Genomic DNA, 57,671 nt, shown 5'->3' on the forward strand with positions numbered 1-57,671 from the left:
ATTAACACTGGATTTTCCAACATCAGCCATACGATAAAATGTCTTTCGCCTGACGAGGAAATATCGAAGTTGACCACTATCCCGGTATCTTTGGAGTGTTCGATATGATACTTTAAGAAGAAAGGCGAGGTCTTGATTATCCAATAATTTATCATCATTGGTAAATGCTTCACCTGTTGCGATTACTGCTCTCAAATCGCTACCTATAGTTGTGAGCTTCTTGTTGAGCTTTTCCATCCATTGGGTAAAGTCTTCATTGTCTAAATACATAATTCTTTGTTTTTTGAAATTAATATTCTGATTAATTCCAATCGATTGGTAAAGCAAATGTCAGGCTTTGCAGGATATAAAATTAGGGGAGTAGATCATCTACTCCCCTCTAAATAACTTGTAACAACTAGTATATCAAACATATACTAAGTTGTATATCCTTGATTTTTACTTTCCCTGATAATCGCAGTTCTCATTCTATCTAAGAATCCAGTTAGTTTATTACTCTTTCGTTGAATAACTTCATCTCTTTTTTTATATACATCAGGTATTTTTAGATTGAAGAATTTTTCGAATGTTCGTGTCAGGAGATTGAGTGATATTTTTGTTCCATCTCTGGTTGTAACTCCATTCATGTAATAATATCCGCAGATATTTTCCATTACATCTACCAGATTTACCACATTTGGATTCAGAAATAGTGGAGATTTCCAAGTAGCTTCAATATTTATAAAGTACTTCGGGTACTCCATCTGCCTGTATATTAGGTCTGATTCTTTACTCACAAATGATAAAATTTTGTCGGAGTAGATTATCTTCAAAACATCTTTCTTTGCCCCATATGAAATTTCCAAGGCCTTTATCATATCAAATTCAATGTATATTAGATTAAGCATACGGATGCGCTTGATATTGTCATACTCATTATCCAGATAGTTGATTAATTTTTCAACGAATTCGCGATAGGCTGTTTTTAGGACAATATCCATTTCTTCAGTTGAAGCCTCTTTTGATAATATTACAAATAGCTTAGTTTGAAAAATATCCCACATAATATTAACAATCTAAGGTTTAACCGAGGTTGTTACACCTTGTATATCATTTTATGTTTGCCTAAGAAACTGTATTGCATATACTGATTGGATATAAGATATCAACTGACCATTTCTTTCTTCAATACTTTTATCTGTATTGAAAACAAAATAAAAGCTATGACTGTAGCTAAAAAATCAGCAATTGGGATGGACAACCAAACACCATCTACACCCATATATCGAGGTAATATGTATAAAGCTGGCACAAGGAACAATACCTGTCGGGATAGGCTAAGCAATACCGATTTCCCTGCATGACCAATACATTGAAAGAAGTTAATAGCTACAATTTGAAAACCAACTAACGGCAGACAAACAACAAGATACCGTAATGCATTCACAGAATATGCAGCCAACATTGGTCCCGGACTGAAAAAACCAACTAGGAAATCAGGAAAGAATAAGCCCAATATAAAACCACATGTTGTAGTTATAACTCCAACTTTTATTGTATATACAACAGTTTCTTTTACCCGATTAAAATTCCTTGCCCCATAATTGTATCCGACAATCGGTTGCATGCCTTGTGTTAAACCTATAACGACCATGGTAATTAGAGTCAATAGTGTATTTGCAATGGTGTATGACCCGATAGCCATATCCCCACCATGGGTGTCGTTTCCTAAAGATAATCTCAATTGATGAATGACAAAAAAGATAACCGCTGAAGATACGAGCTGCATTATAAATGGTGAAAATCCAATTGAAAAAATTGATTCTATTATTTTTCGTGATAAACCCATGCTCTTTATTCGTAACTTTATAAAGCTCTTGGAATTCAAGAAATGTTGTATTACAAATATGAAATAGAAGAATATTGACAGACTTGTAGCCATTGCTGCACCCTTTATACCCCAGCCCAAAGTATGTATAAAGATGGGTGCCAATATTATATTGGAAAAGACACTAATTAGTATTGCAATCATTGCTTTTCGTGGATAACCAGATGCTCTGATTATACAATTAAAAGTAAACCCAATGGAAAGAAAAAGGGTTCCAGGCATGTATATTTGTAGAAAATCACGGGCATATGGAAGTGTTTCATTACTGGCTCCTGCATACCTAAGTATTGGATCCAAGAAGGACAACATGCCTAATATTATAGCCCCACTTAAAATAAGAGCCAATAAGAAGGCGGTTCCTGCTATCTTTTCGGCTGTAGATATATCTTTTTTTCCTAAGTATATAGATACTCGAGTAGCTGATCCAATACCAACCAATATTCCCATTGAGCTGGTTATATTCATAATAGGGAGTACCAATCCAATTGCAGAGATGGCATTGTCACCGACCCATAGACCAATAAATATACGGTCAATCACATTATAAAGAGAATTAGCTATTGTTCCGATAATTGCAGGTATTGCATATTGCCAAAAAAGACGTGGAATATTTTTGTTTTCAAGTTCTTTTATGTTTGTCGTTTGCTCCATTTCCCAAACCCAATTATTATTTACATGACAAAAATAATTAAGAATTAAACGAATAGAACCATCCAATTTATCACTAATTTTAGTCATCCAATTTTAGAGTTATGCTACAGAAGATTAATCATAATATAAAAAGACCTGTTTTTTTACAAATCTATGATCAGGTAAAGGACCTGATTGAAAGCAATACCCTGAAAAATGGGGATAGATTACCATCTTCAAGAGAACTGGGTAGAATATTAGGCGTAAACAGAAGTACGGTAACCAAAGCCTATAATGAATTAATGATAAATGGATATACAGAAAGTTCTCCAGGTTCTTATACTATTGTTAGAAAAAGGCTTTCAGATAAATTAGTTTCAGATAAATTATACAATAATACTTCTGATCTGGATCTTTTATACAAAGAAACAATAGCATTACCTTATGATTCAATAATATGTGCACTTGAAAATGGTGAGCGTACAGAAACAGACAAAATCAATTTTGCTGAACTATACCCTGACACAAGTGTTTTAGATGATCTGTATATAAAAAGGTGCATAAGAGATACATTCTATAAGGCTCAGGTAGATCTCCCTAAATATCTAAATATCAGAGGGTATCAGCCTCTAAGGTCAGCGATAATTGATATAATGAGATCAGACTATGTTTCAATAGAAGATCAGAATATATTGATTACCAATAGTTCCTTGCAATCTTTACAATTAGTCTTTCAGGCATTTTCGAAACAAGGGGATTATATAGTCGTTGAAAATACTTGTGATCCGATTGTTCTTCAAATGGCTAAAGTATTTAGATTGAGTATAATTAAGATTCCTGTTTTAAGTAACGGGATGGATTTGGATTTACTTACAAAACAGTTGAATGAGAGGGAGATCCGTTTCATTTATACTATGCCAACTTATCAAAACCCAACAGGTATTTCAATGTCTCAGGATAAACGGGAAGAATTTTTGAATATTTGTTCTGAATACAATTGTCTTATTATAGAAAATGGGACTGAGGAAGAAATGAGCTACACAAGGAGGCCTTTTGTCCCTCTAAAGGCATTGGATAAGAGAGGGCAAGTTATTTATTTAGGTACATTTTCTAAGATCATGGCTCCTGCATTACGAATAGGTTGGATTGCCAGTACATCAGAGTGCATTAAGAAACTCACTGTACTAAAGTCGGTCTTTGAAGTGTCTACAAACTCAATTATCCATATCTTCCTTTATCATTTTATTAAGAGCGGAGCTTTTGAGTTACACTTACGAAAAACAAGACGGCTGCTAAAAAAGAAAATGAATATTGCTGTAAATGCGATAAAACAATATCTCCCGAAAGATAAAATTGAATGGATAGAACCCAATGGCGGATGTCTGATCTGGATCAGGCTATTAACTCTAAAGATAGAGAATCCAGAAAATTACTTCTCCGATTTTGGAATAATGGTTCTTGATGGAGATACGTTTTTTCATCATTCACAGGAAAACAACTATATCAGAATTTGTATTGCACAAACAAACGAAACAGAAATTGCAGATGGGTTCAAAAAATTAGGTGAAGCTATTAGACGATTAGTATAGTGCATTAATTATAGATACATATTGGTACTTTTGATCAATTTCTTAAAAGTATCATGCTATGTTGCATGTAAATAAGTTGATAGAATGTATTGATACGTAGATCGAATTTAATCAAAATAATAACCTATTTCATAAAGACACACAAAATACTATAATAATTAAGCAATCAACTTTTGATATTGTTCATTAGACACCTATTTAAGCTATCTCTCAGACTCTACTTTGGCCATTAAACCTAAAGAAGAACTCTTAGTTTACGAAAAAAAACTCTCATAATAGTAATTTATATGACGTCATTAGGATATTTAGTCCAGTTTTGTTTGATATAGTCGATTTTACTATCCTCTGTAACAATATAATCAATATCGGCTATAGACGCAATGTGATATATCCTTGCTGTATTTAGCTTATCACTATCAGCAATAACAATACATTTTTTTCCCCGCTCTATCATAGCTCGTTTTATCATAGCCTCCTCTCTGTCAGGGCCGGTTAAACCTTTTTCCGGGTGAATATCACTTGCTCCTATAATAGCCCAATCCGGTTGTACCATTTGTAAATCCTGATAAACTGTTATGCCTAAGGTAACCTGGGATGATGAGAAAACCTTTCCTCCTAAGAAAATCAAATCCAGATTAGGGTAATCAAATAGAGTATTAATAATAGGAAAACTATTTGTGTATATTGTCAGCTTCAGATCTCGGGGAATCTGTCGAGCAACTTCCATATTTGATGTACCACCATCTATTAAAATAACATCTCCTTCTTTGAATAGAGGTATAACCTTTGCTGCCATTTGCTGCTTTACTGTAACAGCAGTATTGAGACGTTCAGTAAATTTTATGGAAATACCCGATTTGGGAATAGCTCCTCCGTGTACTTTGGTCAATAATCCTTTATCCTCCAGCTCAGCCAAGTCTCGCCTCAATGTGTCATCCGAAACGCCAAGCTCCTCACTCAGATNNAACATAAATTCGGCTATCCTTAACTATACGGCTCAAGATATATTCCTGCCTTTCTTCTTTCAGCATAATTCCGCATTATTAATATTGCATAATATTGCAATATTAGCTATATTTATTAGCAAAACAAAGTAAATAGTGAGGTATCTTTTATCTAAATGCGATATTGTGCTGAATATATACTTCTGATTGCGCTAAATTCATTATTCTGTAAAAATAACCGCATTGATAAATCATATCTAACTCGCTTATTTTTTAGGATAGAAACTGTTAAACAATTAAAAAAACAAAAAAATGGATCAGCGGATTTTAGTAGACATGGATGGGGTATTGGCCGATGTATATACTCAGTTTATTACGTTTGAATATGAACGTTCGGGAAAGCAGATAGTTTTGGATGAGATATATGGTAAATTGGAAGAGTTTGCCTTTCCCTCATTTAAGGAGGATGTAAATAAACCAGGCTTTTTTAGAACCGTGCCTCCCATCGAAAATTGTATAGAAGGACTTAATTATCTAAATAATAAATATACGGTTCTTATTGTATCGTCTGCAACAGAATTCACGAATAGCCTGAATGATAAACGGGCATGGCTGTCTGAGTATTTCCCATTTATCTCATGGAAACAAATGATTTTTTGTGGAAGCAAAGAAAATATTCAGGGAGATATTATGATTGATGATCATCCAAAAAACCTTCGCCTTTTTCCCGGGCGAAAAATCTTATTTACCCAACCTCACAATGTATATACACATGGTTTTAATTTTGAACGGGTAAACGATTGGATTAAGATTATGAATATCTTATAATAATATCTATTAAGAGTTAGATTTATTCAAAAAAATAGAACTGTAGGCAACTTAACTTAACAAAAAAGGATCCTAATGAAAAGATTATGCAGAACCAATATATGAATGACTGATATTATTTTTCTTTTCAACTGATAAACCACTCATTTAAAAAGAGAATAATAAAAGCAAGGTTTTACCAAAGAATACACTTTTGAAAAAAGGAAGATTCTTTGAGTAAACTCGGAGAGCTAGACCTTGCTGAATTATTCTCTTGATATATCTTCGTGTTCAGATGAAAGAAAAGAAACTTAGAGCGAGAATTTCTTATCTACCTCTTGAATATCTCTCATAATAGAACTATCCAACACTTTTGCATAATGCTGGGTCGTGCGGACATTCGAATGACCTAATATCTTCGCTACATTTTCCAACGATACTTTATTCGCTAAAAATACAATGGTCGCCGCTGTATGTCGGGCCACATGAGTAATAACAGGAGAAACGGTAACTAGCGAAACACAGCGAATAAAACGTAACTCGTTTATAATTAAATGAATTGCTCTAATTTGCTGTTTTGTTAAAAAGCAGGATATTGCCAAATACAGCAGTATTTGAATTACCAATCCGTTACCTCAATAATTACCGAATCGGAATAGGTAACTCGTAGTTGATTGGAGAAATATAGTTAGGGTTCGTATGTTCTGATTCACAGCATTTTGCATAACAAAGAGCACTTATATAATCGGTAACTTTGCCTTCCGGCAAAGCCCACAAAATTATAAGTGTATGAAACAAGAAAAATTCAAGGTTTTACTTTACCTGAAAAAAAGCAGTCCTGATAAATTAGGCAAAACTCCCATCATGGGAAGAATCACTATCGGAAGGTCCATGTCCCAATTCAGCCTGAAACTTTCCTGTACTCCCGGGTTGTGGAATCCCCGCGAAAGTCGTCTGGATGGTAAAAGCCGTGAAGCAGTAGTAACCAATGCAAAAATAGAGAAACTATTGCTTGCTGTGCATTCGGCTTATGATACACTCATAGAACGTAACCAATCTTTCGATGCCGAATCAGTCAAAAATCTGTTTCAGGGAAGTATGGGAGCACAAACAACCCTGCTTGCACTTCTTGACAGGCATATGCAAGGGCTACGAGCACGTATCGGAATAGATGTTGCCCCGACCACCTTAAGCGGTTATGTGTACACCCACCGTTCATTAGGCAAATTCATCAAAAAGAAGTTCAAGACCAAAGATATCGCTTTCGGGCAGTTGAACGAGCTGTTCATCCGGGAGTATCAGGACTTCGTTCTTCTGGAACAGGGCTATTCAATGGATACCGTTCGCCACTATCTGGCTATCCTGAAAAAGATGTGTAAGATTGCTTTCAAAGAAGGCATTTCCGAGAAACTGCATTTTGCCCATTACAAACTACCCAAACAAAAAGAAGCCACTCCCAAAGCATTAAGCAGGGAAAGTTTTGAAAAAATCCGTGACTTGGAGATTGCTCCCAACCGTCATTCGCATCTGCTTACCCGTGATTTATTTCTCTTCGCTTGCTATACCGGTACTTCTTATGCGGATATAGTCCGCATAACAGAAGAAAATCTGTTCACCGACGAAGAAAATAACCTTTGGCTTAAATACCGCAGAAAGAAAACAGACTTTCAGGCTCGTGTCAAATTATTGCCCGAAGCCATCACTCTGCTTGAAAAATATAAAGACGAGGACAGAGAAACATTGTTCCCGATACAATCAGCAGAAGTGGTACAATTAAATATGCGGGGATTACGTGTTATGGCAGATATAAAGCAGCCAATCTCCTATCATTCAGGAAGACATAGCTTTGCCAGTTTAATTACGCTCGAAGAGGGAGTCCCGATAGAAACAATCAGTAGGATGCTCGGGCACAGCAACATCAAAACGACTCAGGTCTATGCCCGTGTTACTCCTAAAAAGCTTTTCGAGGATATGGATAAATTTATTGAAGTAACCAGAGATTTACAATTAGTTCTATAAAGTCAAGGTCGCTCTTTTTATTATCGGTTAAGGATTTTATTTATTGATAGATCTGTTTGAATACATATCATTAAATGCTTTTCTTACTTGTATCAAAACAAAATCATTCAAAAATATATAATTATGAGATCAACATTCAAAATATTGTTTTACATCAATAAAAACAAAATTAAGGCAGATGGCACAACAGCTATTCTGTGCCGGATCAGTATAGACGGCAAACAAACAGTCATAACCACAGGTATCTATTGCAGTCCTGAAGATTGGAATACAAGGAAAGGAACCATTAAAATAGAAAGGGAAAATAATAAGCTTATAACCTATCGTAACCGTATCGAGAACACCTACAATCATATATTGAGAGAACAGGGAGTTATCAGCGCAGAGCTATTAAAAAACACTATCATTGGGGTTAACTCTATCCCAACCATGCTCTTACAGGCAGGAGACGTGGAACGTGAACGCCTGCGACTTCGCTCCATCGAAATAAACTCCACAACCAGCTACCGACAATCGGGAATATCACAACGGAACCTGAAAGAGTTCCTATGCTCCAGAGGGATGAAGGATATTGCCTTCTCTGATATTACCGAAGAGTTTGGCGAATCATTCAAACTCTATTTGAAAACCATAGGAGAACGCAAATCGGGTTATATCAATAAATGTATCACCTGGCTCAACAGGCTTATTTATATTGCCATCGATCAGGAAGTATTAAGAAGTAATCCGTTGGAAGAGGTGAGGTATGAAAAGAAAGAACCACCCAAGCACAAACACATAAGCAAAGATGATTTTAAACGGCTGCTGGAAACACCCATGCCCGAAGAACGGTTGGAGCTGGTGCGCAGGGCTTTTATCTTCTCAACATTGACCGGATTAGCTTATGTAGATATATACGGATTGTATCCGCACCATATAGGTAAAACGGCAGAAGGTAGGCTTTATATCCGAAAACGCAGGGTAAAGACCAATGTCGAGGCATTTATACCCCTGCATCCGATAGCGGAGCAAATTCTTATGTTATACAATACCACAGATGAAAGTAGTCCCGTGTTTCCGTTACCTGTCCGTGATAAAATCTGGTACGAGATAAACCAGATAGGAACATTAATAGACCTGAAAGAGAATCTCTCCTACCATCAAAGCCGACATAGTTTCGGGACTTTGTTGCTTTCAGCAGGTGTTTCGATAGAGAGCGTAGCTAAAATGATGGGACATGCAAACATCAATACGACTCAGGTATATGCACAGATTACAGAGCAGAAAATATCGCAAGATATGGATAAGCTAATCAAACGAAGAAAAACAATGCAAAATACAGCAGTTCAAACCGCAATAATAATATAGGCCAGCCATGAAGAGAGAAAGAAGAGAAATAATTACAATGACAGATAATGGAATAGTTATTGTTTCAGGTCATGTGAGAATGAGTGTTTCTGAAATTGCAGATTTGTTTGGCATTTACTACCGGACGGCAAAACGGCATATCCGAGCTATTGAAAAAGCGGGTATTGCCGAAGGGGATTATACAATGAGTTGTATCGCTGATGGTCAAAAAATCTATCCCGAATACTATGGTTTAGAAATGATTATCGCTCTTGCTTTCAGGGTTCAATCAAAAAATGCTGAGATGTTTCGGAAGAGTATGACACAAAGAGCAAAGACCTCGCCAAGTAGGGAATTGATTCCCGCAATTTCCTGTTTATATAAGAACTTTTCGCTCAATTGAAATAAGCACCAACTATATCGTATAATAAATTAGGCATGGCTTCTTTTTTTTAATAATAAGAAAATATAGCAGGAAAGAGTCATCTAACAGATCAAAATGATTTATCTTTATTAAATTCTTATACAAACCAAATATAATATTTATTTAAATCTTTAATTATGAATAAATCGGAATTAGTTGATGCTGTTGCAGCAAAATCTGGATTGAACAAGGCAGATGCAAAAAAAGCGCTAGAAGCCGTTATTGAATCTATCACGCAAGAAGTAAAAAAAGGAGAGAAAGTAGCCCTTGTCGGCTTCGGTACATTTTCTGTATCTGAGAGAGCTGCAAGAAAAGGTATTAATCCCCAGACAAAGGCTATAATAAATATTCCGGCCAAGAAATCAGCTAAATTCAAAGCCGGAGCGGAATTAGCCAATTTATAATTTTTTTCAGGAGATAATCAGAACAATACATGAACAATGTATTAAGGCTATCCCAAGAAATGAAAAGACCGATATACTAAAAATTAGGTATTGGTCTTTTTTAGCTTAAATAACGAAATTGGAGAAAGCTTTCCGCCCTTTTCTTAGAGTCTATCATACGTATTGGATAGAAATCCCAAATATATAAAAGAATATACTCCAGGGTTGTTTTAGATTTTAACGATTTCATTTTTCATCTGAATACAAAAATAGAGAAGGTTATAAAACACCAAAACTAAACAACGTATTTTGACAAATCTTCCTTTTCAAAATGCAAAAGAGTATTTATCAAAATAGACTTGGGTTATTCATTAGCCTTCTGTTAAAGAGATGTTTACCAGTTACAAAAAGAAAAAATATTAAGTTTGAGCTTATACTTATATTGGAGATTCTTTATACATTAGTTGGATTTCTGAATAATTTTATACATTTGCTAGTACTTCCTGTTTACAATAAATAGCATCGTATAGATAATTATGTTGAATCACCTAACTGAATCTGGATATTTGTGGATATTGTTAACTTTTATTTCTATTTATTGGTTAGCGAATAAGCTTTTACATCATAAAATTAGAGGATATATTGGAGAGAAAATTACAGCTATAATATTAACAAAACTAGAAAAATCTCAATATAAGGTAATCAATAATGTTGTATTAAATATCAATGGGAGAACTTCTCAAATAGATCATCTTGTCATCTCTGATTTTGGAATATTTATTATAGAAACAAAGAATTATAAAGGGTGGATTCTTGGAGGTGAGAATTCTGATTATTGGACTCAAGTCATATATAAATATAAAAATAAGTTTTATAACCCGATCCTCCAGAATTACAGTCACATACAGTCCCTAAAGCATACTCTTAGAGAATATTCAAATGTCAAATTTATTCCAATTGTGGTTTTTTCGACCAAAGCAACTATTAAAACTCAAACAGACTCTTGCGTAATATATTCAACAAACCTTTTGAAAGAAATTAGAAAACACAGAGAGGTAATACTTACCGAAAGAGAAAAAGATGAGATTACGAATATTATATATTCCGCCAATACAAAAGAAATATATGATAATAGTCAACATATTAGATCGATAAAAAAGAGAATTAAAGAAAGAGAAAAAGCTGTTGAGCAAAATAGATGTCCTCGTTGTGGAAAAATCTTAGTTCTGCGTAATGGAAAGTTTGGGCAATTTAAGGGTTGTAGCAATTACCCAAGATGTAAATACACTATACACTCCTAATCAAGTCAATATAGGAATCTATATAAGGTTTTATTCTCTCAAGAAACTAGCTTTACAATATCTTATTGGAGTCTTATTCTGATTATATAATTAAGAATTGTCTCTTCATTATTAGCTAACTCTCTTTTTAATAAATCTATATTACCTATTTGTTATCTAAGAAGTTCATTATTATTTCAAATAACTCATTAATCGTGAGAAGTTAGATGAGATAATATTTTCAACATCGCAATTGGTAATATTCCATTCTTGAACTAAATAATTAATTACTGAAGATATTTCACCTGGTTTTAAAGGTAGATTTCTCACTTCCACAAATGGTCCATCCGTTTCTGTCAATATATAATGTTTTGGTATTTTAGATATTATCTTTCTGCCTGACATAGATTTTACCATTGCAGGATTGATTGAGAAGAAATAACCAGCCTCTACAATCGAATCTATAAGATTCAATCCTCCAGAATACCAATGGAAAATTGCAGATTGTATATTATTTTTTATCAAAAGATCTAAAACTTCTTTTTCAGCCTTTCTGGAATGAATACTTAAAATTTTTTTTTGTTCTGAAACAATCTGTAGTATTTTAGAAAAAGTTTCTATTTGAATATCTTTGGTAGATATACCTTCTTTAGAAAAATCCAAACCAATTTCTCCGATATATGATGTTCTACTAATATTTTTCAGAAATAAATCAAATTCCTTTGCGTGTAAATCTGCCATTAAGGGGTGCATACCTAATGCTAATCGGATTTTTTTTAATGACTGAAAATATGGATATCCCATTTCAAAATGGCTTGGAAGATTAGTCATAGCTAATACCGTAATATTAGCTATGACAGAATCTTGTAAAACTTTTCTCGGGTTGGGATATAAATCTATATGGCAGTGTGTGTCAATAATCATCTCAAATTCAACTCTATTTTCACAAATTCATTTCCCTTATCTCTAAATAGTTGTAGGACTTCTTGTTTTGATCTTAATACCATTTCTGCATATTCAGTAAGGTCACTAAGATCTATATTACCATTAACTAATAAATCTCTTTTCATTTTTTCTAATGAAATGTTTTTCTTTAAATAGCTGAATAGGGCAGGTAAATCATTATTCCCCATAGTTATAACTTTAGTAATAAAATTCCCATAGTGGTTTTCATTGTCTAAGCCAGCCTTATTCAATGCAGCTCGTCTATATATACAAGGCATACATCGTCCACAATTGTGCATCTCGCTAGGATTATCAAAATGGTATTGCCGTCTTCCTCTTTTTCCACAAGAAACCGAATCTTGAAAAATAATTTTTAGAAATTTGAGATTTGAACATTCAAGAAACATTTCTCCTTTGGTCTTAAATGTATATGGATTATGTATTCTAGTGAATAAGCCTAATTCAGTAAGTAGTTCTTGAGTATTCTTTAAAACATAGGGATGAGTTGTTCTTGTACTCAAAGAACTCACTCTTGATGGAGTAAGGGGATAGTTAATTGAAATCGTTCCATTTTCAGGGATTATCAACTCATCAATTGGAGACAAATAACAACCTAAACCAATGAAAAACAGGGAACGACTACGGTAGTTGTTTTCTATTACTATTTTGTTTCCTTCTATATCTTTTCTAGACAGTGCCAATTTTGATTGTATCCAATATATTTTATTCGGATATTTAGTTATTAAATGTCTGAACAACTTATTCTGGTCTCCATTTGGTCCCGGAGATTTTGAATCAAAATGAGAGAGCAAAAGTATTCTTTCACTATCTTCTAGCTTTTCTAATTCATCAATAACACCTATTAAAGAATCTAATCCTCCAGAAAAAAGACTTACTGATTTAATTGAATCTATTACATAGGCCGGTGGATTTTTCCTTCTTCTAGACAAAGGACGTGGATAATAAAGTGTATCTTGTATATTTTGTCTAAAACGAACAAGCCAGTTATCTCCTGTCAAAAAATCTAATATTCGTTTTAGTTTATATTCTTTACCAGTCCAAATATCTATATTATTGACTGGAAATTCGACTTCAATATCTCTCGTCCAACCATCATTCGAATAAATAGCTCGACTCAATAAATTATCAACTCCGTAAACTATTGCCGATATAAGAAAGAAATCAAATTTTACAGATGTGAAATCAGTCGTAAAATCAAATACTCTTTCATAGCCTAAAAAAGATAGAGGAACCTTTCTTTCCACATCATTGTCTGTGTAACAAAGCTGCAAATCTGCAAATTTGCCATAATCTGCATTATCTATAACTACGCTTACTCTCATAACTATTCAAATACGGTTAGAACATCTTGTTGAATATTTTTTATTAGCCTATCGGCTTCATCAGAACTCCAATCTACATTTTGAAGAGGATTTTTTTTATGAATATCCTCAACTCTTTCCACTATGAAATTTTTTATTTGTCCGAAAAGATTATTACAATCATTCTCACTCTTGTTCTTTATCAAATTTTCATAAAACCATTTTGATAAAAGCTCATTAATATAATACCCGAAATACTTTATTATAACATCTTCCAAGGTATTCGTTGTAAAAGTCTCTTGTAATAAGGCTTGTACTTCATCAATAGATTCTGCCTGCCCCATTAATTCTTCGAATAATAATCTTGTAGCCTCTTTTGCTGCATTATCATCAATTGATGTCGCACTGCCCGAACAGTACTCAATTAAATGATTAATAATATCTTCAACTGTTTTGTTCTCAATATCAGTTAACCCTGTAAATTCGAGAGTCTGCCTAATATTATTACCAGAGCTGATAAATTTAGAAAAGACTCCTCCTATTTTCTTTGCTGTTCTGATACTACTTCTTCCACCAGCTTTTGAACCACCACGTCCACCAGTTGAGGCTCCACTCAATGCTGAAACAAAATGTCCCATTATATTCTGTAGCTTCTGAGTTGAAAGAACTGAAGAATCACAATTTGAAGTTAGCGAGGAACTAAGTACACCCCAATTCGGGATCATTGTGTGTTTTACATCAGAAAATGATTTAGATGTTCCCATGTCTATTTTTTTAGATTAAATGCTTTGCTTGCTTTGGATTTTCCATCCTTGAAATAATCATTTAAAAATTCACCTATTATCGGTTCTGATTTAAAATCTGCTAATCTTATAGCAACCGCAGGCTCAATATCCGATACACTGATTATTTTAAGGGCTTCTATATAATGATAAACTGTATTGTCAATTTTAGCTTCTGTCATTACATTGAAAATATCATATAATCGTTTTTGCTGAGGATTCCTCTTTAAATTAGAGGATAAAAGATTGAAAAATGCTTCTTTTTCAACATCATTAAATGTCTGGAATTTTTCAGAAATTAAAGATCTTGTAACCGTTGATGTCATATTATCTGGTAATAATTCATTGAAAAACGCTCTTATTATAGGTGGAATCATACTCGTTGCAGTGATAGAGTTTTCTAATTTATCCCGAGCAATCCAATAGTAATCTCGTAGATCAACTCCTGATAATAAAGGCTCAATTTGAAACCACTTTATTATTTTGGGCTTATTCCATTCTTTAAAATATGATTCTTTCATTTCAGAAATAATATCTTCAATTCCTTTCTCTTTGCATAGAGTTTCTATTTCTATAATTTCTTTAGGTATTCCATCTTGAATAATCTGCCATTCAAATAATTTTTTAAATAACTTAGGTTCAGAATATTCAAGTATCATCAGTTTTGCTAGAACAGCATCATCAAAATTCTGTAAGGTTGCCACTTCTGCGAGCCTTTTCCTAATAGTATAGGTGTTTAGAAACCGTTTAATCTGCCGGGGATTTCCATACAAGCTATTTGTAATTAAGGGTACTAGAGAAGGTATTGTTATTACATTATCTTTTACCTTTCTGAAATCATTGTCTTCTAATATTTTCTCAAAATTCGACAATCCAAATGCAGAATATTTATTTGTTGATCTATATTTCTTAAATTCGTCCAGTACTTTTTTGAATTTATCATCACCAATTTCTTTTTTACAGATAAGCATTGATATATAAGTTTCAACTTCTGATTCTGAAAGTCTTGGTAAAGAATAAGGAAGCTGAATTAATTTCTCTAAATAATCAATAATAATCCTGTTATTATCGTCCTCTATTTCTTTATTGTTTTTATACTTATATTCAATAGCATATTTAACTATTCGAGGATCTGCTCCGATGACAAATGCAGTTTTGGGGACATTCAGGAAAAGTTTAATTGCTTCAAGATTTTCAATAATTCTTTCAGGACTACATCTATCTAAATCATCAATAATTACAACTAACCGTTTGAAATTTGTCGCATCTAAGAGTTCTGAAAAATCTTTTCTAAATTCAGCGACTGCATTTGTAATGTTTTTATCATTCTCTTTCCCTTCTTTTATAAAAGATTTAAATATTTCCTTTCCTTCATCCGATTGAAGTTTTTTAATTATTATTTCTGGGTTATTGCCCCATTCTGCTAACTTCTGGATGGCAAAGGGAACTAAACTAAGCCCTCCCGTAAAATATGCAGTAACGGCAGGTAAAGCTACATTTTTCATAACCATGCCTGCTCCACGCATCCAGTCAATATACTTCCGAAGTTTCTTTGCTTTTTTCTTTATTGTATCCTTTATTGCATCAGGAATTTTTTTGTTGTCTTCCAATTCCTTAAGAATAGAATTGAGTAATGCAGCCTTAGCATCATCATATCCCTCAAAAGTCCAACCATTAAAGTATATACAGAGCGAATCCTTATCAGCATCCTTATCAAACGCTTCTTTTACAATTTGTAAGACACTGGATTTACCACTACCCCAATCACCAAAAACCCCTATCGTAATCGGCAAAACAGATTCATCATAAATGATATTTATTAATAAATCAGCATGTACGTTGAAGCCTAATAGGTCTTCTGAAGTTTCGTTATCAGCCCACATAAACTAGTAATTATAAGTAGTTACTATACAAAAAATTATTTATGCTGTACATATTATCAAAAAAAATATCATTGATGGTTCACAATGTTACCGATAACCGTAATATTGTGAATCCAACTATTTTTTCATAATAATTTATTTACTCATTCATTTATCAACTTCTTAAATTTAGGTGTATCAAATTTAGGAGTTATTGCAGGTAAATCGACTTTAACCGAGATAGGCATAGGAAAATCAACTCCCATAATGATAGCTTCGCCTGAACCTAGAGACGGTAAGAAGGATAGGGTTTCTTTATTCGCCGTTGAGCAAGCACTACCTATTGCCTCTTTGTCTTGATAATTTATCAGCCTATGTGTAATAAATGTTCCCATTTGACTCAGCGTCCCAACTGGTATATCTCTTGGCATCTGCGTAGATAAACATAGAAACAAACCATATTTCCGACTCTCCTTTGCAATGTTATCAAAAGCGTTTAATTCTGTACTTTCAAAATATTCATCCTTAACTTTCTTATTTAAAAACTGATGTGCTTCATCTACAAAAAGAATTAGAGGATTTTCTCTAAAAGCGTTTGTTCGAGCTTTATTTAACAGATACCGCCCCAGTGAATTGGCTAAAATTTCCCTTGCCTGAAAATTATAAGGTACATTTTCAAAACCAATCCTTAAGATATTCTTATCAGTACTTGCTAAAAAATCGTTTATCTTAGTTATTAGATTACTTGTCGTAGGTGCATTAAATCCAAACATTCCTGCGTAATCATTGTCTGAAATCACATTATTAACACGCATTATTAGGCTTGTCGCATTTCCATAATTTCTGTCATCTCTACTGTTTGACCAACGATCGTTAAATATTTGATAACATTCATTCCCAATTTGTCTATGAAGTAGATTTATTCTGAAATTATTTATTGTGAAATCTTCAATTATAGCCTTATATGTGAAGTACGCATTATTATATGGCGCAGTAAAATTATTTTGTTTTACAACTAATCCATTATTTATTATTACTTGCTGACCTCTAAATGTAAAAGTATCATTAGTTCCATCATTGTTATGTCCATTATTAGGAATATTATTCATCAAACAATGTGCTACTTTTAATGATTTAATCGCCTCTAGTAAAACTGGTTGTTGTACCTGGCCAGACGGCCTAAATAGGACAAACAAATCATTTATAGTCAAATTTTGGTATGGAAAATAACTCTCGGAGATCAAGACTGAATGGTCAACATTTAAATGAGTATCAAATGTTGAATATTCTCCTGTTGGATCCAATATGATTGCTTTTGCTCCAGTTTCTATAACTCCTTCGATAAATTTACTTATGGTATAACTTTTACCACCCCCTGTTGTACCTACAACTGCACAATGACGGCTAAAAATTGCCTGCAATGAAATGTCTACCGGAACATTTTTGTCATATATTAAATTACCCATTCTAAATGTAGGTGAATGTTCTATGTTCTCAGGTTTTATCCCAAAGGTCTTAAAATGAGTAGCAAGAAATTCGGCAGAACAAATAAATACTTTGGAACCTATAAGCGGCAAACTGTTTATTCCTTTTTCTATTTTACTCGGGTCAAACAAATCAAAAGATAAAAGAATTTCAATTCTTCCTACCGGATGAAAAGCCTTTGTAGAAAAAGTCCTTTCACTTAATTCTAATCGTTCTTTTTCAGGCAACGATATTTCTAAAATTTTACCCAGAAATCCCTTTTCTTCACCTTCAATAAGAATGTAATTTCCGACAAGTCCTCCTCGTAGGACCTCCGCATGATGTACAAATGTTTTCATCAGTACAGATGATGGGAAATGGACTTTCACAAATGCAGGAGATACAAAATTTACATACCCAAGAAAATGACTATGATTGAATGGACTATTGCTCATATTTAACTTTTTGGAATGTTAATTACTATTTGTCGCGTATCTTCCGGATTATATGATTTCAGATCAGGATAATATTTAGCAAAATCCTCAAATGTTTCTGACACAATAGATATGTTAGAGTATTTGCTTGCAGCTTCAATAAAAGGTTTTAGATTCTGATTGGTTTCATCAATATTTCTATTAATAATCATCAATTGAAAACTTGGATTTTGTTCTAAGGCTTCAATGATAGCTGTTACAATATGCTTATCTCCGAAACTAAATCCTATTGTAATAAGAAAAACATTTTCCTCTCTTAAATTTGCCTGAAATCTTGACATCATCTCGAAATAGGGTTGTTCATAAGAACTTTCATACTTCGATTGATGTGGGTATATCATCAATGGATTGGCTGGATTTTCTTTTTGTACAATTCTATGATCTTGTTTTTCCCAGTTAACAGAACCATGTAATTTATATAAATGGAAAACTTTCTGAATAAAATTATCTTCTTCTTTTACTCGACTTTGGTTTCTGGAAACAATATCGTAATCATAATTTCGTCCACTGAAAGTTCTTGGTTGGGAAAATGAAAAACCATCAATAATTACAAAATTGCTTTCACAAGCTGCTTGTTCAAACATCAAGTCATAATTCAATGTAAATAACTTAAATCTGGGTAAAGTAACTTTGCGTTTTGTTATCTTGTTCAAAAGAAGCATATGAGGTGAATTATCAGGCAAATCCAATTGGCAGGCTTCCTTTATAAAAACTTTAATCTTATTTACACAATCTTCAATATCAATATCAGTTTTAGAGACATAAGGGATCGCAGGTGTTGACATAGACAATACCTTTTCTAAATTCTTAACTATAGAACCATCTTCATTCTTCTCTTCGTAACCAATTGTTTGTAATAGCTTAGTGAAAATTTCCGTGGACAAGAGAGCCTCGGCATCGTCCCATAAATTAACCATCGATTTACCTAGCTTGCCATTTTTCCCCCAACCAATAGAAGAACCAGCACCTGTAAGTAATAACAGATTTTCGAATTGATTATTCAATATTTGAGAATATTTATTTCTCTTTGTTGCAATAGCATAGTCTATTCTGTTATCAGAACTTTCCTTAAAATCGTGAAGTTTTCCATCAATATATACCTTCACATTATTAGGATCACTATCATCATATGCTACCTTGCTATTATTATTGAGTAAAATAAGCTTCATATTCTCATTTTATTATTGGTTTTAAACATTTTCCCCAAAACTACAGTTCTGCAATTCATTAATTGAAATACTTAAAAAATCTAGATAATATTTCTAAATGATATTGGAAATTAACTCTCTTAACTTTCGACTTTAACAACAAAAGCATAATCTATTCCAACTTCAAGTAAATACAATTCTTTTATTTTTACTCAACTTTTCAATGTATTTTTCATAATATGTTTTGAATTATTAAGATTTATCTTAATAATTCAAAATTAAACAAAATAATGTAACATTTGATAATGTTAAGTCCTGATTTTCATATTTATCTCTCCACGAATGAACTGTAATCCAATAAAATGACCGATCCAAAGCCTGAGCATGTTTTCCTTAGCAGGAAAAGTTTTGTTTTATTTACCTCTACTGCCATATAGTGGAAGTTGCTGGATAAAAAAATAGTTAATTGATAAGATTCTTTAATTTATACATGTAAACTGATCCGTATGAGAGTAGATGAAAAAGTAATTACCAGAATATCGTCTATGACTTGCCATACCGAAAAGAAAACAATAATTCCGGTTTCCCATTTTGCACCCTCTTCATCCAGAGTATCTCACTTCGCACTATATCCCTTTGGCAAAAATACATGGATAAGCCACGCGGTCAAATTCAGGCTCTGCGAGTTTAGGTGAAAATACTTCCCCTGCGTTATCTCTTCGGGAAAGTATTCCCTCCTAAAAATTTGACGCTTGGCTTTCTTCATCTGCAAGGCCAAAGGGACATAGCATGCGAAGCCGACATCCGACGCATAGGATATAAGAGCCTGCCCAAGGTCAACAGCAAACAAAAAAGAGGGGAACAAAAGCTGCTCTCCTCTTCCTCTGCATAAGACCGGATTGTTATAGTATTCCTTTTTTCGACTTATAGCCGAAAGGCGTTGCGGTAGTTCTCATCCAATAATACCCAATGCAGAACCTTACTGTCTATCTGTGTTTTAGGTTAAAACAGCCTTGCCAATTAAGTATTCTACAGTTTTTTATTCCCTTTAAGTCCGATTTTTTTAAGTTTTGTAATATTACAAAAATATCCACTTATTTTTAATAGTTTTCCGTTATTGCCGGATACAGCCTATGTTATTTAAACGAACAACTCACCTTATCCCCCGACTTTTCCTTCTTGGAATTTGAACCCGTTCTTTTTTATCAGCCTTATCCAACAGACCAAAACATTTGTTTTCTTCCTGGGTCATAGCTGACAAACGGGCTGTAATATCCTCCCATTTAAAGTCTTTACCCAAAAGGTCTATCTTTTCCGTAAAACGGATGTCATCATAATAACTAAGCCCTTTGGCTGCACGATAGGGGTTTGTCTGCGGATATTTTGTTCCGAATGCCGTCAGCATTTCTTTCAGGGATAAATATCCCGATAAATAAGCCACATCGATAAAGTCTTTCAACCGGGTACCATTGTCGGCAATAGCCGATAGTTTCATCGCTGCAATATCCTTCAGACTGTATAAACGTATACCATCATCCTGTATTCGAGCTTCTACATCCGGATAATCGTGACGGATAAAATCCAGTTTCACACCGTTCACTTCACCTTTCAGGCTGAAACCTTCCCTGAAATCGCCTCTGAAAGCATATTTATCCTGCAAGTATTTTTCAAGCCATGAAGGGTTGAATTCTTCTACAGTAAATAAATCCAGATCAATACTTTTCCTATGTCCGATAAGCAATGACAAAGCAGTACCTCCGGCCAATGAGAATTGATCGAATACGGTATCACTCATAATAGATTTTAAGAGTTCATAAGTGCCTGTCTCGACTGTTTGCGTATGTAACATTTGAGATCCTCCTTCTTTAAGTTAAAAGCAGTACAAACAAAAGCAATATCTTTATCGGAAAGGATCAATACTTCATCCCGTATGATTCGTCTGACACCATCCATTCCCCCGTAAAGAGCGAATAGGGCATAATAATCCTCATCCCAGCCTCTTTCTATGACACGCTCTACTACCAGGGCCCGCATATACTGCCAGTCAAAACTGCAAAGGTCATATTCCCACAATAAACTGTGCCTTACCTTTGGCTGGTGTTTGATTTGTTCTTTCCAGTCAGACCACATACTGCATTTTTTTATTTGTTAGAACAAAAATAAGTATTTCTATCCGAATGGAATCTATTATAAAGAGTTAATTACTATTGTCATGCTGCTTCTATCCATGATTAAACAAAATTGATTAAATAATGATCCTCTTATTTATCCGTCCACGAATGAACAGCAAGCCGGTAAAACACCAAAGCCGGAGCCCTGACGGGTTTTCCTGAATAGAAAAAGCTTTGTCTTATTTACCATTGCTTGCTGTGTGGTAAAAGTTACCGGATAAAAAAGAAAAAAATAGTTGGGTTTGGGCTAGCTTAGTCCACATCTGAAGTTCACTGCCATCCTTTACGGTAGTTTTCCTCCAATAGCTTCTGTATATCGCTTTCCCGATAAAGTACCTTACCTCCTAATTGGATATAAGGTATTTTCCCAGTTGTGCGGTAATCCTGCAAGGTTCTTCGACTGACCTTTAGCCTGTCCGATACTTCAGGATCGCTCAGAAAACGTTCCCCGTTTAGTGTCGGCTTGCATCCTGTCAGCGCGGCTTCGATCTTGTCCAGCATCCTGTCCAATGAACTAAAAAATCTTTTTATACGATCGTTTTCTCTTGTAATAATTTCATTGCTCATACTACTTTGATTTTAATTTGTTAATAACTGCTTCTACATCTTCAGGTTTGTAGAATATTTTATGGTTAATCTGGGTATAAGCCAGTGTACCATTATCCCTGTAGGTTTGCAGGGTACGTTTCGAGATGTTAAGTATCCGGCATACATCCTGATTATCCAGCCAGCGGTGAAGACCTTTGTCCTGATGATCGCCACACAGGTTTTCCACTTTCCCGATAAAGGCTTCAAAACGGTTCATCATCGCTTCAAAAGCTCCGGCTTCAATGTTTATTACTTCCATATAAATTCGTTTTTAATTAATAAAATTCGTTTACAATCGCAATATATACTACTAAATGGTAAGTTTTTCCTGTGTGACGTCATTTGTCGCTATTTGTCGTAATTTGTCACCTTTGCACATTCTGTCTTGTCCTGAAAATGGTTGACAATAAAAAGTGTAAACCAATGGACGGACAAAAGAAAGAATTAATTCAGTAGTGTTTTCCTGGTTTACAGCCTGATGGTAGCCAGTGGCTCCAGTTTGGAAGCCGATGGCATTGCCATTGGATTTATTCTATACCATATAGATCATATAATATAATTGAAAATCAGCCCACGAAAATTAATCTGTGGGCTGATTCTTATTGTCTATCCCGATCTTATCTATTCCTAATTCTTTACCGGAATATGCTTATTGTCTTATAAACTTGCGGTATGCTTCATTTCTGACCGACTCATAAGGGCTGCTGTCTTCTATCCGGTCCAGTGCCAGCAGGATGCGTTCCTGGGCGCGGGGAATACGGGTGATCAGTTGTTCGAAGAAATCTGTATTGCATAGTTTAAAAGCTGTCTCTACCGAAATTTTCCGGCCTTCATCTCCAACCTCTTTTCCGGTAGCCAGGTTTGCCATTGTTTCAAGATCATCCCATATCACCCCGGAATCTCCCTGATCCATCATCCGTGCGCGGGAGATGGCATAGACAAGGTTTTTATGCATCAATGCTTCCAGCAGATCCTTGCTGACAAGGGAACGGGCTACGCTTACACGCAGCTCATAGCTGCTCTCTTCGATATAATGTGAGGCTTTTCTTAATTTCTGGGATATAAAGCCGGCTGCTATCCCAGATAGCTTTACCAGTTGTTTCTTCACTGCTTCATATAGATCCGATGCCATACTGCGATGCATATCCACGAATGCCTTTCGAAGCGATGGACTGCTCAGAAACAATCCGGTCCATAGCCACAGATTTATCACTACAAGTGTTTTTATAAATGTATCCATTATTCTGTCGGATTAAGATTGTTTGTACGGTAAATAGTATCGATATCCTCCCTGAAGGTTTCGAGGTGGTTCAGGATGATATTTTCCACATAGCTGCTGATCGTGGCTTTGGATTCATCCATCAGGTGGACAATACGCATCAGCCTGCGATGGGTGGCAGCCGTAATATAAAGTGGTTTACGATGGGTAAAATCCACCCGTACAAAAAACACATACTGATAGTTATCCTGGGTTTTACGTTTTTTCTTTCCGGGAATTTTAGATGAAGGCAGTTCTGTTGATATCGATGTTGTTGATGCAGGTGGATTATCCGGTTTTGCATCCGGTTCCATCTTCACAGGATCTGAACCATCCGCTACTACATCGACAGGTATTGTATCTACAGGCTCTGCTACTTTTTCTTCCTGCCCTGTTTTGTGTACAGGCTGATCCAGATCGATTCCTTTATGTGCCGATTTGAGCAGGTCTTCGTATCTATTTGTTGTTTTATCTGCTGCCATTAGATCAGAGGTTTTAAGTGAATAATTTCCAGTATTTCATCGACCAGCAGATCCAGGTTACTGCCTTTGATCAGGTTCTTATCAGCAGGAAAGATGGTGGAGAGAAAGACGGCATCGCTGCCCTCCAGAGATTGCTCCTTGTCGTAGCGAACGGATTGGGGAATGGCTGTATGCATCAGGGATAAACCGAATTCCCGGATAACGCCTTGGTAATGGGTGAGCCATTCTTTTTTGATACGCCCGTCGATACGGTTCCAGAATAAGTGGATGGATTTGAGGTTTATATCCGTATGTTCCCGTATCAACTCGCTGGCGGGAATAATAAACGAGAGGGTGCTTTCCATCGAGAGCCGGGAAGGAGACATCGGTACAAAGACATAATCCATGCCCATAAAAGTAGTAATCACACCCTCGTTGTTGATGGTGCCGGGCAGGTCGAAAAAGACCACATCATAAGCGGCAACCTCTTCTGATAAAAATGCTTGTGCTCTGGTTATAGCCTCTTCGGGCTTGGCACAGACAATCGGATAAGTTTGTTTACCCAATGATTCGAACAGCTCAATAGCTTTGGATTGGTAATGCAGGTTGGTCTCCAATTGACGAATCTCCCGTTTACGCATCTCATAGACACTGCACTGCGGATAGTCGCAGTCTATCACGGCAACATTCAGCCCCTTTTGGTAATGAAGGTAGCTTGCTGCCAGTACGGTGAAGGTACTCTTGCCGACTCCGCCCTTCTGGGTGGAGAAAGCGATAAATAAAGGTTTCTGTTTCATACGAATTGACAGTTTTAAAATTAGACATATTATTATTTAGAAAATTTTCAGTTTTTACTTCTTGATTGAAAGTTGTACGGATGACTATCAGATTTTAAAATCATCTTATTTTCAATAAAATACTAAAACGATCAACCTTTCATGTTGTAAAATTTTCAAGTCTTCCTGTTTCCAAATTACCAAACGACCAACTTTTCAAGTTTGATAATTACCGATTTGTCAAATCTGAAAGATTATCGGAAAAACAGCAGGTTTACCAACCTCCAATTTTTAGTGTTTTATATACAAATTGAAAATAATCTGTTTTTTAATCTGTAAAAACTGCACATTGTAAGTTTATCTGACTTTCAGATGCGAATATATAACAACTTATTTATCAGCACATAATACTCGTTTCTATTGCATAGAAAGACTTTGTTTTGCTCCAGAAAAGAGATGGGTTATGCCAGGTTTCGGCGAATGTGTTGTAAAAAAACAATATTTACTGACAGGGAAAACTTACCTGATTTTCCGGTATAGCAGATCGAAGCAGTTCGCACCGATATTTTTATGTCTGAAACAGTAATTTACAGCGAGTCCCCGCAGATAAATCCAATACGTATAAAGCATTGTATTTCAATGAATATTATTATTTAATTCGTGGTCTGTATTATTAAAATAACAGACTTATGAAAAGTAAAAAAGCACTATCAGCGGCCTCTTATCTAAGCCGCATTTTTAAAAATGATGTAACAATTAAATGTCCGGGATGTATGGTTTTATGTTCCGGAGGGTGTTTAACGGTTGCCGCCAATTCAAAAAATAAAGAGACTACCACCTCTTTATTTTTTTCTCGTCGTCAAAGGAGCAAGGTAATCGCACGGGTTACCCGAAAATCGCTACGCACATTTTCGGACAACCTTCGTGCATACCTTGCCCTTGCAGGGGGCTGTGACCACGCACTGGGCAGCCTGCGGATTTTGCTCCCGATGGTCGCAAAAAGTCCGGGCTGCAGGAGGGGACTCCACTGTATCTCCCGGTGGTCGTTTCCGTTACGCTTTGCTCAGATGCTAAAAGGATATGATAGTTTTCCATAACATGAAATAGAAAAGCTATGGAAAGTGAAAATAAATTGAAAGCAAAGGTTCTTCGTGGGAGACCAAAAAAGGAAAAAGAGAAGTTGAATTGTTCTATCAATCTCAAATTGACAGAAAAGGATTTTACGTCCGTGAAACAGAAAGCTGAGAAACTGGGTATGAAAGCTACACAGTATGCTCGAGAAATGGTACTAAAGGGAAGTGTTAAACTTCGCTTTTCTCTGGAAGATTTGGATTTGATGCGTAAACTCTCGGGCATGGCTAATAACCTGAACCAGATAGCCAGACAAGCAAATAAATCAGGTCTTGCCAATACGGCGATGGAGGTAATAAGTATAACGACTAGAATCAAAAAGCTGCTGGATGATCGCTAAGAATATAAAAGGAAAGTCATTTAAGGGATGTGTCCAATATGTAATGAATGAGACGGCTGAACTACTCGAAGCGGAGGGAGTATGGGCTGATAATGCCAAAGATATGATCCGAAGTTTTGCGATGCAGCGATCAGGTAGAAAAGAGATAAAACAACCTGTTGGGCATATCCCTATATCGTTTGCTCCTGAAGACAAAGAGCGGATGACAAATGATTTTATGGTACAACTGGCTAAGGAGTATATGTTGGAAATGGGTATTAAGAATACGCAATATATTATTGTAAGGCATCATAATACCGAGAATGAGCATTTGCATATTGTGTATAACCGTATTAACAATGACTTAAAACTGATATCTGTCAATAACGATTATAAGCGGAATATCAAGACCTGTAAGAAGCTAAAGGATAAATACAATCTGACTTATGGCAAGGGAAAGGATCAGGTGAAAAGAGAGAAACTCAATGATCCGGATAAGGTGAAGTATTATATCTATGATGCGATAAAAGCTGTTTTACCGACTTGTAAAACTCCTGCCGATCTACGATTTTCTCTAAAAAGATATGGTATTGAGCTTGAATATAAATTCAAACGGGGTACCAATCAGATTGAAGGTGTATCGTTCCGGTATAACAATATTGCTTTCAAAGGATCACAAATCGATCGAAAATTCAGCTTCGGAAAGCTAAAAAAGGTATTTGAGGAGAATATTAAATTACTACAAGAACAGGCGAAAGGAGAGCAAAGCTATGCTTTGAAAGAAAAGGAAGAGGCAATAAGGGAGCCGCAGATACAGGAAAAACAGCCCCCAAAAGTACAATCTCAAACTGAAAACAAACCGGAGGTACACATTATAGGTGGGGTTAAATTAACACCAGAGCAGTGGCTAATTCTGGAAGAGGGTGGCTTTATATATCTGGAAGGTCTTAAAAAGAAGGATGGCAGTGGAAACTTTTCTTCCTATGTATTCCTTAATGATGAAAAGGACAAAGCTTTTTCGTCCAAGGAAAATCCAGATGAGCTTGTTAAATATGGCAGGTATGAGATGCGCATCAGGGATAAAATACTCATAGAAAATGGCTTTAGAACTAAGGCCAAAGTTAAGTGGTGCGGTGGTATTGATTTTCAATATCCGTACCTCTGGAAAGAAAATAGAGAGGATACTGAATACAAAGTGTCATGGGGTGATCCGAGGGTATCGAAAGAGAATAAGGAAAATAAACAGCAAAAAGAGAGTCAAAGTCAACAACCAATGAGAAAAAGGCCAAGACAGAAACTAGGCTGAACTTTCAAAATGGTATAGTATAATTGCAGGAGATATAGGGCTTGTCTAAAAGACTAAAGGTGCTTCTTGGAAGTATATAAGTATATTATCTTGATAAGATTGAGATACTACCTTAAATATTAGATTTTCTATTCAGTTTAACTATATTTGTACTCTCATTAATATCTAAGATGAAACTATTCTTTTATTTGTTTTTATTAACCTTCTTGTGGAGTCTAACACTTTGTCTATATTCGGCGAACCAAGGTTTTCCATCTGATGGAAAACGTCCGGATTGGTTATCTGATAAATTGCCTGTTCCTTCAAATAATACCTTCTATTATCAGATATCATCGGCTAAGGCTTATAATCTCGATTCGGCTCGTAATGGGGCATTTAAGGAGCTTATAAACTATATAGATCAAACTAATAATATTAAAATAAGTGGTGAGATAATTACAACGTCTTCTTCTATTCAAACAGAAGATAATGTAAATGAGATTATTAATAAAGAATATTCTTATAAATACAAAATAGACTCCGAAGAGCTTTTTGTCCATTTTCGAAAGGTTGATGAGTACTGGGAAGCCGAGAAAACTAGTGATGCTAAAACAATATATCATTGCTATACTTTATATATGGTAAGCAAGAACCTGGAAAAGCCTTTATTCGATCATGTAAGTTTTTCTTATAAATATGGTATGAGTGCTTTGTGGCGTTCGGCTTTGGTTCCGGGTTATGGACAAATATACAAAGGTTCTGCTACAAAAGGAGTAAGTATATTAGGTGGAGAAGTCGCACTGATTACAGGCATAATCTTAACAGAAAATACGAGATCCAGTTATCGACGCAAGGCAAAAGAAACGTTTGACGTAAATAAGATAAAAAATTATACGGACAAAGCTGATAATTACGAAACAGTACGGAATGTCTGTATTGGAGGTGCTATTGCTCTTTATATATATAATGTGGTTGATGCTGTCGCAAGTAACGGAAAAAAAAGAACTATGACTAATAAACGAATAGCTTTTACTCCTACATTCAGCACTGAGCATAATGGAATATCTCTTTCTCTTGCATTCTAAATATACAGTTGAAATACTATGATTTTTAATAAGCTCCGAATATCCTTAATTATAATATTAACGATGATATCATGTGTCAAGACAGATCCCGATATCTATGGGAATATTTATGGAACAGTTTCCGATATGGAAACCAATGAGCCAATACAAGGAGCAGAAGTGACCCTGTCGCCCGGAGGAAAAACTGTTGTAACAGGAAGCGATGGGAGGTATGAATTTAATACGCTCGAAGCAGGTCAGTATACTCTATCTGTTACTAAAATAAAATATCAGACCAATACAAAATATACGACCATTAATCCGGGTGTAACAACTAAAGCCGATATAGCTTTACAAACCGGAAAAGGGAATCTTTATGTAGACAATAAAGAAGTCGGATTCGGAGTTGATTTGACACAGAAAGTCTTAACTATACAGAATAAGGGTGTAAATACCCTTAATTGGTCTATTTCGACAGATAGTGAATGGATTTCAGAGATCAATCCATCGGAGGGTTCTATCAACGCCAATTCAAGTTCATCCATTACAATTAAAATAGATCGAAGTAAATTGACCAATCAAGGAGTCTCTGAAAGCCGATTGTTGATAATCTCTGATGCCGGAACTGAAGAAATTCTGGTAACAGTAAATAAAACTAATAATCAAACAAGCGATATAATTGTCAGTGATGGATTAGTTACTTACTATAATTTTGATAATGATTTACTGGATCTATCAGATTACAATAATCATGCTCATACGGTTAACAATCCGGAGTTTACAACTGATACACCGAATAGTAAAGGAAAAGCTCTAAATCTGTCGGGGGCAAAAAAGCAATATCTAGTAATACCGTCAAATCCATTAGCCAAAACAGATGGTTATACTACATTGAATGAATATACGGTTTCTTTCTGGATAAAAGGAATATCAACAGGAATGATATTTTCTCTGATTGATTCGCAAGAATCTTCATCACTTCCATATTTTTATGTTAAAGATAATGCTTTCAATATTGGAATAAAAGGCAATGGTACAGCAGAAACAATTCTTTTTGGAAGTGGAGTAAATGATTTGCAAAATGGCTTGTGGCATATGGTGACATATACGACTAAACAAGGCATTCAGAGCTTGTATATAGATTCTGGTCTTTGGTCTGAGAAGAAAGTCGCGTATCCGACCTATCAGTTAACTACAAAAAATCCTATTCATTTTGGAGGAGATGGAGGTTTCCCGAATTATAGAACAGCCTCAAGCTTCATTATCGATAACATTCGCTTTCACAATATAGCTATAACACCGAATCAAATAGAACAAATATATAATAGCGAGAAATAAGCCCTGATATGAAAAGATTGAGATATTATTTTTTTATTCTATTAATAATTTCGATTAGTTCCTGTAAGACGAAGTCTGTATCTTCCTCAAAAGATACAGCGGTTAATAATCCTTGTCGATGTTATACAGAGAAAGAAAGTAATATAATATCTTATAGCGCTGTTGGAGAGAGCATCGACGAAATGTACTCGAAGACCAAGGCGTTGAGTGATGCCCGCATCGGTTTGGCTGCGCTTGTGCAGTCGAAAGTTTTATCCATTGGCAATAAATTTCAGGAGTCTGACAACTTAAACCAGACAGAAGAGCTGAAAATAAAACGAAGAGAGGCTACACGAATAGCTGTAGAACAATCTCTATCGAATATGAAAATTGTCTGTGAAGAAACGATAAAAATAGAGACGGGAACTTATAAAACTTATATTTGTCTGGAGGTTAAAGTCGAAACAATAGAAAAGGCACTTCGCTCTTTTCATCAACTTTGATTGATAACATGCATAGTTATTGAATAAAAGGTATTACGGAGACTTTATTTTTGTCAAGTTGCTCCATCACATAACCAGCTTTGCATTCTTTGCTAGACGGGTCGCAGATCATATACTTTTTACCCTTGAATATTTTATTATAACCGGTCTGTTTATTATCGAGGTAGATGCCCGTCGCAACATGTTTATCAAACTCAAACAATACAACATCCAAATTGAGAATTTCTTTAGCGATTCGGGCAAAGAAAATTGCCCTGTCTTCACAATCAGTATATCTTTCTAAAGGAGTTTGTTCTGCAAACAATGTCTTCTCGATTGCGTCTTCCTTATATGAGAAAGAGTGGTAAAACCATTTCAGTAATTTATCAACTTTTTCTGTGTTATTCTGTGGTGATACTTTAAGGGGCTGAAGTGCTATATCCAATGATTTTTTTAGTTCAAGACTTAGCGGTGTATTTAGATACACCGAGAGTTCGGTATTGGGGTATGTATTATAAAAATCAACCAAAGCCTTTGTACACCTTATATGTGAATTCATTTCTATATAAGGCGAATTTATTTTTCGTTGTATAATTGTTGATACTAAACTGGGGTTTCTTTTAATATGCAGATTTAGATCTCTATTCGCTAAACTGAAATTTTTCTGATAAGAATATATTTTATCATCTTTTTTAAAAGTTATTTGCTTTGATAACGGTTCTATGTAGTATATCTTATTTTGAATATCTATGCGATTTTGGTTGAATATTTCTGACGTAAAAGGCATAAGTAATACCAAGCGGCCTTTATCGATATCTGTATTCCGCCCAGTTCGCCCAAGTTTGATATCATACCCTATATGAGTTAAAATAAAACTGTTGAATAGTGATTTATTATTTTCTTCATTTTCTGAAAATAATTTATTTGAAAGGTCATTGATCAGGTAATAGATAGCCCAGTCATTCAGATTAAATTGTTTTCTTATCGATTGTATATCTAAGATTGTCCTTACAAAATCGGATTCGCTAAGGGCTTTCCATCCTTTAGCAACTTCACTTTCAGATAACGATTTTAATTTAATTATTATTAATGGATCTATTCTTACAGAGAATCTGTTCTCGAAAAAGTTCAACGAAATGGTATTGTAAGGTGTATTCTGAGATTTGGCAGGATAACTAAGGTCGTCTTTGTCAGGAGTGAATGACGCATTGGTAATTCTTAAATCTGAAGATTGTTTTGTCCTTTCTGTCCCTTCCAATACAGAAAATGCAGTCCATTCTTGTTCCAGATACTTATAAAAGTCTTCATCCATTTTTTTTGTATAATCAATAAATTCATCATCAAGTCTATCTACATAGGCATTGAATGTTGAATCCATTGATGCGAATATGTCGATCTGTCCATAGGCTCCAGTTAAGCAAAAAAAGGACACTGAAAATAGAAGAAAACGTAACCTCATAATATATGCAAATATACCAAAATTAACTTATCTTCGTGATAGGAATAAAAAATCAAAGGGAAGTGCTGTTCGAAGACTGTGTCAAAGAAATTATAACGAAAGAGGATGAGAGATACAAACTTCTATCAGTATCTCTGCTATCTTCCAAAACTGATATTATTAAACATATAAGTAAGCGTAAAGATCTACGACAAATAAAAGAGAAATCATCTTTCTCCGAATTGCGAAAGAAAATTATAGAAGTTCTCTATTCCGAATATGTTACTGCTCAGAAAATTGATTCTTTCTTTTCGGATGAAGCTCTTTTTAAGGATTGGATTATCCGCATTTCTAAAGATATATTGAAACGGTTGCGATTGCGGTCAAATTCATCGGCAACTATTGATAAGGACTTAGACCCTAGTCCATATACAATAGCATTTATTGTTTCTCGAACCTTCATATACGAGTTGATAGATTGGAATAAATATCAATCCCGAACATTTAATACTCCTGAATCTATTGAGTCCGATCTAGCATCGGTATATGCTCTCAGGTATCCTATAAATATTGAGGTACTTCTTGAGTTACTTAAAAAAGATGATGGGGATTTATGGAAAGTATTCAGATATGTTATCTATAAAATTACAGATGTTGTTGCATATAAATATCTATATAAACTTAATAATAAAGATGATTTAAGGAGCGAAGCATGGATAAGATCGAATGAAAAGATATATAATCTGATTCTTTCGAACAATACCCCGAATTTCGAAACCGGCATTCATTTGAGAAATTATATATGGAGAATCAGTGTGAATAATCTGGCTAATCTCATTAAGAAAAAGAATATTGTGACAAATCACATTGAAGATTTGAATGATATTGATAAAATATTGTCAGCAGATTGGGGAGAACCGACTTCAGATAATTTTTCATTTTTTGATATTGATATCAATAATTTGGAAGATATCAAATTGGGGTTAGTTAATGTTTTGTTCAATAAACCTGATGGAATATATGAGTCGATATCGAAGGGCATAGATGATAAAATAGATATTTTACTACAACATACCGATGGAAAATCTTATAAAGAACTTGCCGAAAATATATATGGTAGTAACTTATCTGCGAAAGAACAGAAACAATGCGAAGATAATCTTCGACAAGGCGTTTCTCGAGTAAAGAAAACATTGGTGGATCGGTTTAAAGATTTGATAAGTAAAAAACTAGGAGATGGAAAACGGTAATTGTAAATATACAGATAATGATATTTGGAACTATTATTCCAATCTATTATCGCGGAATGAAGAGGCTGATATGCAGGAACATATTCTTGCATGCGATCATTGTAAACAAAGGCTGCATCACCTAAGAGGTATTGCAGAGTCTTTAGATGATAATGAAGATACAGATATGTCATCTAAAGAAGAGCCTATAGGTATCAAAAAGAAATACTCTATGAAGCGATATCTGGTTTTAGCAGCTTCTGCTGTTGCTGCAATAGTCTTATTATTCCAAATAATATCTCCGAATAAAGGAAAGAATCCGGAAGATACTGAACATCCGATATATAATACAGAAAGCCCGTCTTATAGTAAGGGAGATACTTTAACTTCGGATAGTACAGATGTCGTGTTCGAACTAGATACTTTATCTATCGATCAGTAGATGTTGCCATTAAACAAGTCAATCAAGTACATATTCAGATCATCATCTTTTTCAAGTTCCAAATCTGCTTTAATTGTTGATCTATGTTTACGTATAGTCTGATCTACAATATTGTAACATAATGATATATGTTCTTTTTTCATTCCTATTCCGAAACAGATGCAGTATTGTATCCGAAGGTCATTAAAGTTTCTATTTTTTAGAATAAAGATAGAATCCCTATCTATCGTTTCAAGTTTGTCTAAATATTTTTTCTGATCGTCGGGGTAAATCAATAATTTTTCTCTAACTAAAGAAGAAACTTTCCTTACGAGAATATTCTGATCCTCTTGTATGTTCTCTCTCGCTTCTTCATTCTGCATTTGTAGTTTAGCCTCAGATTTTTGTAGCTTCACAATTGTTTTTTGCTTCAAATTTACCAACTTAATGACGCGTTTCCATTTAATTGCTAAGAAAGCACCTATAGCTATTAGCAGACAAAGAATTGATAAAAAAAAGATTATCTGTTCTTGGTGTTTTATCTGGTTTTCTTTTTTTTCTGTCTCATATTTGACCTGTATATCAGATATTATTTGATACTTTTCGTTATCCAATATCTGTTTTCTGTACTTAAGCTCCTCTTGCTGATATAGAAAGGCTTCTTTATACTCATTTAAATCCATACAGACTTCAGCCAGATTATTATATAAATCTGCATACATAACTAGATTTTTGGAGACAGACCAATTATTCATTAATTGGAGTTGACCTTTCATAATATCCACTGCATCTTTTATTCTATTTTGCCCCTTGTATATCTGCCCCTTAACCCATAAGCAGTTTACTTGCATTACGGTATCTGTTGGGGAAGCTAAACTAATAGCACTATCAACCAAAGATCCTAACTGGCTATAGTCGACCTCTTCTTTTTTCAACGAATTTACAACAAGGTTAAGATAGTTATATGCTATTTCTTCCGGTCTAAGTTCCTCTTTTAAATCTGATTTAAATAAATCAATTACTTTCTTATCTAGGATAATAGCCGAATCCAGATAACATTCTTTTAGCTTATTCTGGTAGAGAATAGAATAATAGAAAGCCTGAACTCGTGTATAAGCGACATCTATTGATAAATTTTTGTCTGCTTTGCTTACAATATTAGCCATTCTATTTCGGGCAATTTCCAGATTAGAAAGGTCTTTTTTTTGAATATAACTAAAAGATATATTATGTAATATATATATCGCCCTTAAGTAGCCTTTCTTCGATTGCTCATAATAGCGAATCGCTTCATAATAATGCTTATGAGCATTTGTTTCGTCTAACATCATATTATAATAGTCACCCGATACATAATGGTATAAAGCGATTGTATTATTATCGTTTGCCTTTTGTAAAAATATAGTTGCAGAATCCAAAACTAGTTTAGCGTGACTAATATCTCCAAGAAATATATCATTATGAGCGATTCGGGAATATAATTCACAGAGAGTATAATCCTTTTTTTGTCTTTTCGCATCCCTTAATAATATGGATAATACTTTCTGCTGTTTCAATAATTCTAATCCGGATATCTCTTCTAACAAATTATACTTCTTATCGAATGAAATTTTAGAATTTTCTAATCTATCAGTAATTGAAGAGTATTCATCAGCTTTTAGTTCAATCGGCGTGATGAATAATAAAAAGAATATAGAAACAACGAAAGAGATGGATTTTGCGGACATAAAATCATAGAATTAGAATCTGTTATGCAAGGCAAAGATTATTTATAGAACAAATTTAAAAAAAATGAGATAAAGCTGTCACAAATATTCAAGGTTATTACCAATTCATATGAGTTTAATTAAAAAATCAATTCATATGAAAAAGAAATTATTTTCAATTTGCATTCTTGCTATCACTTTTTTGAGTTTTACAACAAGTCCAGCTGATACTTCAATCGGGAGACAGAATGAAATTTCTATTATTCCCCCTATTATTATTCGTCCTCCAGTAAATAAGCAAAAATTGATGTATCATAATACCCTCTTTATAGACAAATCAACATTTGTAGACAGCAGTTTTGAGGCGTAAAATATAATTTCGGAAATAAATTAACTAAACATCAAAAGCCATGTCAGAATATCAAGAAATTGAAGAACAGCAAAGCAGAAAACCTCTTATTGAAATTTATAATGAGTATTATATCAAAGCTCCTTTAGGAAAAAGATTCTTAGCGATATTCATAGATATCCTAATAATTACAGGCTACTTTATTCTCTCGTATCTAATTACATTAAGATTGCTTATATCTTCTATACCTTATTATTATACGAATAATTACAGTGCTCTTGAGTTGTATTTCAATCAGGGCAATATTAAAGATAACATTGAAACCAACTGGTACATTGTGTTTATAATATTTGTGTTACTGCCCCCACTCCTTTATTTTCTGATTAAAGATGGTTTAGGGCAAGGTCAGAGTCTTGGTAAAAGAATAGTAGGATTACAGGTAATTTGTCTGAAGAATAATATCCCTTGTACAAAGTCAAAATCTTGCTTGAGAAATCTTATTTTATTACTACTGAGTATAATAGCGCTTATCCCTTTTATGGGATGGTTTGTTGAACTTATAGCAGTTATAGCGAACAAAGAAGGTAAGAGACTGGGAGACATGATAGCAAAGACACAAGTAATCAGTAAAAATCCATAAAGTAAATTCCATGAAAACATTCACTCAATGTGCCCTCTTATTCATAATTCTCCTATTAGTAGTGGGCTGTTCAAAAAAAACAACATCAAGCGAAGATATCGAAAGAGGGAAAAAAGCATTTGCCGAATTTTACCAAATGGACGCAGATACCTGTATTCAACTGGATAGTGTACACTTTTTATTCACGAAAATGTTTGAAAGACCTCGACAGGGTGATGGAGACTCAGTGTATGTTTATATACTTAAGGTCAATAATAATGAATGGTCTCCCTTGCTTTCTAAAGGATTGATGCGGGGCATGTCTTACCCTCCTGTCGTATCTGCCGAGGTTGTAAGTCTTGAAAACAAAGAATATCTATACATGGAATATGACTTTGGGGGAGGAAGTATGGGGAATAATGACACAGACTTTATCCTTTACGATCTTAAAGATACGAATAATGAATACACGCTATCCTTTGAATACTATCCACCCGATGTTGATGGTACTTCATCTGTAGCACCCAGTGAAAATTTGAAACGAGGAAGTACTTTGTTTACATTTCTTTATGATAAACTCCAAAGTAACGAACTGTTTCTAAAAAATGGAGGTATAGCTAAAACTGAAGATACGCCTCCCATGTCGGGATGGAAGTGCTACAATTTGCTCGGCCGTGTGAGGTCCGTGAAATATGCAGACGGTACTTACTTAGAATTCAATGTGGATGGAAATTTGACTAAGAAAACTACCGTGTGGGTCTTCGAAGATGGAAGCAAGCATATAAATACAGTGACCAATATTTATTCAAGTTTGAATGAATATTCCAATGGTGGGGCATATGAATATAAAATCGAATATGGAAAGAATACAAGAAACGAAATAGAACAGGGAGGTGAATATTTTCGTGACAGTTTCACCTTTGACAAACAAGGGCGGCTTAGCAAATATCATCCAAATGTTGGTTTTGACGCTGTAACTATTGAATATAAATACAGAAGCGAATCAGACCTATTTCCCTACAAAGAGGTTGAGAATGCCGGATATGAAGGAGGAGGGGGCTCATCCTCCAAAGTTTCTACCTTCGAATATCTGAAAACAGATATGAATGGCAATTGGATGGAACGAAAGGTTGATTGCAAAATTTCAGGAGTGGACGAAGAGGACAAAAAAAGCTATAATACGACAACTTTCAGTGAGATACGAGAAATAACGTATTTCTGAGAACCAATAATTAAAAAAGATGAAACATATTAATTTATTGATTATCATATTGGCGACAAGTCTGTTTTGCTCTTGCCGACAGGAAAAGAAGGCCGATAATAATCTTATCCCAGTGAAAACAAATCAGGATGGATGGATCTTTATAAATCAGAAAGGAGAAACAGTTATAAAACCTGTACAGAAAATACATAAAGCCTCATTTTTCTACGACGGCATTTCACTTATCGAAATCGCAGATGAGATGTCGCAAACACTATCCTCTCCACTCACCTTTCTTAATATAAACGGTGAACTCATTAATAATAAAAAATACAAATACGCAACAATTTTTAATGATGGAATTGCTTGGGTCGTGGAAGAAAATGGATACCCTTCAGCTATCAATAAGAAAGGTGAAACTCTGTTTTCCTTGAAAAATAGTAAAAAAACAAAAGTCTTTTCAGAGGGACTTGCTCCTGTTTGTTTTAAAGAAGATGACATTGAGACTTGGGGCTATCTAAATAATAAAGGAGAAATGGTTATTTCGCCAATATTCGTTGCTTGCGACCAGTTTAGCGAAGGGTTGGCTTCGGCAACAATTGATGAAAAAGTAGGATATGGGTATATCGACAAAAAAGGCGAGTTTGTTATCCAACCTCAATTTTCAGTTACCTATATGTTTAATGGCGATGGATTAGCTGTAGTTGCAATAGGAGACTATGATAGAAAATACGGAGTAATAGACAAAAGTGGAAAATATGTTATTTCACCTCAGTATGACCGGATTGTACCCGACGGAGATCTGTTCATTGTAGAAGATTCCGGAGTATACGGTTGGCTGGACTCTCAAGGGAAAACTGTGATTAATCCTCAACTCAAAGGCTTGGGGCCTTTCAATGGATCTAATGTCGCTCCAGCATCTATTGATGGGTCTAAATTCGGATTAATTGACAAAAAAGGCACATATATCCTTAATCCTCAATATGGAAGTATATGTTCATTTATAGGCAACATAGCCCCTTTTTTAATGAGTGGAAAATACGGATTTATAGATAAAGAAGGAAAGATTGTTATTAATCCTCAATATACCGATATTGCCATCGATTACATGATGTGGGCTGTGGGATACGACTACACAAAACTATTATCTGTCGAAACCGACTATTGTGATATAGAATCTATTTGCAAAAATTTTGTAATCAATTCTAATAAAGGTACATTCAGAGGAATAGGAAATAATACAGTTTTTGCCAGTATTAAAAACCAATACAATAATTTATCCTATAATTCTGCAACTTCACGGAAATTCGATGATCCAATAGATTTGGGTAATGGAGTTTCTATAAAAAATATCGTTTTTGGATTTTCAACAGAATTATCAAAATCCTCTTACAATTATTATGAAGGAAAATATGAGACAATAGAGGCTAACGATGCTGATATAGAATCAATAGGTTATACTTTAACTATAGACCAATATTCGCGGGCAAAAAATAAAGGAAAGAGTATAGCCAAAGAAATTGCCAAAGCCATAAAGAATACATGTGGTATGACAATCCAAACAGAAGAAAATAAAGGTAGAGAACAAGTCGAGATAAGCCTAGAATCATCAGACATGGATGTTTCGATTACTGGCAATGAATCAAGAATAGCAATTATAGTATCATTTGATAAATAAAAAATAATGAGAATCTTAATAATCACAATACTTACAATGTTTACTCTATCTGCAAGTATATATGGACAGAGAAGGTCTATAAAAGACATAAAAAGTATAGAGGTGACTCAGCCTGAAGCAAAGAGAACACAAGGTTGTGACCAAGCTCTCCAGATCATCAAAATTACAATTGATACCGAATATACAAGAATTGATTTCGTATACAGGCCAGACAATCCGTATGGAGTTAATATTCCTCGACAGCCACATCTGTATCTGCAGATAAAAGCTGATGATGGGAATATATATAAAGCATTGCAAACCGGAGGTATGAAAAATTATGGCAATAATGTAAAACCCGATAAACCGGAATGGTTTTCGGTTATTTTCGAAAAAATGCCTTTTGATATAATTGCTTTCGACTTAGTAGAAGGAAAACCGATAGAAGGTGTATACAAGCTTCCTAAATGGAATTTTTATGATGTAAGGATAAAAACAGAAAAACAAATACGCGCCGAAATTAATCAACTAGAAAAAAAGGCTGAGAAAGGTGACGCAGACGCCGCATTTGAACTAGGACAGAAATATGAAATAGGAAAAGAAGTTGCACAAAATATAGACCAGGCTAATCAATATTATTTGAGAAGTGCTCAAAATGGGAATGTAGAAGCCAAAGAAAAAGTAGCATTCGCTTATTTTACAAGCGAATCAAGGACTATTACTACTCTAGAGTTAGCTACCTCTTATTTAATAGATGCTGCTAAAAACGGATCGGGTTCAGCTCAGGCTTACCTCGGAGGTTTATATGAAATAGGAGCTTCCTTGGAAAAGAATTTGGAGGAATCCGCAAAATGGTATGAGGCATCTGCCTATAGCGGAAATTCCTATGGTCAATTTTGGCTTGCACAAAAAAGCAAAAAAAACGGAGATTATGCATCTGCCGCACAATGGTATGGAAAGGCAATAGCACAAGAAGATTATATAACTCCATACGCTCAAAATTCACTAGGCGAATTATATTACTTTGGACGAGGTGTAGAACAAAGTTATGAAACTGCATTTCTATGGTTTCAGAAATCGGCGAACAATGGTCATTTAAACGGGAAAAGCAGTTTAGCTCATATGTATGAATATGGCTATGGAACCTCTCAAGACAACGAAACTGCCGTTGATTTGTATGAAGACATAATCGCGACTGTCGATAATGATGATTTGAAAAGTAGCTCATTGAATGCGCTGGGTAATATTTACTCACGAGAAAATAGTTTCTACAACTTGGAAAAGGCTGTAAATTATTATCAAAAAGCAATAACATTAAATAGTAATATATATTCTATGTATTCTATAGGTAAAATGTATAACGACGGTAAAGGTGTCCTTAAAAATCCGGCTAAAGCCAAAGAATATTTAGAGCAGAGTGCGCAGAGTGGATATAATGCAGCACAATATGAATTAGGCTTACTATATAAGGCGAGTAAAGACTTACAATCTGCACTCAAATGGTTTGAGAGAAGTGCTGAGAATGATTATGCTGCAGCTCAATACGAATTGGGTCTCATGTACTTTTATGGAAAAGGTGTTGCCAAAAATAATGGAACAGCAGCCCAATGGATCGAGAAGGCATATAATGCCGGAAACGAGGATGCAAAAAAGGTATGGAATGGATTAGAACTTTGGAAATATAAACAATGAAAAAGATAATTCTTGTTATAATTCTTTTTTTTATCGGGGTTATAACAACACTGAATGCTCAAAATATTATTTACAGTCCATCAATATCATCACGAACTGATAGTCGGACTACAATTAATTCAATTGAGCTAAATGATAAAAATAAAGAAATAATTATAAATATTATTTTCTCAAATAACTCTTCAACCTCAACTGGAATATGGATGGATTATAGAAAAGTTGAGCTAATGCAAGATGGGATATCTGTTGCCTGTAAAAGAATAGAAGGATTATCTCAACGAAGAATAATCATCGAAGGAGGAGATCAAAAACCACTTGCTCTAATTTTTGATGCATCATTATTTAAAGAAGACTCAACATTTGATATTATTGAGAGGGAAGCCAATGGTTGGACATTCCGTGGAATTCAAGGAATAAGATTTAATTCAGGTCGAATTGGCGAAGTTCGACGGGAAGTCGAACTTGGCGACAAATATGCATTGAATAAACTAGGTATGATGTATTACAATGGAGACGGAGTTCCTTTGGATTACGATAAAGCTTTAGAGTTATTTAAGAAAGCCGCTGAAAAGGGACTACCTGTTGCATATTCAAATGCCGGCACATCATATCTTTGGGGAGTAGGAACCGATATAAATGCCGAAAAAGCACGGCAATGGTTCGAAGCAGGAAGTAAGCTTGGAGATTCAAGTTCTCAATATTATTTAGCCACGATGTATAAAAATGGAAATGGTGTTTTGAAGAACCCAATAAAAGCAAAAGATCTATTTCTAAGAAGTGCGAATGCGGGACATATTAATGCTCAATATGAACTAGCATTGATATATAAACAGAATAATCAACTCGTAGAAGCTTTTAACTGGTTAAAAAAATGTGCAGGTGACAATAAAAATGCTCAATACGAATTAGGACTTATGTATTATTATGCAAAAGGCACAAATAAAAATAATCAATTGGCCGCATTTTGGGTTAAAAAAGCTTATGAAAACGGAAACAGTGAGGCGAAAAAAGTATGGGATGGATTAGAATTATGGAAATATGAAAATAAATAGCATATTAAGAAATATATAAAATTGCGTTTTGCTCAAACCCTCTTCTAAAGAAAATCAATTAATAATACAAATAGAAATCATAACTACTTATGGCAATAATAGACGTAGTCAGTTGGTCACCACAAGGAAATAAAACAATTTATGCATATTGCTTTCCAGAAACAAATCTGAGTACTTATACTCAATTGCTTATACAAGAATCACAAGAGGCAGTTTTGTTTTCGAAAGGACAGATTATAGGTAAATTCGGTCCGGGAAAACACACCTTGAGTACAGAGAATTTACCCATTCTGAGGAATTTATTTGGTATCCCTTTCGGAGGTAAAAATCCGTTTATGGCAGAAATATGGTTCGTTAACAAATTACAACCTTACAATATTGATTGGCAAACAGATAGCATGTCTATTCACGATGCGGATTATAATACTCAACTTCCGTTAGTGTCAAAAGGACGGTATGGGTTGAGAGTAAAAGATGCCGAAAAGTTCTTGATAAAAATAGTCGGTACAAAAAATGAATTTACGCAAGACGATCTAACAAATCAGTTTTTTGGAGAATTCTCGATCAAAACCAAATCGACGATCCTCCAGTTTATGCTTAAAAACAAGATAGGATTTAAATCTGTATCGGCGCATCTGGATGAGCTATCTCAATATTTGAAAGGCACAATGTTATCATTCTGGGATAATTTAGGCTTAGACCTGACTCAATTCTACATTACAAGTATTGATATTGATACTTCAAGCGAAACCGGACGGAGGGTAGCGGCTGCCATTTCACAACAGAGTGCGATGTCTATTACCGGGCATACATGGCAGCAAGAGCAGATGTTTGGTGTAGCAAACAATGCTATTGATGGTCTAGGAAATGGGGGGCTTATCGGAGGTTTGATGGCTATGAATATGATGGGTGGAATGGGAGGTGCTGCAGGTGGCGGAATGATGAATCCACAATACAGCCAACCCTCTTTCGGCGGTAATAATAGACAGGAAACCCAAGGACAAACAACACAATCCACAAAGCAAGTGCGAGAGGTCTATTGTTCCAATTGTTCCCGTAAATTCCCCAACACATATGGTTTCTGTCCGCATTGTGGCGATACTTACAATCCTTGCCCCAAGTGTGGAACCGATAATGATAAAAATGCAAAACGCTGCGTAAGTTGCGGTACACCTCTACAGTGCGAATATATTTTGTGTCCTAATTGTAATGCTCCATTAGTTCCCGGTAGCACTTTTTGTGGAAATTGCGGGAAACAAGTACAGTCAGATGACAGTTGCGCCCGTTGTGGATCTGCATTAGCTCCAAATGCAAAATTTTGTCCCAGATGTGGAAATAAACGATAAATATAAAGAGCTATGGAGACAAAAAAAACAATATCATGGCTTTCTCTTTTATTGGGAGAAACATTGATTATAACTGCTTTTATCTTATTCAGAGGCAAGCAGACAGATAATATTCTTGCACTGAATATTGTTGTTTCTACAATTATTTATGGGCTGTTTTTTGTTGATATTCTCATTCCGTTAGTCGATTATAACGACAAATCAAGCAAAGCAATCGGATCTATTGGTGTTCGCTGGCTAGCTACGTGGCTATATGCGATTATAGCAGTTGCGGCAATGATTATAAGTAATATTGCTTTAGATGTAGTTTTCTCTACACAACTCATTATCCATGGCATACTGTTCTTCTTATTGTTGCTTGGCTTTGTTGCTGCGCTCCATTCGTCCGATAAAGTAAACGAAGTTTATGCGCAAGAGACAGCTAATAGTAATGGAATCAATGAAATGAAATCGGTTATGCAAGGTTTGAAATACAAAATGAGTAATAATTTAGAACTGCCGGACTACTTTATAAATCGTATTAACGAACTCGAAAAAAATCTAAGATTTGTTTCACCATCTAACAAGCAGGAAGCCAATAATCTGGAAATTTCATTCATAGATACATTGAATAACATTAGCATCGAAATTTACGATTTTGCCATGAATGAAGAATCCATAAAAAAGAATCTCCAAAAATGTGAATGGATCTATCAACGCAGGAAAAATATTTATTCAAAATAAAATAATAAGGATATGACAGGTAAAATTTTCCCCGAATCGAATAATATTTATCAAGACCTAGCAAAAATATTATTCAAATACTATCGCCAAGCTGCCGAAAAGATAGTGCAAGAAGAGGAGCGTATCGAAAAAGAAATTGCTATTCTCGAAGAAGAAAAAAGTTTTAAAGACCAAGAACTTTCGAAAACAATTTATTGGTTGTTTACTATCATTCTTTTCTTCGTTTACTTCATTAAGAAAAACCAGATTACGAAAGAAATTGATGATTTAGATAGTCGGATTAATGAATTTAGGAAACAACACTCCGAAATATTTCGCGACTATAAAGTAAGCAAACTGGGCGTAGCATATGTCCCCGTTGCCGACCAGATAAAGTACGAAGACAAAAGTTTTATCATTGATTATACCGGTAAAGTTAATGAGTCGGAGATCACTTTGCAACTCTCACGCCAGAATGATTTGCTGGTTGAAACGATTGCCGATCTGGAGCAGTTATCCTCAGAAGCCCCGATCGTAGAAACCTCTAAAAATACAGAAACGATTGATACGGATGACTATTCTACGTCTATTCAGCAAATAAATCAACATGATTATTTTGGAAAATTAGAACGTTCCCTGCGAACAATTTCCTATTGCATGGATGATCTGGACACTACTTCGGTGTCGTTGCCATTGGTAGCCGATAAGAGTGATTATCTACAATTATTGAACGAATATGCAACCTCTGATATTCCTGATAATGCTCCCATTGTCGAAGTTTTTGATAAGGGAAAATATGCTGGTAGTATCTCCAAGTTTCAAGAATTAAACAAATTGAAAGATGCGTTATCGAACAAAACTTCTCAGTTTGAAGATGTATTGAAAGGGCTGATGATGACAATGGCTAATTCGGTACAGGCAATTTCGTCTCTGAAAATAGCATCCACAGATAAGGTAGTATTTGAATCAAATAAGGTGCTTTATCAGATTCTGAAATCACCGTACAATCATTATTCTCCGGCACTTGAATTCTCTGAAATTGAAAGAATCCGCAACGAAAAATTTGATTACAGCGAATCGGTACAAGGATATGAACCATTCCAACTAAAGCCGAGTTCAAGGGTTAAATACAATTTGCTTTCGGACATGTGGACAGCCGAAGATGGCAGCACTACTAATTTTCCGTTTGGTGTTCATCAAATTTATGAAGAGATAGTTGCTCCTGTTGTTCAAAACCTAATGCAGGAAAATCGAATTGAACGGTTGAAAATATATAACCATATCAAAGACCAAAAAATTGATTACCTAAACAAATGGCATCAAGAGACAGATAATTTTTATCTTGCAAACCGTGCTGAGAGTGCGCATATAATCAATCTGATGCGAGAAAGCCTACGGGAATATGTGGCTGCATACAATACGTTAGTTTCCTATCAAAAAACGGAGGAAAATATGGAGAAATCAGGCGGTTCACTAGATTCGGCTGTGATTGATGTTATTGATAATTCGAAAGAAACGCTTGCTGCTTTTGAAATACAATCCAAACAGTTCAAGACAGTTCAAGATGATTTTGAAGATTATATGGTACGTTTGAAAGATGATATAGATATTAAGGCTAAGCGGTTTGGACATATCGAATATTACGACGCTAAACTTCGTGATGGACATTCCAGCGAAATTGCCGTTGCAGCAAACGAAGTGCGTGATTTGGACGACCGTAGGAAACCATTAGCTTCAGTTAACGCTTTATTTGCTAAAATATCCGAATTACCTCCTGTACCTCAGGTTGAAGATATCATTTTTGAGCATATATCGCTCAACTTACCCAATATAGCAAAAAGTGCATTACAAGAGTTAGGAGGAGTTCCGATTAAGGAGGAGCCTCAAAATAAAGAAAATAAAGATCATGCTTCCGAAGATAATCATTATACTTCTGAAGAAAAGTCTAATACAGCTTGCTATGAAGAAGTTGTTACAAAAAAACTTGAAATAGAAGAGGTGATCGATAACCAACATCATATGAATACTGAGCATAGTGTGGGAGAAAAAGGTAATTCGGAAATAGAACTCGAAGACAGGGCCCTACATATTTATAGCGAAGAAGAATTAACAGCATTGCCCGATGAAAGATTAAAAGAAATATGTAAAAAAATGGGAATAGAGTATAATGACACCGATTTTGATAAAGACTACTTTATTTCAGAAATTCTTTATGTTCAAGGCAATAATAACGAATAAGAGAGAACAATTATGGCAAGTATAGATTGTGTATTAGATACGACTCCGATGGCACAAGAGATTGGTAGTGTTTCCAATCATGTGAAAGCGACTACGACCGCTGTAGTTGCTATGCAAACCGCAGTGGTACTAGCTGAGAAAAATGCAGCAGAGCATGTATGTAACAATGTAAACAAAGGATTTCATANNTTATGCTTTCCCAAATTTCCCAGAAAAGGGCAAAGTGTCAAAGCGATGTTGATTCGCTTTTGATGCTACTTAATCAGCAGCAAAAACAACTTTTAGCGATTAAAGGGCGAATGGAACGAGACTATAATATGCTGTCGAATCGTTACCTGAAACTTTTTAATGGATTGAATACCATTTTAAAACAACGGGTTTTTGAGTTAGATAGACCTGTAATTAATTTTGCTATTCGTGATATTGAAAAAGTATCCAATAGGACAAAATATCTTACAGCAACAGTGCCTCTAACTCAATTGGAATCATTGTCAATAAGCCAAAAAATTCTGGCCTCCAATGTGAAATATCGCGGATTAAATGTCATTGATTCTATGACACGATTTCTTGGAGGAATGCAAGAACAGAAAAAACTTACCGATCGAATTTTGCTCAATAGAAGCAAGAAACCAGAGGATTCAACATTACTGATACCTATTATCATTAGTGAAATGAATTATGATAAATCTGATAATAAAAATATCGAAATTACTTTGAGTAATAGAATATTGAACAGACAATCAGAGACTATTCTAAAAAATGCAGTAATGCCCCATGTCGAAAATTTGCAAGGGCAAAAAAACATGAGCATAAATAAAGATGTACAAAGTGAATTCAGTAAGCTGGTTTCATCTTCCAATATTTCGCAACGGGTAAAAGACCTGACGAATAGTCTGTTTGCTACAAATAATTACCCAAATATCTAAAACTAGTTATGAGTTACAAACGATCATTTCGTAAAACGATTCCTGTACATTATTCGGGTTCCAAAACTGTATCGGTTTCGGAAGGAACACGTTCTGTTACTGTAAACTACAGCGGTACTGTTTATGAAGATGTCAATGTAAATATTGATGTTGACACACGCTCTTTTGATACAGGCGTGGCAAGTTGTAACAACAGTGTAAATCTGCTTACCGGAGCAGTTGTAGCGGCCCAAACGGCTCAGATTGTATCAATTGATCTGAATGCAAAACAAATAGGAAATACAATTGTCGAAGGATTTTTCAAAACCATTCGGACTGAAATAAGTCAACAAATAATGGAATTGTCTCAACAAATAAATTCCAATCTTATGCATTTGCGAGAATTGGCAAAAGCGTGTGAGGCAAAGAAAAAACAAATGGAAGTTGACTATAACAGGAAATCGAATCAATATCTCAAGATTTTTGATGATTTGAATAAAGAACTGGAAAATCGAATTTTTGAGCTAAACAAGCCAGCCTTTATATTCAAAAGGAACAGCGATAACCATACTGCCAGGACATCGGGGAATGACTTGGTAAGTACAGTCGCTGTGTTTGGCAAAGAAGGAGGCGAACTTCAAGCCAAGATAAGCACTTCTATTGCAAAAAAGCGAGCATTGGATACAATTAACCAAGTAAATGTGTATTTATGGAAACAGAAAAAAACAGAAAATGCCATTGCTCAAAGTATGCTGAATTCAAATGTCGCAGCCTCCATATTTGCCCCGGTTTGCTTTTTGGAGACTGTGGACGAAAAAAATCAAATCAACAAAAAAGTGTATCAATCCAGTCTTTTGTCACAAATAAATTCCAATAATATTATCGAAAATATAAAAGCCAAGAGTTGGACTAATATTCCAAAAGAAAGTAAAGAAAGCATTCAGCGCTATTTCAATACCGAAATAAGCAATTCTTTTTCGTCAAATGACTTACGTAATAATAGAGTAAAAGATATGGTTGTAAAGCTTTTGGATTTAAGCTCAACTAAAAATATTTAATCGATAAATATATATTAAAATATGAAAGAATTAAAAGAAATTCGTTTCAACGAAAGCAACATACAACTTAAAGATAATTTAGTACGAAGTGCTATTCTACCAGAGAAAGCTGCCGAGCTCAATCGTTCCATCACTATTCAAGGAAATACTGTTGTAGAAGGTGCTGTTTATGCCCACAAACTGGAAATTCAGAATGGTGATTTAGAAATACAAGGTGCTGTTTTCACCCAACTGGAATTATATGTGAATAGTGAAGCAAAAGGTAATATTACTTTCAAAAAAAGTGTAGGCTCAGCTCATTCTATCGTATCGCGCACTCCAAATTGCAAAATTACTTTTTATTCGGATATTAACGCCAAAAGTGTTACTCTTTACAATGCTTTTGTTGCAGGTAGTATTTATGCCGATGAAATTATTCTTGAGAATAGCATCGTTATTGGTGGCGTTTTTGCAACACAAGAAATAGACCTGACCAATTCCATTATCGGAACATTTAACACACCATCTGCCCGAATTGCACAAACCATTAGTTTACTATTGCCTAGTGCATTTTCGATAGAAAAAATAATTGCAACCGCTGATGCTAAATTATTTAATTTGAGTCTGGCCGATCTGGGAGCTTTGTATAAAGGAATCCCCCAATCCCCTAACTCTGGGAAGATAGAAATGGACATCAATACTGATGAGGTAAAAACTACACTTGTGAACGAAGATATCCAGAAAACCTTACATAGCTATACTGTTATAGGGAAAGTTTTAGCTGCCGATTTGATAGATACGGATAAATTTCAAAATCATTTTTTACTTACCGCAGCAAGCTTAGGTTCGCAATTGCTGAAAACATATGATATGGGAGTTGATAATGATGGTAATCCTGTAGCATTAACATTCGAAAAAATCCAGGATTTCTTTTTCAATATTTTGCTTGGGAAAATAGAAATTCAAAGTATTGATGGCAAATTTGATATTTCAGAGATAACCGGTAGACTTTAGCTAGATGGAAACAAAGAAGTGTGATCATTGCGGCAGAACAGTTTTAGCAAACTCAAAAGTTTGCAAACACTGCGGGCAATCGTTTGTGTGTGAAGATATAGTTTTGGATGAGACTGTTAAAACTGAATCAGAACAATTGCAAACAAGCCAATCGATAGAATCAGAGAAAAACGAAGATACTATCCAGCAAAGCATAGATAATGCTCAACCGCTGGAAGAAATAAGAAAACGCAAAAAATGGTACTTATTAGCGATTGTAGGCATTCTTGTCGTTAGTTTTTCTATTTATTGGATAAGCAGAACACATGGAGAAGAAGTTAGTGCAGTCATAAAAATTGAGGAAGAGTCGGAGTTGAAGAATAATGAGGATGAACCTGAAATGAAAGAGAATATTGAATTTATCGCTCCTGAACTTTCATCTGATAAAGAAGAAAAAAAGGAAGAAAGAAAAGAGGATAATGAAATAAGTTTTACTCTTTCAGCACCTAAGGTTACCGTGAAAGGAGGGCAGATTCAGATTCAATATATTTTAATGAATGATAATGAAGCAACCAATATACAAGTACCTGATAAAATAAGCGGTTTTGAAATTAAGTACGGTCCTTCCGTTAGTCAAAATTACACGAGTAGATTTGTTAATGGAGTAAAAAAGACTGAAGAGTCTATAACACACAGCTATGTTTTAATGGCCACAACTGAAGGGGTATTTAAACTACCTGCTGCAACCATAAAATGTAAGGGGCGTATTTATACTTCGAATACAGCTCTGATAAAAGTATTGCCATCTAATGACGGTACTTCATCCAAGAATCATTCATCTTCAAACTCCAAGTATATTAAAATTACTCCTAACGATGTAATGCAAAACTATGAGACTGCTATTGATATAAAAGAATTATCAGATAATAAAAAAACTGAAATACAGTTGAATGATAAGAGAATATATAATGAAGTTGAAGTAATGCCAAGTTTTCCTGGAGGAGAAAGTGCATTAAGCCAATTTATTTCAGCAAACTTAAGATATCCAGTTGTTGCTCAGGAATCAGGAATACAAGGACGTGCGATTATTCGCTTCGTTGTAACTAGGACAGGGTCAACTTCAGATGTAATAGTTGTCCGAGGCTTTGATCCATCTTGTGATAAAGAAGCCGTAAGAGTAGTAAAGGCTATGCCTAAATGGAATCCTGGTATACAGGATGGAAATCCTGTAGATGTTTATTTTACGCTGCCAATTAGTTTTACACTGACTAGAAATTATTGATTATTCAGTAATAATTCTAAATTGGTTGTTCTATAATATTTGATACAAATTTATAATAGAGTTTATATTGAATATGTGATTAAAGTTTATGAGTACAATAATTCTCTAAACGCACTTGTTATGTCATGGGGACAACAAGTGAAGATATATAGCTATAGTGTAGTAAAAAATATTGGTGCGGTAAGGCAGAGTAGGTAACAAGCAAGGTTGACAAACGATTCTAAGGACGGTTAGAAAGCTATGCCCAATATGGGAAAACAAAATATTATGAAGACTTAATAAATAATTATGAAAGAATATTAATTAAAGAAATGGAGTATTTTAAAACTTGATTAAATAATAAGGAAAAGAGTTCGTGTTATTTTTTCTCAAAACTTCAGTAGACAAAATATAACAGCAACCAATGCTTTTGATAAAGATTTGAAAGAAGTCTTAGGTGAAGGCGATTGGTAAATAATTAGACATAATTAAGAGATTATATAAAATTGTATTTATGAAGAACTTATTAATTATATTTTTGTTAGTAGCGTTTGTAGGATGCCACAAAAATAATCCAGAAGATTTGCTCGGAGAGTGGAAAGAAATCGAAGAAATAGAGGGTAGTCCAGGGTGTTATAGATATTGCATTTTTACCCCCGGAATTTATCACATGTCTATGATTTACGAGAATAATAAGATTAAACGACCTGATCAATTTAAGATTGATATCAATGAGACACAATTTGAGATATATGCATGGTATAATGAAATTAAAGATGTATGGGTTGATGGAAAGAGAAGTAAGTATGATATATTCAAATACAAAATAACTCATAAGGGTGAAAACGTATTTCTCGATTTTGGAGGAAATACTTACAAAAAAATAAACAGATGACTTATATATACAGATTTATACAGCTTATAGATCTATATAATCGGTGTTATCAAAAGTAAAAGACGAGACAACGACCTTACTGACAAAAAAAAATATGAGAATACGGTATAACATATAGTATATTCCTGATATATTCTGGAAAGACAATCCTATTTATTTTATTAAGACGTTTATCAGATGAATGGAAACCTATATGGTAATATATTAAAAAACCACTCTTAGTATTCTATTTTAATTTTTATAGAGGACACATGTCTTTTAATATCGAATCAATAATATGATTAATTAACGAAAGCATATTAGTACAATTTACGTATAAAAATTTAAACTATGGAAATTACAGTTTGGGGTATTCTTAAAATTATACTAGGTATATGGCTTGCTATTGGTACTTTTCGCTTCTGTCTTAGTACTGTTGGTATGATATGGGGTAATATTATGTTTGGTGTTGTAGGTTTTATTTTGGGAGGTGTGATTGCTTTTCTCTCAAAGAAGTTCCTAATCTCATTTCTGCCAGTTTGGTATATCACAATTCCAATCGGGATGGCAATAGGAGTCTCTATAGACAATATTATAAGACTAGGTTTTGTGGAATATATAAAGACTAATTTATTAGGACTAGGCGAGGCTTTTTTAGACTCTTTCTTCTTTATTCATAGCAGTAGTTCGACTTCTTCTTCAAGAAATGTTAAAGAATCGGATAATCTCTATGAAAGAACAAGTAATTTTTATTCGGGACGTACCTGTTCTTCATGTAGCAGTTGGGATAATAATAGTTGTAGATGCACTTATCATGGTGGTTTCCGTTCTTCGACTAGTTTATCTTGTGATGACTATAGATGACTCTTTACGTAATTTGTAAAAAATGATAATAACTATCTTTTTCCCCACAAGACAAAGCAAGAATGACTAATGATTTTATGGTACTGTTAGCTAAAGAATATATGCAGGAGATGGGTATTAAAATCCCCGATATATTATTGTTAGACATCATAATACCGAGCATGAGCATTTGCATATTGTCTATAATTACATCAATAACAACTTAAAACGAATCTCAGTCAACAACCATTACAAGCGAAAGGAAGTTAAAGAATAAAATCACCTGACTTATGGTAAAGGTAAAGACAGGGTGAAACTCAAGAAACTAAATGTTCCAATAAGGTAAAGTATTATATCTATGATGCGATAAAAGTTGTTTTACCCAACTGTAATAATCTCGTCGACTTACCGTTCGGAATTAATCTAGAATATAAATACAAACCGACAACCAACCTGATTGAGAGAGTATCGTTCCGGTATAAGATTATCACTTTCAAAGGTTCACAGATTGATCGGAAGTTTAGCTTTGGTAACCTCAAAAAAGAGTTTCTAAAGAATATTAAATTATTACAGGAACAGGCAAAGAAAGATCAAATACAAGTTCCAAACAAAAAACAACAAATGCTAAGAGCGCCGAAAATCCCAATTATTAGTGGCATTGAACTGACAGCTGGCCAATGGCAAACACTGAAAAATGGAGGTTTTATGTATCTAGAAAATAGGATAAACAATGATACAAAAACTCAGTTTTCATCTTATGTATTCTTCAATGAAGAAAAGAACCAAGTTTTTTTGTAGAGATAATCCGGACGGGGTTGTCTAATATGGCAAGTATGATAGACCAGAGAATATTTTATAAAAAACAGCAGCCAGTGTTGATAAGAGTTGGTCATATAGTGATATTTATTTACCTTTACATTTATAAGTCGCTCTTTGAGTATTGCAGAATAGTAAAGCGAATCTACGAAGTCCGCTCGTTTCTAAATCGTTACCTATTGAAAGAGGAAGACTGTTTAATCAATTGATTAGTAGTTGATAAGAGTTTTTATTGTGTCTTGCCAGGTGTATAGTTAGGTCACCAAGCAAACCATCGCAAATCGCAGAAAAGCGCATAATTCCAACCTTATGATCTGAAAATCAACCAAGTAAAGCTAAAAAAACGCAGAATAATAATCGTTACCTTTTTAGAGATATCCTACAAGATGCAATTCATTGCAAATTGCAGAATTCCAATCTCTAGCGTTTTATTCAAGAACTTGATAATAAAAACACGGAAAGCTCTAAAAAAAAGTAGTTGAAATATTTTCAAGTTCGTGGCCAAACCGTTACCTAATTATTGCCAAATATGTATTAAAAATATGCACATATGAAGGTGGAAAAGTTCAAAATATTATTACATCTCAAAAAGAAGAGATTAGATAAGTTTGGTAAGAGTCCAATTATGGGACGAATTGTTTTAAATAACTCCGTAGCAGAATTTAGTTGCAAATTATCTTGTACTCCAATGTTGTGGCAACCCGAAGTAAATCGATTGAAAGGAAAAAGTCGTGAAGCAGTAGAAACATTGACTATGATAGCAAAACAAGTGCTATTCAAAGAGATGCTATGATGCATAATGGTCAAATGACAAGCCTTAAAGTTTATTCGTATAATTTAGAAGGAACTAAACGATCATTAGTAAGGGAAGGAACTTGGCTTAAAGATGGTACTATACTTATCTCTAGAAAATTTGACCCTGTGTATAATAAATGGATTGAAAGTGCTGGAAAATCGTCTAATGGTAGATTTTGGTATGATAAGTATGGCTACAATGAAAAATACAATGTTAACGATACAGTATATGTTTGGTCAAATAAATACAAAGAAATCTTTGAAGGCAAATATTTAGATGGCATACGTTTATACACTAAAAAAGAGACTATGATTATGAAAGAACAAGCAATACAAGATTCAATAGCATACGTAAAAGAACTTGAGGAAATTGATAGACCATATTTAGAATAAGCAATGGGAAAATAACATTGTACTTAAGTAAATTGCTTGTAGTACATATAAAATGGGTTGTCCTCAATTACGAAGACAACCCATTTTGTTTGATAAGGATAATTCCTAAAATATTTATTGGTACACTACTGTATATAGATGGGAATCATTAATATCAAGGAATTGCAAACTTAACATTATCATCAGTAATTGGATTATAACCTAAGGGTGCATAATCACTACTTTCTTGCAATAGATAGGTGTTCCATGTAGTATAACTTGGTATAACTTTAAAACCGTCATACGGAGAACCCTCTCTTCTCGCTGGATGATACTCGGAAGTCCACTGATTTACTAATAAAGTCATCGAGGTTTGGTAGCCTGCATTATAAAATACATAATCCTTATGGACAGGATCTCTGTCAATATCTCCCCCCCCTGTTTCAACGGTTGTACGCCGCAACTTAATCTTCATATCAGGAGGGGCTATTGTTGGTATTTTAGACTTATTCCTATAAAAATTGACCATTAGATCTCACCGGTTTCTGATGATAGACGGGGCATTGCTTGGGTTACTTTTCCATTTTAATTCAAGATAAATGGGTTCTCTTTTAATGCTATACTTAAATTTGACACTTACAGGAGAATTGTCTTTTACGTGGTTAAAAGTACAGAATAAAGGCGCTCCCGGCTCATTCTTCGAAAAAGTTCCTTTTTTAATATGTTGGATAAATCCGCTGTAGCCTTTAAACGTTTCAACAGAAGTACTCCCATTACCTCCAATTAGATATACACGAAAATCACACCCCTCTAAGAACGATTCTTCTTCGGTAGTAAGACTTGACGATCCACTAACAAATAACTTACTGAATGTTTTATTTATAATGGTTTCGGCATTATGTACAGCTTCATTTGTTTCTATTGTGAGAATCCCCAGCCGTCCATACGTAATAGAATTTACATATACCGCTTCATTAATTAGATTTGACGGAATAGATGCAATTTGCCCCTGAGGATAATCCATTACGATCTTAAAACTTGTTTGGTAAAATTTCACGTATAACCCTGTCGCTTTACTTATAGTATGATCGATTCCTTCAGTAGAAGTATTGGATTTCCAAAAAAGAGCTCCTGTATTAACATTACTTCCAAACGCAACTTTAAGTTCATTATATGATGTAAATTGCTCTGTTGTAAAATTAAACTCTCCATTTTGGCTAAAGTTACCTTTAGCTGTTTGTTCCTGAATATAACTCATATATTTGGAAAATGAGGGATTTTCTATCACCAGAGGATTCATTCCGGGTAATGTTGAAGAAACAGTTATTGGATTTCTTGGATATATAAGCGGATTATAATTACAATCCGCCACTGAAGATTTTGTCAAAATATTTCCTATCCAAATATGAGGTTGCAATTCCGGCAATACAACAGACTCAAAGCATTCCACTTCCCGTATTTCTGTAAAAGGATCACTTGTACTGGCTCTAAGCTTAACACCTGAATTAGCGCGCAGAATATTGCCAACTGCTCGTGTGGTATTAATATCAATTACAATATCCTTATTTGAAACAAAATCGATACTCTCATCCTCCTTAACACAACCTGCAATTGCAAATACACAAACTATAATTAAGGCCAATTTTATTTTATATAAACTTTTCATAAGCGAAAATTTTATTTAATATGAGTTATTTATCTGTTGCAAACGTAGTGCTGAACACTGAATTATTGTGCACATAGTTGGCTGTAAAAAAGATTGGCACACCTGGAATGTCACGGGTAAATTCTCCTCCATTTATAATGAAGTTTTTAAATTCATCATAACCTTCAACAATTTTAGCTACATCTTGCCCTTTACCTCCGGATACAAATATCTTCATAGAAGACTGGGTCAGTATATCTTTATATTCTGTCGATATATTTAGCTCTCCGTTTACTTTCCCGGCTGTCAATGCTGCTTTAAATGCCGTTTTTAGCTCATTATAGGAATAATCACTTTCGATGGCGATAATTCCCATTCTTCCGAATATAATAGAGTTTATATACACAGGAGTTTGAGTTTGCACAGAGCTAAGATCCCCATTATTAAGAAAGACATTACCATCATAAGGATAATCCATAATTACAGAAAAATTCTTCTGAACTATGCGGGCAAATAATGCTGACTTTGATTTTATTTTTTGGCTATTAACGGATGCATCAAGCTTGAAGACACTTGCAATATTAACATTAGCTCCAAAAGCTAACTTAAGTTCCCTGTAATAAGAAAATTCCCTGAAATCATATTCAAAATAAAGAGACTGTTTGCCTGTGAAATTAGGTGATTCAACGGCTTTATTGAGAGATCTGTACATACCTGCTACAGACGGTCTTTGTATATAATCAAAATAATATCGGGGAAATGTATACGATACATTAATGGGATCAACTGGATTGGAAATCCAATTAAAAGTTAAGTCTTGAACGGAAGCTGCACTGTAAACCCCTCCAACATATAAGTTAGAATTAGTCACAGCCATTTCATGGCTGTGATTATCGGATGAACTTCGAAGTAAAATACTATCAGGATGGTAAGATTCATCCCATTCCAAAGAAGAAGTTGGCAAAACGATGGGCTCGGCAACATACTTAGATGTCGTATCTAATGGAGTTTGCTCTGAATTATCTTCGGAACAAGAAAATAAAAATAAGCAAGAAGCCATTGCTATCGCAATAACTCTGCATCCGAATAAAGTTTGGTTTGTCATAATAATTTTGTAAAGTTTATATTAAGAAGACTTAAAACATTTTGAATGTTAATTCGAAATCACCGACTGAATTATTATTATAAGTGTTTATGGAAAAACTCAGCGGTATTATGGGTTGATCTTTAATCTCAGAAACAAACATACTGATAACATCTATCCCCTTAGTCGTATTTATATTCCCATCTTTATTAAAAAAGAGATAATTAGCGTTTATACTGCTTTTTACCTTCTCTTCATCTTCGGTTAATGGTAGACCTTTCATGATTTTACCTATCACCAATGTCGATGTTTTATAATCATAGTCTGTTTCTACAATAAGAAATGCCATTTTACCATAGTTTATATTACTTATATAAGAAAGTTCTTTTTTCTCATTCTCTGGGATCGTTTCTTTTATCAAATTGGCAGGAAGATCCATCGTTGTATTAAAAAGGATATTACAATAGCTATATATAAGTCCCGTCCGGTTTTTTAATTCATTTTGGGTATAGGATTTTCCTGTTATAATTTCATCTAATTTTAAGCCTAAGTTTCCTACACCTAGTAGATTTAAGTGTTTGTACGAATTATATTGAATAGGTGATGTTTGATATGAAAAACTGATATTCTGAGTTGGTGTCTTAGATTTTACTTCATCGTATAGCCCATTTGTATTTTCAAATGAGGGATAAACTGACTCTCTTGAATAAAATTTTCCGTTGACAAAAGCGCTTGTTGTTATAGGATTATAAGAATATTGAGTAGTTTCTTTCACCCCACTAATTCCATTCAGTTTTTTTTGAATTAAATTTCCATGGTAAATTTTATCCTTGATTGAGGAATTTATATAAATCTCATTTGCAGATATTCTATAATTGCGCTCGGTATTATCATTTTCTGAATCATATTCAACACTTGAAAAAGAGTTTACCGGAAATGTGTGCCAATCTAATGAGGATTTATTTTGTATTCCTTCTTGTGAAATATATAAGGAACAGGATTTATCTTCATAAATAAAAGTTATTGTTGCTTCTCTACTTTGGAATGTGTGATTAGGAGAAATAGTTATTTCTACATTATAAGTTGAACTTTTTTTCTTTTCAATATTACACCACTCAGGAATACTTGATGAAAGAATATTCCAATTGTCATCATTAGATTGAACCTTGATTGTTTGGGTAATACCTGTATAGTCTGTGGTAATCTTGTCTTCACTTAATGAGATTGAATAGTCTTCCACTTGTTGGTGGTCATCACA

Annotated in this window: 54 protein-coding genes and 2 pseudogenes (1 of these 56 running past the window's edge); 32 read left to right on the forward strand and 24 right to left on the reverse strand. The window is 34.4% G+C overall.

Translation table 11 applies throughout. The annotated features are described in order from the left end of the window. The 3 genes from B3P17_RS08095 to B3P17_RS08105 form a co-directional block, all read right to left on the reverse strand. A partial coding sequence (locus B3P17_RS08095) for a helix-turn-helix domain-containing protein (protein ID WP_291104971.1) occupies nucleotides 1-270 on the reverse strand: 270 nt, incomplete at its 3' end. A gap of 146 nt (nucleotides 271-416) precedes the next feature. Next, nucleotides 417-1,043 carry a hypothetical protein gene (locus B3P17_RS08100; protein WP_291104974.1) on the reverse strand — a complete coding sequence of 209 codons (627 nt, stop codon included), beginning with the start codon at nucleotides 1,041-1,043 and terminating at the stop codon, nucleotides 417-419. A 101-nt stretch (nucleotides 1,044-1,144) separates the two neighbouring features. Next, complete coding sequence (locus B3P17_RS08105) at nucleotides 1,145-2,605, reverse strand: MATE family efflux transporter (protein WP_291104976.1); 1,461 nt, start codon at nucleotides 2,603-2,605, stop codon at nucleotides 1,145-1,147. Nucleotides 2,606-2,619: 14 nt separating this feature from the next. On the opposite strand from B3P17_RS08105, the gene B3P17_RS08110 reads away from it, so the two are divergent. After that, on the forward strand, nucleotides 2,620-4,086 hold the full coding sequence (locus tag B3P17_RS08110) for a PLP-dependent aminotransferase family protein (RefSeq protein ID WP_291104979.1): 1,467 nt from the start codon (nucleotides 2,620-2,622) through the stop codon (nucleotides 4,084-4,086). Between the two features lie 283 nt (nucleotides 4,087-4,369). Here the strand turns inward: B3P17_RS08110 and B3P17_RS08115 are convergent, their stop codons facing one another. Continuing rightward, nucleotides 4,370-5,056 (reverse strand): DeoR/GlpR family DNA-binding transcription regulator, encoded by a 687-nt coding sequence (locus tag B3P17_RS08115; protein WP_291104982.1) that lies wholly within the window; start codon nucleotides 5,054-5,056, stop codon nucleotides 4,370-4,372. A 286-nt stretch (nucleotides 5,057-5,342) separates the two neighbouring features. On the opposite strand from B3P17_RS08115, the gene B3P17_RS08120 reads away from it, so the two are divergent. Then, the gene (locus B3P17_RS08120; RefSeq protein WP_291104985.1) at nucleotides 5,343-5,858 is read left to right on the forward strand and encodes a 5' nucleotidase, NT5C type; all 516 of its coding nucleotides are present in this window, start codon (nucleotides 5,343-5,345) and stop codon (nucleotides 5,856-5,858) included. 290 nt (nucleotides 5,859-6,148) lie between these two features. On the opposite strand, the pseudogene B3P17_RS15820 reads toward B3P17_RS08120, so the two are convergent. Beyond that, nucleotides 6,149-6,328, reverse strand: a pseudogene (locus B3P17_RS15820) (tyrosine-type recombinase/integrase); the annotation flags it as partial. 298 nt (nucleotides 6,329-6,626) lie between these two features. Here B3P17_RS15820 and B3P17_RS08130 point away from each other — a divergent pair. The 5 genes from B3P17_RS08130 (at nucleotide 6,627) to B3P17_RS08150 (ending at nucleotide 11,290) form a co-directional block, all read left to right on the forward strand. Next, nucleotides 6,627-7,856, forward strand: a complete 1,230-nt coding sequence (locus B3P17_RS08130; protein ID WP_291028610.1) for a site-specific integrase — start codon at nucleotides 6,627-6,629, stop codon at nucleotides 7,854-7,856. 123 nt (nucleotides 7,857-7,979) lie between these two features. Then, complete coding sequence (locus B3P17_RS08135; RefSeq protein WP_291104991.1) at nucleotides 7,980-9,203, forward strand: site-specific integrase; 1,224 nt, start codon at nucleotides 7,980-7,982, stop codon at nucleotides 9,201-9,203. 7 nt (nucleotides 9,204-9,210) lie between these two features. Beyond that, nucleotides 9,211-9,585 (forward strand): hypothetical protein, encoded by a 375-nt coding sequence (locus B3P17_RS08140; protein ID WP_291031312.1) that lies wholly within the window; start codon nucleotides 9,211-9,213, stop codon nucleotides 9,583-9,585. Between the two features lie 158 nt (nucleotides 9,586-9,743). Further along, nucleotides 9,744-10,010 carry an HU family DNA-binding protein gene (locus B3P17_RS08145; protein WP_291031311.1) on the forward strand — a complete coding sequence of 89 codons (267 nt, stop codon included), beginning with the start codon at nucleotides 9,744-9,746 and terminating at the stop codon, nucleotides 10,008-10,010. 515 nt (nucleotides 10,011-10,525) lie between these two features. Further along, nucleotides 10,526-11,290 (forward strand): NERD domain-containing protein, encoded by a 765-nt coding sequence (locus tag B3P17_RS08150; RefSeq protein WP_291104994.1) that lies wholly within the window; start codon nucleotides 10,526-10,528, stop codon nucleotides 11,288-11,290. Between the two features lie 171 nt (nucleotides 11,291-11,461). On the opposite strand, the gene qatD is transcribed toward B3P17_RS08150, so the two are convergent. The 13 genes from qatD to B3P17_RS08215 all read right to left on the reverse strand — a co-directional run bounded on the left by qatD (nucleotide 11,462) and on the right by B3P17_RS08215 (nucleotide 24,561). After that, complete coding sequence (gene qatD, locus B3P17_RS08155; protein WP_291031307.1) at nucleotides 11,462-12,193, reverse strand: Qat anti-phage system TatD family nuclease QatD; 732 nt, start codon at nucleotides 12,191-12,193, stop codon at nucleotides 11,462-11,464. After that, on the reverse strand, nucleotides 12,190-13,557 hold the full coding sequence (qatC, locus tag B3P17_RS08160; protein WP_291031305.1) for a Qat anti-phage system QueC-like protein QatC: 1,368 nt from the start codon (nucleotides 13,555-13,557) through the stop codon (nucleotides 12,190-12,192). Before qatC ends, qatD begins: the two co-directional genes overlap by 4 nt. A gap of 2 nt (nucleotides 13,558-13,559) precedes the next feature. Continuing rightward, a complete protein-coding gene (locus B3P17_RS08165) occupies nucleotides 13,560-14,300 on the reverse strand; it encodes a hypothetical protein (protein ID WP_291031303.1) in 741 nt (246 codons plus the stop codon). Nucleotides 14,301-14,302: 2 nt separating this feature from the next. After that, nucleotides 14,303-16,201: a KAP family P-loop NTPase fold protein gene (locus B3P17_RS08170; RefSeq protein WP_291104997.1), complete on the reverse strand. Its 1,899-nt coding sequence runs from the start codon at nucleotides 16,199-16,201 to the stop codon at nucleotides 14,303-14,305. Between the two features lie 143 nt (nucleotides 16,202-16,344). Beyond that, on the reverse strand, nucleotides 16,345-18,099 hold the full coding sequence (locus B3P17_RS08175; protein WP_291031299.1) for an ATP-binding protein: 1,755 nt from the start codon (nucleotides 18,097-18,099) through the stop codon (nucleotides 16,345-16,347). Nucleotides 18,100-18,101: 2 nt separating this feature from the next. Next, complete coding sequence (locus tag B3P17_RS08180; RefSeq protein WP_291031297.1) at nucleotides 18,102-19,307, reverse strand: SIR2 family protein; 1,206 nt, start codon at nucleotides 19,305-19,307, stop codon at nucleotides 18,102-18,104. Between the two features lie 1,132 nt (nucleotides 19,308-20,439). Next, nucleotides 20,440-21,081, reverse strand: coding sequence for a nucleotidyl transferase AbiEii/AbiGii toxin family protein (locus tag B3P17_RS08185; protein ID WP_291031294.1), 642 nt, complete (start codon nucleotides 21,079-21,081; stop codon nucleotides 20,440-20,442). Nucleotides 21,082-21,089: 8 nt separating this feature from the next. Further along, nucleotides 21,090-21,416, reverse strand: coding sequence for a DUF6922 domain-containing protein (locus B3P17_RS08190; protein ID WP_006799146.1), 327 nt, complete (start codon nucleotides 21,414-21,416; stop codon nucleotides 21,090-21,092). A gap of 311 nt (nucleotides 21,417-21,727) precedes the next feature. Continuing rightward, complete coding sequence (locus B3P17_RS08195; RefSeq protein WP_006799145.1) at nucleotides 21,728-22,024, reverse strand: helix-turn-helix domain-containing protein; 297 nt, start codon at nucleotides 22,022-22,024, stop codon at nucleotides 21,728-21,730. A 1-nt stretch (nucleotide 22,025) separates the two neighbouring features. Beyond that, entirely contained in the window at nucleotides 22,026-22,304 is a 279-nt protein-coding gene (locus B3P17_RS08200) for a helix-turn-helix domain-containing protein (RefSeq protein WP_291031293.1), read from the reverse strand. Between the two features lie 390 nt (nucleotides 22,305-22,694). Further along, nucleotides 22,695-23,285, reverse strand: coding sequence for a hypothetical protein (locus tag B3P17_RS08205; RefSeq protein ID WP_291031292.1), 591 nt, complete (start codon nucleotides 23,283-23,285; stop codon nucleotides 22,695-22,697). Beyond that, a complete protein-coding gene (locus tag B3P17_RS08210; RefSeq protein ID WP_291105000.1) occupies nucleotides 23,285-23,785 on the reverse strand; it encodes a DUF3408 domain-containing protein in 501 nt (166 codons plus the stop codon). Before B3P17_RS08210 ends, B3P17_RS08205 begins: the two co-directional genes overlap by 1 nt. Beyond that, nucleotides 23,785-24,561 carry a ParA family protein gene (locus tag B3P17_RS08215; protein WP_291031287.1) on the reverse strand — a complete coding sequence of 259 codons (777 nt, stop codon included), beginning with the start codon at nucleotides 24,559-24,561 and terminating at the stop codon, nucleotides 23,785-23,787. Before B3P17_RS08215 ends, B3P17_RS08210 begins: the two co-directional genes overlap by 1 nt. Nucleotides 24,562-25,654: 1,093 nt before the next feature. Between B3P17_RS08215 and B3P17_RS08220 the strand changes: the two genes are divergently transcribed. The 5 genes from B3P17_RS08220 to B3P17_RS08240 all read left to right on the forward strand — a co-directional run bounded on the left by B3P17_RS08220 (nucleotide 25,655) and on the right by B3P17_RS08240 (nucleotide 30,159). Beyond that, complete coding sequence (locus B3P17_RS08220) at nucleotides 25,655-26,011, forward strand: MobC family plasmid mobilization relaxosome protein (protein ID WP_291031285.1); 357 nt, start codon at nucleotides 25,655-25,657, stop codon at nucleotides 26,009-26,011. Next, entirely contained in the window at nucleotides 26,001-27,296 is a 1,296-nt protein-coding gene (locus tag B3P17_RS08225) for a relaxase/mobilization nuclease domain-containing protein (protein ID WP_291031283.1), read from the forward strand. The genes B3P17_RS08220 and B3P17_RS08225 overlap by 11 nt, the downstream gene beginning before the upstream one ends. Before the next feature lie 170 nt (nucleotides 27,297-27,466). Continuing rightward, nucleotides 27,467-28,360, forward strand: a complete 894-nt coding sequence (locus tag B3P17_RS08230) for a DUF5683 domain-containing protein (protein WP_291031281.1) — start codon at nucleotides 27,467-27,469, stop codon at nucleotides 28,358-28,360. Nucleotides 28,361-28,423: 63 nt separating this feature from the next. Continuing rightward, nucleotides 28,424-29,677: a carboxypeptidase regulatory-like domain-containing protein gene (locus B3P17_RS08235; protein ID WP_291031279.1), complete on the forward strand. Its 1,254-nt coding sequence runs from the start codon at nucleotides 28,424-28,426 to the stop codon at nucleotides 29,675-29,677. A gap of 8 nt (nucleotides 29,678-29,685) precedes the next feature. After that, the gene (locus B3P17_RS08240) at nucleotides 29,686-30,159 is read left to right on the forward strand and encodes a hypothetical protein (protein WP_291031277.1); all 474 of its coding nucleotides are present in this window, start codon (nucleotides 29,686-29,688) and stop codon (nucleotides 30,157-30,159) included. Nucleotides 30,160-30,175: 16 nt separating this feature from the next. On the opposite strand, the gene B3P17_RS08245 is transcribed toward B3P17_RS08240, so the two are convergent. Next, nucleotides 30,176-31,516 carry a hypothetical protein gene (locus tag B3P17_RS08245; protein ID WP_291031275.1) on the reverse strand — a complete coding sequence of 447 codons (1,341 nt, stop codon included), beginning with the start codon at nucleotides 31,514-31,516 and terminating at the stop codon, nucleotides 30,176-30,178. A 116-nt stretch (nucleotides 31,517-31,632) separates the two neighbouring features. On the opposite strand from B3P17_RS08245, the gene B3P17_RS08250 reads away from it, so the two are divergent. Together B3P17_RS08250 and B3P17_RS08255 are read left to right on the forward strand one after the other, a co-directional pair. Then, a complete protein-coding gene (locus tag B3P17_RS08250; RefSeq protein WP_291105003.1) occupies nucleotides 31,633-32,826 on the forward strand; it encodes a hypothetical protein in 1,194 nt (397 codons plus the stop codon). Further along, complete coding sequence (locus tag B3P17_RS08255) at nucleotides 32,813-33,247, forward strand: anti-sigma factor family protein (RefSeq protein WP_291031271.1); 435 nt, start codon at nucleotides 32,813-32,815, stop codon at nucleotides 33,245-33,247. Before B3P17_RS08250 ends, B3P17_RS08255 begins: the two co-directional genes overlap by 14 nt. On the opposite strand, the gene B3P17_RS08260 is transcribed toward B3P17_RS08255, so the two are convergent. Further along, entirely contained in the window at nucleotides 33,241-34,953 is a 1,713-nt protein-coding gene (locus B3P17_RS08260; protein WP_291031269.1) for a hypothetical protein, read from the reverse strand. The two genes, B3P17_RS08255 and B3P17_RS08260, sit on opposite strands and share 7 nt — an antisense overlap. A 136-nt stretch (nucleotides 34,954-35,089) precedes the next feature. On the opposite strand from B3P17_RS08260, the gene B3P17_RS08265 reads away from it, so the two are divergent. The 18 genes and pseudogenes from B3P17_RS08265 (at nucleotide 35,090) to B3P17_RS08345 (ending at nucleotide 53,705) form a co-directional block, all read left to right on the forward strand. Next, the gene (locus B3P17_RS08265; protein ID WP_291031267.1) at nucleotides 35,090-35,302 is read left to right on the forward strand and encodes a hypothetical protein; all 213 of its coding nucleotides are present in this window, start codon (nucleotides 35,090-35,092) and stop codon (nucleotides 35,300-35,302) included. 40 nt (nucleotides 35,303-35,342) lie between these two features. After that, nucleotides 35,343-35,921: an RDD family protein gene (locus tag B3P17_RS08270; protein WP_291031264.1), complete on the forward strand. Its 579-nt coding sequence runs from the start codon at nucleotides 35,343-35,345 to the stop codon at nucleotides 35,919-35,921. Between the two features lie 10 nt (nucleotides 35,922-35,931). Next, entirely contained in the window at nucleotides 35,932-37,122 is a 1,191-nt protein-coding gene (locus tag B3P17_RS08275) for a hypothetical protein (protein ID WP_291031262.1), read from the forward strand. A gap of 19 nt (nucleotides 37,123-37,141) precedes the next feature. Beyond that, the gene (locus B3P17_RS08280) at nucleotides 37,142-38,779 is read left to right on the forward strand and encodes a WG repeat-containing protein (RefSeq protein ID WP_291031260.1); all 1,638 of its coding nucleotides are present in this window, start codon (nucleotides 37,142-37,144) and stop codon (nucleotides 38,777-38,779) included. A 6-nt stretch (nucleotides 38,780-38,785) separates the two neighbouring features. Further along, on the forward strand, nucleotides 38,786-40,450 hold the full coding sequence (locus tag B3P17_RS08285) for a tetratricopeptide repeat protein (protein ID WP_291031258.1): 1,665 nt from the start codon (nucleotides 38,786-38,788) through the stop codon (nucleotides 40,448-40,450). Beyond that, entirely contained in the window at nucleotides 40,447-41,502 is a 1,056-nt protein-coding gene (locus tag B3P17_RS08290; RefSeq protein ID WP_291031256.1) for a tetratricopeptide repeat protein, read from the forward strand. Before B3P17_RS08285 ends, B3P17_RS08290 begins: the two co-directional genes overlap by 4 nt. An 89-nt stretch (nucleotides 41,503-41,591) precedes the next feature. Beyond that, complete coding sequence (locus B3P17_RS08295) at nucleotides 41,592-42,848, forward strand: SPFH domain-containing protein (RefSeq protein WP_291031254.1); 1,257 nt, start codon at nucleotides 41,592-41,594, stop codon at nucleotides 42,846-42,848. Between the two features lie 12 nt (nucleotides 42,849-42,860). Beyond that, nucleotides 42,861-43,571 (forward strand): hypothetical protein, encoded by a 711-nt coding sequence (locus B3P17_RS08300; RefSeq protein WP_291031252.1) that lies wholly within the window; start codon nucleotides 42,861-42,863, stop codon nucleotides 43,569-43,571. 12 nt (nucleotides 43,572-43,583) lie between these two features. Then, the gene (locus B3P17_RS08305; protein ID WP_291105006.1) at nucleotides 43,584-45,788 is read left to right on the forward strand and encodes a hypothetical protein; all 2,205 of its coding nucleotides are present in this window, start codon (nucleotides 43,584-43,586) and stop codon (nucleotides 45,786-45,788) included. Between the two features lie 251 nt (nucleotides 45,789-46,039). Then, the gene (locus B3P17_RS08310) at nucleotides 46,040-46,714 is read left to right on the forward strand and encodes a hypothetical protein (RefSeq protein WP_291105009.1); all 675 of its coding nucleotides are present in this window, start codon (nucleotides 46,040-46,042) and stop codon (nucleotides 46,712-46,714) included. An 8-nt stretch (nucleotides 46,715-46,722) separates the two neighbouring features. Next, nucleotides 46,723-47,751, forward strand: a complete 1,029-nt coding sequence (locus tag B3P17_RS08315; RefSeq protein WP_291031246.1) for a hypothetical protein — start codon at nucleotides 46,723-46,725, stop codon at nucleotides 47,749-47,751. Between the two features lie 21 nt (nucleotides 47,752-47,772). After that, a complete protein-coding gene (locus tag B3P17_RS08320) occupies nucleotides 47,773-48,744 on the forward strand; it encodes a hypothetical protein (protein ID WP_291031244.1) in 972 nt (323 codons plus the stop codon). Nucleotides 48,745-48,748: 4 nt separating this feature from the next. Continuing rightward, nucleotides 48,749-50,005 carry a TonB family protein gene (locus B3P17_RS08325; protein WP_291031241.1) on the forward strand — a complete coding sequence of 419 codons (1,257 nt, stop codon included), beginning with the start codon at nucleotides 48,749-48,751 and terminating at the stop codon, nucleotides 50,003-50,005. Nucleotides 50,006-50,498: 493 nt separating this feature from the next. Then, the gene (locus B3P17_RS08330) at nucleotides 50,499-50,879 is read left to right on the forward strand and encodes a hypothetical protein (RefSeq protein WP_291031239.1); all 381 of its coding nucleotides are present in this window, start codon (nucleotides 50,499-50,501) and stop codon (nucleotides 50,877-50,879) included. A gap of 330 nt (nucleotides 50,880-51,209) precedes the next feature. Next, nucleotides 51,210-51,722, forward strand: a complete 513-nt coding sequence (locus B3P17_RS08335) for a hypothetical protein (protein WP_291031237.1) — start codon at nucleotides 51,210-51,212, stop codon at nucleotides 51,720-51,722. A 169-nt stretch (nucleotides 51,723-51,891) separates the two neighbouring features. Next, nucleotides 51,892-51,978, forward strand: a complete 87-nt coding sequence (locus B3P17_RS15890; RefSeq protein ID WP_409517029.1) for a hypothetical protein — start codon at nucleotides 51,892-51,894, stop codon at nucleotides 51,976-51,978. A 1,089-nt stretch (nucleotides 51,979-53,067) separates the two neighbouring features. After that, nucleotides 53,068-53,292 (forward strand): annotated as a pseudogene (locus B3P17_RS08340) (Arm DNA-binding domain-containing protein); the annotation flags it as partial. 14 nt (nucleotides 53,293-53,306) lie between these two features. Further along, on the forward strand, nucleotides 53,307-53,705 hold the full coding sequence (locus B3P17_RS08345; RefSeq protein ID WP_291105012.1) for a hypothetical protein: 399 nt from the start codon (nucleotides 53,307-53,309) through the stop codon (nucleotides 53,703-53,705). A gap of 154 nt (nucleotides 53,706-53,859) precedes the next feature. Here B3P17_RS08345 and B3P17_RS08350 read toward each other — a convergent pair whose 3' ends face one another. The 4 genes in view from B3P17_RS08350 to B3P17_RS08365 are tightly spaced (at most 60 nt apart) and all read right to left on the reverse strand, a layout consistent with a single transcriptional unit that may run on beyond the window. Beyond that, nucleotides 53,860-54,159 (reverse strand): hypothetical protein, encoded by a 300-nt coding sequence (locus tag B3P17_RS08350; RefSeq protein WP_291105014.1) that lies wholly within the window; start codon nucleotides 54,157-54,159, stop codon nucleotides 53,860-53,862. A 60-nt stretch (nucleotides 54,160-54,219) separates the two neighbouring features. After that, nucleotides 54,220-55,350, reverse strand: coding sequence for a thiol-activated cytolysin family protein (locus B3P17_RS08355; RefSeq protein ID WP_291105017.1), 1,131 nt, complete (start codon nucleotides 55,348-55,350; stop codon nucleotides 54,220-54,222). 25 nt (nucleotides 55,351-55,375) lie between these two features. Further along, nucleotides 55,376-56,434 (reverse strand): thiol-activated cytolysin family protein, encoded by a 1,059-nt coding sequence (locus B3P17_RS08360; RefSeq protein WP_291105020.1) that lies wholly within the window; start codon nucleotides 56,432-56,434, stop codon nucleotides 55,376-55,378. A 31-nt stretch (nucleotides 56,435-56,465) separates the two neighbouring features. Continuing rightward, nucleotides 56,466-57,671: the 3' portion of a BACON domain-containing protein gene (locus B3P17_RS08365; protein WP_291105023.1), read on the reverse strand. The gene runs 48 nt beyond the window's last position; only the last 1,206 of its 1,254 coding nucleotides appear in the window; the start codon falls outside the window, past its right edge; its stop codon occupies nucleotides 56,466-56,468.

Source organism: Dysgonomonas sp. UBA7630, assembly GCF_002483985.1.
GTDB lineage: Bacteria > Bacteroidota > Bacteroidia > Bacteroidales > Dysgonomonadaceae > Dysgonomonas.

What these genes read in the sequence shown, in the direction of transcription:
- B3P17_RS08100 (WP_291104974.1), bottom strand. Translation starts at nt 1,043, where the DNA reads ATGTGGGATATTTTTCAAACTAAGCTATTTGTAATATTATCAAAAGAG.
- B3P17_RS08105 (WP_291104976.1), bottom strand. Translation starts at nt 2,605, where the DNA reads ATGACTAAAATTAGTGATAAATTGGATGGTTCTATTCGTTTAATTCTT.
- B3P17_RS08110 (WP_291104979.1), top strand. Translation starts at nt 2,620, where the DNA reads ATGCTACAGAAGATTAATCATAATATAAAAAGACCTGTTTTTTTACAA.
- B3P17_RS08120 (WP_291104985.1), top strand. Translation starts at nt 5,343, where the DNA reads ATGGATCAGCGGATTTTAGTAGACATGGATGGGGTATTGGCCGATGTA.
- B3P17_RS08130 (WP_291028610.1), top strand. Translation starts at nt 6,627, where the DNA reads ATGAAACAAGAAAAATTCAAGGTTTTACTTTACCTGAAAAAAAGCAGT.
- B3P17_RS08135 (WP_291104991.1), top strand. Translation starts at nt 7,980, where the DNA reads ATGAGATCAACATTCAAAATATTGTTTTACATCAATAAAAACAAAATT.
- B3P17_RS08140 (WP_291031312.1), top strand. Translation starts at nt 9,211, where the DNA reads ATGAAGAGAGAAAGAAGAGAAATAATTACAATGACAGATAATGGAATA.
- B3P17_RS08145 (WP_291031311.1), top strand. Translation starts at nt 9,744, where the DNA reads ATGAATAAATCGGAATTAGTTGATGCTGTTGCAGCAAAATCTGGATTG.
- B3P17_RS08150 (WP_291104994.1), top strand. Translation starts at nt 10,526, where the DNA reads ATGTTGAATCACCTAACTGAATCTGGATATTTGTGGATATTGTTAACT.
- qatD (WP_291031307.1), bottom strand. Translation starts at nt 12,193, where the DNA reads ATGATTATTGACACACACTGCCATATAGATTTATATCCCAACCCGAGA.
- qatC (WP_291031305.1), bottom strand. Translation starts at nt 13,557, where the DNA reads ATGAGAGTAAGCGTAGTTATAGATAATGCAGATTATGGCAAATTTGCA.
- B3P17_RS08165 (WP_291031303.1), bottom strand. Translation starts at nt 14,300, where the DNA reads ATGGGAACATCTAAATCATTTTCTGATGTAAAACACACAATGATCCCG.
- B3P17_RS08170 (WP_291104997.1), bottom strand. Translation starts at nt 16,201, where the DNA reads ATGTGGGCTGATAACGAAACTTCAGAAGACCTATTAGGCTTCAACGTA.
- B3P17_RS08175 (WP_291031299.1), bottom strand. Translation starts at nt 18,099, where the DNA reads ATGAGCAATAGTCCATTCAATCATAGTCATTTTCTTGGGTATGTAAAT.
- B3P17_RS08180 (WP_291031297.1), bottom strand. Translation starts at nt 19,307, where the DNA reads ATGAAGCTTATTTTACTCAATAATAATAGCAAGGTAGCATATGATGAT.
- B3P17_RS08185 (WP_291031294.1), bottom strand. Translation starts at nt 21,081, where the DNA reads ATGAGTGATACCGTATTCGATCAATTCTCATTGGCCGGAGGTACTGCT.
- B3P17_RS08190 (WP_006799146.1), bottom strand. Translation starts at nt 21,416, where the DNA reads ATGTGGTCTGACTGGAAAGAACAAATCAAACACCAGCCAAAGGTAAGG.
- B3P17_RS08195 (WP_006799145.1), bottom strand. Translation starts at nt 22,024, where the DNA reads ATGAGCAATGAAATTATTACAAGAGAAAACGATCGTATAAAAAGATTT.
- B3P17_RS08200 (WP_291031293.1), bottom strand. Translation starts at nt 22,304, where the DNA reads ATGGAAGTAATAAACATTGAAGCCGGAGCTTTTGAAGCGATGATGAAC.
- B3P17_RS08205 (WP_291031292.1), bottom strand. Translation starts at nt 23,285, where the DNA reads ATGGATACATTTATAAAAACACTTGTAGTGATAAATCTGTGGCTATGG.
- B3P17_RS08210 (WP_291105000.1), bottom strand. Translation starts at nt 23,785, where the DNA reads ATGGCAGCAGATAAAACAACAAATAGATACGAAGACCTGCTCAAATCG.
- B3P17_RS08215 (WP_291031287.1), bottom strand. Translation starts at nt 24,561, where the DNA reads ATGAAACAGAAACCTTTATTTATCGCTTTCTCCACCCAGAAGGGCGGA.
- B3P17_RS08220 (WP_291031285.1), top strand. Translation starts at nt 25,655, where the DNA reads ATGGAAAGTGAAAATAAATTGAAAGCAAAGGTTCTTCGTGGGAGACCA.
- B3P17_RS08225 (WP_291031283.1), top strand. Translation starts at nt 26,001, where the DNA reads ATGATCGCTAAGAATATAAAAGGAAAGTCATTTAAGGGATGTGTCCAA.
- B3P17_RS08230 (WP_291031281.1), top strand. Translation starts at nt 27,467, where the DNA reads ATGAAACTATTCTTTTATTTGTTTTTATTAACCTTCTTGTGGAGTCTA.
- B3P17_RS08235 (WP_291031279.1), top strand. Translation starts at nt 28,424, where the DNA reads ATGATATCATGTGTCAAGACAGATCCCGATATCTATGGGAATATTTAT.
- B3P17_RS08240 (WP_291031277.1), top strand. Translation starts at nt 29,686, where the DNA reads ATGAAAAGATTGAGATATTATTTTTTTATTCTATTAATAATTTCGATT.
- B3P17_RS08245 (WP_291031275.1), bottom strand. Translation starts at nt 31,516, where the DNA reads ATGGATTCAACATTCAATGCCTATGTAGATAGACTTGATGATGAATTT.
- B3P17_RS08255 (WP_291031271.1), top strand. Translation starts at nt 32,813, where the DNA reads ATGGAAAACGGTAATTGTAAATATACAGATAATGATATTTGGAACTAT.
- B3P17_RS08260 (WP_291031269.1), bottom strand. Translation starts at nt 34,953, where the DNA reads ATGTCCGCAAAATCCATCTCTTTCGTTGTTTCTATATTCTTTTTATTA.
- B3P17_RS08265 (WP_291031267.1), top strand. Translation starts at nt 35,090, where the DNA reads ATGAAAAAGAAATTATTTTCAATTTGCATTCTTGCTATCACTTTTTTG.
- B3P17_RS08270 (WP_291031264.1), top strand. Translation starts at nt 35,343, where the DNA reads ATGTCAGAATATCAAGAAATTGAAGAACAGCAAAGCAGAAAACCTCTT.
- B3P17_RS08275 (WP_291031262.1), top strand. Translation starts at nt 35,932, where the DNA reads ATGAAAACATTCACTCAATGTGCCCTCTTATTCATAATTCTCCTATTA.
- B3P17_RS08280 (WP_291031260.1), top strand. Translation starts at nt 37,142, where the DNA reads ATGAAACATATTAATTTATTGATTATCATATTGGCGACAAGTCTGTTT.
- B3P17_RS08285 (WP_291031258.1), top strand. Translation starts at nt 38,786, where the DNA reads ATGAGAATCTTAATAATCACAATACTTACAATGTTTACTCTATCTGCA.
- B3P17_RS08290 (WP_291031256.1), top strand. Translation starts at nt 40,447, where the DNA reads ATGAAAAAGATAATTCTTGTTATAATTCTTTTTTTTATCGGGGTTATA.
- B3P17_RS08295 (WP_291031254.1), top strand. Translation starts at nt 41,592, where the DNA reads ATGGCAATAATAGACGTAGTCAGTTGGTCACCACAAGGAAATAAAACA.
- B3P17_RS08300 (WP_291031252.1), top strand. Translation starts at nt 42,861, where the DNA reads ATGGAGACAAAAAAAACAATATCATGGCTTTCTCTTTTATTGGGAGAA.
- B3P17_RS08305 (WP_291105006.1), top strand. Translation starts at nt 43,584, where the DNA reads ATGACAGGTAAAATTTTCCCCGAATCGAATAATATTTATCAAGACCTA.
- B3P17_RS08310 (WP_291105009.1), top strand. Translation starts at nt 46,040, where the DNA reads ATGCTACTTAATCAGCAGCAAAAACAACTTTTAGCGATTAAAGGGCGA.
- B3P17_RS08315 (WP_291031246.1), top strand. Translation starts at nt 46,723, where the DNA reads ATGAGTTACAAACGATCATTTCGTAAAACGATTCCTGTACATTATTCG.
- B3P17_RS08320 (WP_291031244.1), top strand. Translation starts at nt 47,773, where the DNA reads ATGAAAGAATTAAAAGAAATTCGTTTCAACGAAAGCAACATACAACTT.
- B3P17_RS08325 (WP_291031241.1), top strand. Translation starts at nt 48,749, where the DNA reads ATGGAAACAAAGAAGTGTGATCATTGCGGCAGAACAGTTTTAGCAAAC.
- B3P17_RS08330 (WP_291031239.1), top strand. Translation starts at nt 50,499, where the DNA reads ATGAAGAACTTATTAATTATATTTTTGTTAGTAGCGTTTGTAGGATGC.
- B3P17_RS08335 (WP_291031237.1), top strand. Translation starts at nt 51,210, where the DNA reads ATGGAAATTACAGTTTGGGGTATTCTTAAAATTATACTAGGTATATGG.
- B3P17_RS08345 (WP_291105012.1), top strand. Translation starts at nt 53,307, where the DNA reads ATGATGCATAATGGTCAAATGACAAGCCTTAAAGTTTATTCGTATAAT.
- B3P17_RS08350 (WP_291105014.1), bottom strand. Translation starts at nt 54,159, where the DNA reads ATGAAGATTAAGTTGCGGCGTACAACCGTTGAAACAGGGGGGGGAGAT.
- B3P17_RS08355 (WP_291105017.1), bottom strand. Translation starts at nt 55,350, where the DNA reads ATGAAAAGTTTATATAAAATAAAATTGGCCTTAATTATAGTTTGTGTA.
- B3P17_RS08360 (WP_291105020.1), bottom strand. Translation starts at nt 56,434, where the DNA reads ATGACAAACCAAACTTTATTCGGATGCAGAGTTATTGCGATAGCAATG.